The following is a 47,480-nucleotide window of genomic DNA, read 5'->3' as shown; positions in this document are numbered from 1 at the left end:
TTCAGGTTGATGGTTCACCGGTGGGAAGGGACCGAGCCATGCCACGGCCTGTCCTCGAAAGGACGACCAGGATCCCCTCGGTCTCCTTCCCACTTCAGACATAGCATGGGAACAACACACAGGATCCCTTGGGCTGCGGAGCAGCTCCAGAGGTCTGCGCTGCGTCGCTACGCTCCTTGCTTCGCCCGTGGATGACGAAGGCGCTGGGCGTTTGCGGCAATCGCCAAGGTATGCCGTCCGTCACACCCGCGATTCGTCAAAACTGCTCGAGGCGGATTTTAGGCGCCTTCGACCAGAACGATCTCGCCGTCGGCGACCTTCTGACGGATGGCGGCGGCGCGCTGGTATTCCGGCGAATGGTAGCAATCATGCGCTGCGGTGAGCGATTCGAACTCTATGATGACATTGCGTGCCCGGCCGGGCCCTTCGGCCTTTTCATGCTCTCCGCCGCGCGCCAGGAACTTCGCGCCGAAGCGCTCGAAGGCAGGCTTGGCGGCGGCGACGTAGTCCTTGTAGCCTTCCGCGTCGCGCACATCGACACGGGCGATCCAGTATCCCTTGGGCATTTTCTTGGTCTCCGAACTTGTTCTTGGAAATCTCAGGCCGAGCGCATCTCGTCGAGGATGGCTTCGGCCGCTTCCCGTTTGTTGGCCGCAGCAATGATCGGCCGGCCGACGACGAGGTGGCTGGCGCCGTTGCGGATCGCCTGGCCCGGCGTCACCACGCGCTTCTGGTCGCCATGATCGCTGCCCGCCGGCCGGATGCCGGGCGTCACCACCGCCATGTCGGGGCCAACGATGCGGCGCACCGCTTCGGCCTCCGCGGCCGAGCAGACGATGCCGCCCATGCCGGCATGCAGCGCCTGTTCCGAGCGCCGGAGCACCAGCGTATGCGGGTCGTACTCATAGCCGACGTCGATCATGTCCTGCTCGTCCATCGAGGTCAGCACGCTTACGGCAAGCAGGCAAAGGTCGCTGCCTCTGGCCGCCTCTACGGCGGCCTGCATAGCCTTGGGATAGGCGTGGATGGTCAGCATGGTCATGCCCATCTTGACGATGTTCTCGACGCCCTTGGCCACTGTGTGGTCGATGTCGAGCAGCTTCATGTCGAGGAAGACCTTGGTGCCGCCGCTGGCCAGTTCCCTGGCGAAGTCGAGCCCGCCGGCGAAGGCAAGCTGATAGCCGATCTTGTAGAAGGAGACGACGCCGTCGAGTTCGCGCACCGCCTGCTCGGCCTCCCTCACGGTCGGCACATCGAGGCCGACAATCAGTCTTTCCTGCATGGATTGGGCCTGCATGGTTCGCATCGTATCGGCGATCACGCCTCGATCCGGGTGGACAGCATGCGCGAGGTCTCGATCAGCGTGCGGCATAAGTGCTCCATCGATTTGTGCAGTCTTTCGTCACGGAAGTTTCCATCCTCGTCGAACGCGTCGCCGCCGTCAGGCACCGAGCATTCCGGCGTCACCACCTCCATCTGGCAGCGCACCAGCACGGCGCGCAGATGGTTGATGCAGCGGATGCCGGCAAAGTGCCCGCTGGAGGACGAGCAGAGGCCGGCGACCTTGCCGGCCAGCGGCCTGACTGGCCGGCCGCCATCCCTGCGCACCCGGCTCACCCAGTCGATCGTGTTCTTGACCAGCGGCGGAATGGAGCCGTTATATTCGGGCGTGGCGATCAGCAGCCCGTCATGGGCGATCACCAGACGGCCGAGTTTCTGGACGTTTTCGGGAACACCCTTTTCCTTTTCCAGATCCTCGTCGAGAATCGGCAAGGGATAATCCGCGAGCGAGATGCGGGTCACCTCGGCGCCCTGCATGGCGAGTTCCTTCTGCGCCACGTCGGCGGTCCTGCCGCTATAGGCGCCGTTGCGCAGCGAGCCGGCGAAGACGAGGATTTTCGGGATCACTGCCATTGGCCACCCTTGTTCCCGGACAGGTACAGCCAAGGACCGAGCAAATCAACGCCAACTTCGTCATCCCTGGCCGAAGCAGGAGCGAAGCTCCGTCGCGGAGACCCTGGGATCCATTCCGTGACAGCTATCGAGGAATGCAGCGGAACAGAATCTGCGCCGCAGCGGCGCTCGGAAGTCGCGGCATGGATCCTCGGGTCTGCGCGGCGTCGCGGCGCTCCTTGCTCCGCCCGTGGATGACGAAGTGAGGGATGTTTCCGCCATCGTCAAGGTAATGCGGTGAGCACTGGCGATTCGCGAACAACCCCGCGCCGAGGAACTAATGCGCTTCGCGCCGGTAGATCCAAAGCTGCGTCGGCGGGATGTTGCGGAAGATGAAATCGAAATGCTTGACCGTATAATTGCCGCGGCCGGCCGGGATCGGCGACATCGGGCCGTAGGTCAGTTGCACGATCGGCCGTCCGGCCGGGATGCGGTCGAGCAGGCTTTCGATATAGGCAATGCGCTGGGCGACCGGGAAGTTGAGCAGCGGCACGCCGGAAACGACGGAATCGAAGATCATCCCGCTCTTGTCGCCAAGCGTGGCGTTGAGGTTGAAGGCGTCGCCCTCGATGACGTTGACGCCGGGATAGAGTCGTCGCAAATGGCGCACGAAATCCGTAGAATATTCGACGGCGTAGAGGTTTTCGGGCCGTACGCCCTGGGCGAGTATGGCGCGGGTGATGACGCCGGTACCGGGACCGACCTCGAGCACCGGCAGGCCGGATTTAGGATCGACGATCGAGGCCATCTTGCGCGCGGTGACCGAACTGGTCGGCACGATCGAGCCAACCGTCTTCGGCTTGTCGATCCAGCCCTTGAAGAATTTGAGTTCGTCGTCGAACTTTTCGACAAGCGCCTTCCGCAGTCCAGGGCCACGTGTCATGCAAGCTCTCCTCAGCGCTCCCCGCAAGTTACTTAGCACCTGAGCGGTGCCAGGCAAGGCGCGGCCGGACGCATGTCGTGGATAAGATAATTTTCGTCGCGTCTCAAGGGGGACGCGACTCAAGGATTTACGCGTTGCAAATCGGCCTAGGCTGGCCAAAGTGCATCAACGTTCGCCGAACGACTCGAAGAAATCCTTCATGCGGGCGAAAAAGCCGCTCGATTGGGGCGAATTGTCCTGCGAGGAGAGCTGTTCGAACTCCTCCAGCAGTTCGCGCTGGCGGCGGGTGAGGTTCTGCGGCGTCTCGACCGCGGTCTGGATGTAGAGGTCGCCGACATTGGGCTGACGCAGCACAGGCATGCCCTTGCCCTTGAGACGGAACTGGCGGCCGTTCTGCGTGCCCTCGGTCACCTTGACCTTGGTCTGCGTCCCGTCCAGCGTCGTCACCTCGAAGGAGCCGCCAAGGGCGGCCGTGGTCATCGAGATCGGCACCTTGCAATACAGATCGGCGCCGTCGCGTTGGAAGAACTCGTGCGGTTTGACCGCCAGGAAAATGTAGAGGTCGCCCGAGGGCCCGCCGCGCAGGCCGGCTTCGCCCTCATTGGCAAGGCGGATGCGGGTGCCGTCCTCGATGCCGGCCGGGATGTTGACCGACAGCGAACGCTCCTCGGTGACGCGGCCTTGGCCGGCGCATTTCGGGCACGGATCCTTGATCGTCTGGCCGCGCCCCTGGCATTGCGGGCAGGTCCTCTCGATCGAGAAGAACCCTTGCGTGGCGCGCACCTTGCCGTGGCCGTTGCACATCGAGCAGGTGACGGGCTGGGTACCGGGCTTGGCGCCGCTGCCCGAACATTCGGAGCAGGAGATCGACGCCGGCACCCGGATCTGCGCGGTCTTGCCGGCAAAAGCCTCTTCCAGGGTGATTTCCATGTTATAACGCAGGTCGGCGCCGCGCTCGCGGCCGCCCGACGAGCGGCGCTGGCGCCCGCCCATCATGTCGCCGAAAATGTCCTCGAAGATATCGGCGAAACCGCCGGCGCCGAAACCTTGCGCGCCGCCATTCATGCCGCCCTGTTCGAAGGCGGCGTGGCCGAAGCGGTCATAGGCCGCGCGCTTCTGCGGGTCCTTCAGCGTCTCGTAGGCTTCGTTGATTTCCTTGAACTTGTGCTCGCAGGAATGATCGCCGGGGTTGCGGTCGGGATGGAACTGCATGGCGAGCTTGCGGAAAGCGCTCTTGAGCTCCTTCTCGTCGGCGCCTTTTTGGACGCCCAGCGTCTCGTAGAAATCAGCTTTCATTTTTTCCCGCTGTCCGGATGCTCAACGTCTTGAAGCATTGTTGCGTCTCTTGCCGGCACTGACGCTTCGATTTAGGTGCGATGGAAGGGGGATGCCAGTGTCGACGCGGCTTTGCCTGCATTTTTTCAGCAAGGCCCGCTGTTTTTCTGCAAGGGGTTGCAAAAAAGCCCGGCCTTCGCCGGGCTTTTCGCTTTATCTTGCCGTCAAACGGTTCAGGCCGACTTCTTCTTGTCGTCGTCCTCGTCGATTTCCTCGAAATCGGCGTCGACAACGTCACTGTCCTTGGCGGCATCCGCCTTGGCGTCGGCTTCCGCCGCTTCCTTCTGCGAAGCCTCGTACATGGCCTGGCCAAGCTTCATCGAAGCCTCGGCAAGCGCCTGGCTCTTGGCTTCGATGTCGGCCGGGTCGTCGCCTTCGGTCGCGGTCTTCAGCGCCGCGATCGCGTCGGAGATCGCCGTGCGCTCGCCTTCCGAAACCTTGTCGCCATATTCCTTCAGCGACTTCTCCGAGGAATGCAGCAGCGCTTCGGCCTGGTTTCGGGCCTCGACCAGAGCACGCCGCTTCTTGTCGGTCTCGGCATTGGCCTCGGCGTCCTTGACCATCTTCTCGATGTCGGCGTCCGAAAGACCGCCCGATGCCTGGATGCGGATCTGGTGCTCCTTGCCGGTGCCCTTGTCCTTGGCCGAAACGTTGACGATGCCGTTGGCGTCGATGTCGAAGGTGACCTCGATCTGCGGCACGCCGCGCGGCGCCGGCGGGATGCCAACCAGGTCGAACTGGCCGAGCGCCTTGTTGTCGGCGGCCATTTCACGCTCACCCTGGAAGACCCGGATAGTCACGGCCGACTGTGAGTCCTCGGCCGTCGAGAACACCTGGCTCTTCTTGGTCGGGATCGTCGTGTTGCGCTCGATCAGGCGGGTGAACACGCCACCCAGCGTCTCGATGCCGAGCGACAGCGGCGTCACGTCGAGCAACAGCACGTCCTTGACGTCGCCCTGCAGCACGCCGGCCTGGATGGCGGCGCCGAGAGCAACGACTTCATCCGGATTGACGCCCTTGTGCGGCTCCTTGCCGAAGAACTGCTTCACGATCTCCTGGATCTTGGGCATGCGGGTCATGCCGCCGACCAGGACGACTTCGTCGATCTCGCCGGCCTTCAGGCCGGCATCCTTGAGCGCCGCCTTGCAAGGGGCAATCGTGCGCTGGACCAGGTCGTCGACCAGCTGCTCGAACTTGGCGCGCGTCAGCTTCAGCGTCAGGTGCTTCGGCCCGGTCGCGTCGGCGGTGATGAAGGGCAGGTTGATCTCGGTCTGGGTGGTCGACGACAGCTCGATCTTGGCCTTTTCAGCCGCCTCCTTGAGGCGCTGCAGGGCAAGCTTGTCGTTCTTCAGGTCGATACCCTGTTCCTTCTTGAACTCGGCCGCCAGGTATTCGACCAGGCGCATGTCGAAATCCTCGCCGCCGAGGAAGGTGTCGCCATTGGTCGACTTGACCTCGAACACGCCGTCGCCGATTTCGAGCACCGAAATATCGAACGTGCCGCCGCCAAGGTCATAGACGGCAATGGTCTTGCCTTCCTTCTTGTCGAGGCCATAGGCAAGCGCTGCCGCGGTCGGCTCGTTGATGATGCGCAGCACTTCAAGGCCGGCGATCTTGCCGGCGTCCTTGGTTGCCTGGCGCTGGGCGTCGTTGAAATAGGCTGGAACGGTGATGACCGCCTTCTCGACCTTTTCGCCGAGATAGGCTTCCGCCGTCTCCTTCATCTTCTGCAGGATCATGGCCGAGATCTGCGAGGGCGACTGCTTCCTGCCGCCGGCCTCGACCCAGGCATCGCCATTGTCGCCCTTGACGATCTTGTAGGGGACAAGCTTCTTGTCCTTCTCCGTCACCGGATCGTCATAGCGGCGGCCGATCAGGCGCTTGACCGCGAAGATGGTGTTTTCAGGATTGGTGACCGCCTGGCGCTTGGCCGGCTGGCCGACCAGACGTTCATCGTCGCCCGAGATGGCGACGATGGAAGGCGTCGTGCGCGCGCCTTCCGCATTCTCGATTACCTTCGGCTCCTTGCCATCCATGATGGCGATGCAGGAGTTGGTGGTGCCGAGATCGATACCGATTACTTTTGCCATTTTTCTAGTCTCTCCGCTAAGCAGGCTCTCAGGACCCGTACAGGCGTTCCGACGAAAGCCCCTGTTCACAAGAAATCCCGTTCCGGCAACCGGCATTCCGGCGTCGAACGGCTTGGCGCGTATATAAGAACAGGCGGCATCGCGCGCAAGCATTCTGCGCAAGGCTTCCATGAACCTTTCCACTTCCGCCCGCGACTGATCTCCAGGTGCCGCATGGTGCGGCCCGGAAAGGAAGCCCCCCATGACCAATAACCCAGAGGCTCTGCGGTCTCCGGGAACAACAGGAGCTCGGCGCGACCACCGCCTTCGGGACGAGGTCGATGCGCTGGGCTTTCCGCTGATTCCGTTGACCCTGCGTAAGAGCAGGCGTATCGTGATTTTGAGGAAAGCAGACAATTCGATCAGGGAAGAACGAGCCGGACCGCCGCGCCTTGCCGTGATTTGCGCGGCCAGACCCGACGTTCTCCCGTCGACTACGGGGGGTAGTGTCATGTCTCGCATCCGCGGCTCGTTCGTGTCGTCTCTTGCTGGCGGCTTGCGCCGCGCTGTGCATCCAGGCGGGTTGCTGGCACTCGGCCTGTGGCTGGGCGCCGCGCAGGCGCAGGAAGCCCGGATCATCTATCCCGGTTCGATGGCGGTGACCGGGTTTTCCGGCACCGTCATTCCCAATTTCGACCCCCCTGATTCCGAAAAAGGGGGCCTGCCGCCCGGCGTCGATCCGGTCGACGAAACCTTCATCGACACCACGCGCGCCACCTTGCGCGTGTTCGACGTCTCGCGTCTGGGTGGCCCAGCCTCTGGTCAACTGGTCAACACGCCGCCGCCTTTCGAGGTGACGGCGGAGCAGGTCGGCCAGGTGTTCGGCGTCACCTACGATGACGGCGTGCGCGACGGCGTTCCCTCGGGCATTCCCGATCTCTATGCCGGCGCAACCTCTCTGCACGGCATCCGTATCGTCACCCCGGACGCCGATGATGACGGCCGCCCCGAGCGGCAGCGCCGCGGCGCGGCCGGCGCCACCTTCATGGACGGCCAGTTCGGCACCGAAAACGGTGGCGGGCCGGGCACCATCTGGAAAATCGACGGCATCACCGGCCAGGTCTCCAAGTTCGCCGACATCGACACCAACAGCGGTCCCGGCATCGGCAATCTCACCTTCGACGCCGCTCACCGCCAGTTCTTCGCTTCCGACCTCGATACCGGCCTGGTCCATCGCATCGACGCCACCGGCGCGCTGATCGACAGTTTCGACCACGGCGTTGCCGGGCGTCCCGCGCATGGACTTGCTCCAGTCGCCGACGATGGTTCGGTGATGGACATACAGGGCGCGGCCTTCGACAGCGAAGACCCCGACAACTGGGGCTACACGCAGGACGAGCGCCGCGTCTGGGGCGTCTCCTATCATGGCGGCCGGCTTTATTATTCGGTCGGTGAAAAGTCTGAAATCTGGTCGGTGGGCATTGCCCGCGACGGCACTTTTGCCGGCGACCCGCGTTGGGAACTGACGGTCAAGGCCGACAAGGACTACGCCGTCACCGACATCGCTTTCGACAACACCGGCTTCATGTACCTGGCCCAGCGCGGCCCGGTCGAGAACCGCTACGATTACAGCCAGTTCGCCGATTCCGGCAAGAGCGAGGTCATCCGCTACTTCAGAGAGAACCCGGACGATCCGGAAACGGAATCGGTCTGGGTCGAAGTGCCGCAGGAATATGCGGTCGGTTTCCCGCAGGACAACCGGCAGTCGGCCGGCGGTCTCGACCTGCAGTATGGCTATGATTCCGACGGCAATCTCGACACCTCTGTGTGCACGCAGACGCTGGTCAACACGGGCGACAAATTGCGCGACAATCCTTCACTCGCCGAACAGCTCGCCGCCGGCGGGCCGCTGGCCGTGCATGGCGTGCAGATCACGCCGAAAGAGCTGGTCAAACCGGCCAACGTGCCGCCCTTGAGCTCCTGGTTCCTCGATTTCGATGGTTATTTCGAAGATCCGGAGGTCGAGGGCCATGTCGGCGACGTCGCCGTCTGGCATCCTTGTGAAGGCCGCGCCGGCTATTATGAAGAAATCCCGGGCGGCTACCTGCCCCCCTTCTACCCGCCGGACTTCCCACCGCCCGGTAACCTGCCTCCGTGCATCGATGTCGAGGATATCAGGTACTACTGCACGCCTCGCGGCCTCCAGGTCGATCTCTATCTCCATGATCATGCTGGCTTCGGCGGCGATTCGATCAAGGCGCAGCCTTCGACCGAGACAAGGTCCAGGACGCCAGGCGTCGGGGTGACGTCATCCCAGTCGCATGCGCCCGGCCAGCCTTACACGATCGACATTACCGGCCACTATCCGGGCGACAGAGTGGATGTTGGACTTTGCTTCTACAGGAAGTCCGACAAGGACAAGGGTGGCTACTACCCTTGCTGCAAGATGACCTTGCCGCTCAGGACCCCAGCCGTCAGTTGCGAACGTTGAGGAGGGGAAGATGAAAAACCTCGCACTCTCCCCGCTCGCCCAGAGCAGCCAATTAACCGGCGCTCAAACAACCGTCATGGAGACGATCATGAAACCCCTGTCATACGCCAGGCGCGGCGCGCGCTGGCTGATGGCGGCCGGTATCGCGGTCGCCATGCTAACCCCGGTGCAAGGCTTTGCGGAAGGCGCTGCCCCGATCACCCCGGAGCTGAAGCTCGATCTCGACAGTTCGCGCGTCATCACTCCGAGGCCCGACCGGGTCGTGCCCTTCTTCACCAAGAAAGGCACTCAAAGAGGCTGCGACTACGTCGTCTATTCGCTGAGCTTCGGCTTGCGCGGCGATCCGCAGGGCCTTGCCGACCCGAGCCTCGAGGCCAGGCTGAGGAAGGTCAGGGTCGACTTCAAGGACCAGCTTCCGCACGGTCTTGAGATCGTCAACGTCAATGTGTCCGGCGACGGCACGGATTCATCCGGCGGACCACTGCCGGGCGCGACGATCAGCACCTCGGCGGGTCCCAACGATACCGCTGTTGTTTCAGACTTCCGCATCTCCACTTCCGATCTCGACGGCGCCGGCGCTCCCAACGAGCGCGTCATCAACTTCAAGATCACGGCCAAGATCGATCATGCGGCATTTCCCGCGCCGACGATCGTCGACAACCAGGGGATGATCAAGGTGACCGCCGGACCGGGCACCGGGACCATCATCCCGTCGCAGGATCCGAGCAAGCCCGACGACGGCGACTTCAAGACCGGCGTGAAGACCTCGATCAAGATCGACGTCACCAAGTGCAACCCGCCGCCACCACCTCCCGGCAAGGAATGCTTCAAGGTGGAGCGCGGCACCGTCGACTGCGTGCCCGGCGGCGGTGCCTTCATCTACCACATGCCGGTCGGCCCGGAGATGGGCGGCAAATGGGTGCAGGTTTCGACGACCACGCCCGGCATCACCATCATCCCCGACACGCAACTGGTGCCGGCGGGCGGCGGTGTCCTCAACTGGAAGATCGTCGGCGCATCGCCCGGCGACGTCATCCACCTCATCGTCACCGGCATCGAAACCTATGCCGGTCCGAAGGAAGGCTGGGGCCTTTGCTGCACGCAGACCATCGACATCGTCATCCCGCGTGACCAGAGGTGCCCGCCCAAGGACAAGGAGCCCGACCTCAAGGTCGAGAAACGCGCCGACGTGACGCGTTGCACGATGGGCGGCGGCTGCGACTTCACCATCAGGGTCACCAATGTCGGCACCGGTGCCTACCACGGCAAGATCGTGCTCGACGAGGTGACGCTGCCGGCCGGCTCGACACTCGATTCAGGGCCCAATCCGCCCTGGGTCTGCGTACCCGGCACCACCCCTATGATTTGCACCCATCCGGTGACCACGCTCAATCCGGGGGCCTCCGTCGACCTCAAGCTCGGCTTCAAGCCGGCCGGAGGCTGGCAAGGCAGCGTCTTGCGCAACTGCGCCACCTATAATTACGGCGCCAGCGACAAGCCACTGTTCGGCAGCCAGTCGAACGACCGCGGCTGTGCCTCGATCCCGGTCTGCCGGCGTGGCGATCGTGACCGCGACTGCCGGCCGCCGGTCGAAAAGAAGGTTGACCTGATCCTGAAGAAGCGTGCCCGCGTCCCGGTCTGCACGGCCGACGGCATCTGCTATTTTGTGATCGACATCATCAATAACGGCACGTCGACCTATAACGGGCCGCTGACCGTGATAGACAGCTATCCGGCCGGCGCGCCAGCCTCCTCGACCTTCGGCCCGAGCCCGCCATGGACCTGCGCACCAACCGGCCCCGGGCTGTTCCGCTGCGACAATGCCGGCATCTCGCTGCCTCCGGGCGCCTCGACACCGATCGTCGTCAAGGCGGTCATGCCGGCCGGCTACCAGTCGGACACTGTCGAGAATTGCGCGACGGTGAAGCCCATCCCCGGTGAAAACGACCTCACCAACAACAAGGCCTGCGCAAAGGAACGCTTCCGTCATCCCAATGGCGGCAAGCCGACCTTGCGCATCACCAAGGTGTGCAACGGCTCGCTCGCCGGCGCTGCGGCCATCTCTTGCCGCATCACCGTCATCAGCCTTGGCACCGCTGCCCCCACCGGCCCGGTGCGGGTCAACGATGCCGCTACGCTGGTGGCCGGCGGCGCGCCCGTCCAGATACAGACCGTCACCCCTGACGGTGCGGAATGGGCGTGCGGACCGGTTCCGGCCAATGCGCTGTCATGCCAGATTCCCGGTGCCGTAATGGTCCCTGGTACCAGCCGCCACTTCGACGTGACGGTCTCGGCCAATGGCGCGTTCGAGAACTGCGCGCGCGGTTCGTATGGTCCGGCGCCGGGCGACGACGTCGTCTATCCCTTTGGCCAGGCCTGCGCCAAGGGCGGCGGCTCTTCGACCATCCGTGTCGAAAAGACCGGCGACCGCGAATGCCGGCTCGGCCAACCCTGCTCGTTCGAGATCACCATCACCAATGACGGAGCGACCGCCTTCTCCGGGCCGGTCCGCATCGGCGATGCGATCGGCGTGGAGGGTCTCGGCAGGCTGGAAGGCGTTGAGATCACGTCGATCGATCCGCCCTTCGGCTGCTCGCCGGAACCGGCAACCTTGCCTGCGTCCTGCATTGCCAACCTGACGCTCGGCGCCGGCGAAAGCCAGGTGCACCATGTCACCGTGGTCATTCCCGACGACGGTCGCCTGGCCAATCTGCAGGGCAATGTCAGCGGCCAGAACTGCGTCGGCGTCCTGTCTCCCGACACACGGGTGCAAGGCGGTGGCGAGGTGCTCGGCGGCGATCAGACCAATGTGCAGGGCGATCGCGGCAAGGCCTATGCTTGCCATCCCTTCACCATTAGCCAGGAGACGAAGAAGGAATGCTCGCAAGGCTTCGTGATGAACGATGCCGGCCGCTGCGTTTGCCCGGAAGGCACTACCTACCGCAACGGCCAGTGCTCACCGGGCGGTGGTATCGTGCCGAAGCCGGAACAGCCGAAGCGTTGTGTGCTGCTCGAAGGCCAGATCCGCACCGAGGACGGTCGTTGCGTCTGCCCCCGCGGAACCGGGCTCGAGAACGGCAGATGTGTCAGGACCGACAAGCCCGAGCAGTGCACCATCCGCGGCCAGGTCCACAATGCGGATGGCGATTGTGTCTGCCCCAGGGGAACCGAGATCAGGGGCAATGCCTGCCGCCCGATCCAGCCAAAGCCTGAGCAGTGCACGATCCGGGGCCAGGTCCACGACGCCGATGGAGCCTGTGTCTGCCCGAGAGGGACCGAGGTGCGCAATGGCGCCTGCCGCCCGATCCGGCCGAAGCCTGAGCAGTGCATTATCCGTGGTCAGGTTCACGATGCGGATGGAGACTGCGTCTGCCCGCAAGGGAACGAGGTCAGAAACGGCGCCTGTCGTCCGATCCGGCCAAAGCCTGACCAGTGCACCATCCGTGGTCAGGTCCACGACGCCAACGGCATTTGTGTCTGCCCGAGGGGTACCGAGGTGCGGGGCAATGCCTGCCGGCGCAAGCAGCCGACGCAGGAGCAATGCGACATACGCGGCCAGGTCCACAACAAGCGCGGCGAGTGTGTCTGCCCGCGTGGGACGCAGGTGATCAACGGCGCATGCCGCAAGCCCAGACAGGAGGTGGAATGCGCACCGGGCTCGCAGATGATCAATGGCCAGTGCCAGCCGATCATCAGAAGGCGCTGCCCGGAAGGCACGATCGGACGCTATCCGAACTGCCGGCCCGTCCGCGGACAACCCTCGCTGGAGCTCAACCCCGGCCTGCTGCTGCAGCAGGTACTGCCACGGAGCAGGCCGCAGGTCGAACAGCGGCAGGATCCGGTTCAAGACAGAATCCTGAAGCTCCAGCAGCAATAACCACCTGCTCGACACGAGACCAGAAACCTGCCGGAGCAATCCGGCGGGTTTTTCTTATGGCTCCGAAGCAAGCGGGTATTGGCCGCATCATGATCGAGGATAACGGCACGCACCCAGCCTGCGCGCCGACAGCGCCTGCACCCTCGACAAGTCGGCTGTGGCGCATTAGGCAGTCGATAGGGTGGCCGGACGAAAAGGCCGCTCGGAAAGGCCGCACCCATGAGCAGAAAGACCCTGATTGCACCATCGGTGCTGGCGTCGGACTTTTCCAAGCTCGGTGATGAGGTCGAAGCCGTGGCGGCGGCCGGCGCCGACTGGATCCATCTTGATGTTATGGACGGGCATTTCGTGCCCAACATCACCTTTGGCCCGCCGGTGATCAAGGCGATCCGCAACCGCACCAAGGCCTTCTTCGACTGCCATCTGATGATTGCCCCGGCCGACCCCTATCTGGCCGCTTTCGCCGAGGCCGGCTGCGACGGTTTGACCGTCCATGCCGAGGCCGGCCCGCATCTTGACCGCTCGCTGCAGACCATCAGGAACCTTGGCAAGAAGGCCGGTGTGTCGCTCAATCCGGCGACGCCGGAAAGCGTGGTCGAATATGTGCTCGACCGGCTCGACCTGATCCTGATCATGACCGTCAATCCGGGCTTCGGCGGCCAGGCCTTCATCCCGGCGGTTGTCGACAAGGTGAAGCGGGTCAAGGCCCTGATCGGCGGCCGGCCGATCCGCATCGAAATCGACGGCGGTGTTTCAGCCGAAACCGCGCCGCTCGTCACCGCCGCCGGCGCCGACGTGCTGGTGGCGGGCGCCGCCATCTTCAAAGGCGGCAGCGTCGAGGCTTATCGTCAGAACATCCAGGCGATCAGGACGGCAGCCGACAACGCAGCCGGCTGACCAGCGCTGTTCCCGCCTTCAGCCCGACATGCCGGCTAAGGTTCTGGTCCCGGGCGGGGCTTGTGAAGATCTGATGCGCAACGGCATCGGGCTGAGCGGTTGCCTGATTCGGTCTCAAGGTCCGCCGGCCTATGCCCAAAGCAGACAGTTGATCTCGCGCCCATACAAAAGAACAGAAAGACAGATTCTCCTGCGTGTATACAAAACATGTTAAGTTCCCACAGGTTGTGAAAATGCGCGGAATTACAGCATTGAGCTCCGGAATGCCGCATATTCCTTCGTGCTAAAGTACAATAACGTGATCTTCTGCTTGAGCAGGCGAATGCTCGCACTGTATGGTACAAGTACGAGAAGGCGAATGCTTTCAGACTCGAATCGCCCAGGACAAGTCCTGGGGACAAGGAGTCGCTATGACATACGGAGCTGCCAATCTGAACGACGACGCTGCGGGACCGAAGAGCACGCTTGCCACTACGGTCTATCAGCAATTGCGGGACGATCTTCTCGGCGGTGTCCTTGAAACCGAGAGCAAACTGCGGGTCGAATGGGTGGTCTCCAAATATGGGGCCGGCGCCTCACCTGTCCGCGAGGCTCTCAATCGCCTCGCCTCGGAAGGACTTCTCGGCCGGCACGACCAGCGCGGCTTTTTCATCATGCCGGTCAGTGCGTCGGAACTCGAAGAGCTGACGCGCACCCGCTGCTGGCTCGAGGAGCGGGCGCTTCGCGAATCCATCGCCCACCGCACCGCCGAATGGGAAGAACAACTCGTGCTGGCGCTGCATCGCCTGGGCCGTGCGTCACGTTTTTCGCCGCAGAACCTCGTCTCGCTCAATCCCGATTGGGAGAGGCTGCATCGCATCTTTCACAGGGTGCTGATTTCGGCCTGTCGGTCGCAATGGCTGGTGGGGTTTTGCGACCAGCTCTCCGATCACGCCTATCGCTACCGGCAAATGGCCAATGATGGCGAAGGCGTCCAGCGCGACGATTTCGGCGAGCATCGCCTGATCGCCGAATGTGCCTTGGACGGCAATGCCGACGGTGCCGTCGAGGCACTGCTCAACCACTACCGGTTGACTGCCGCCATGTGCATGAAACGCTTCGAGCAGGACGACGAAACGAAGGAACTCGCCGGCAAACGCGCTCGGCGATAGCAGTCGTTTCCCGGCGGGTCTCTTGCGCTCGTTTGTTGCGCTCTACCTGCGTGAACCGCTGCCGGCGGACTTGACGGCGCGGCCAAGAACCGCGAACTCTCGCCGCCGAGGTATGCCGCGACAGGCGCATGCTCAGCGCCGCCGCACCCAGGGAAGTCTTCATGAGCAATCATCTGTTCGATGCGTTCCGGTCCCGGATGCCGGCGCCAGCGCGCTTGCTGATGGAAACCGATGGTGGCCGCTCGCTCACCTATGGCGATATGCTGGCCCGCTCGGCGCAGCTTGCGCATGCGCTCTTGCAACTGGATGTCGAACCCGGTGACCGCGTTGCCGTGCAGGTCGAGAAGAGCCCGGAAGCGGTCATGCTCTATCTCGCCTGCCTGCGCGCCGGCGCCGTCTTCCTTCCGCTCAACACCGCCTACACAACGGCTGAGCTGGAGTACTTCTTCGGCGACGCGGAACCACGCCTGGTCGTCTGCGATCCGGCAAGAGCGGCCGACATCGGCGCGCTGGCGGAAAAGACGGGCGCCGTCACCGTCACGCTCGGCCGCGATGGTCGGGGATCGCTGACCGACCAGGCCTCGCGGCTGCCGACGGATTTTCATGATGTGGCGCGCGGGCCGGATGACCTCGCGGCGATCCTCTACACGTCGGGAACCACCGGCCGTTCGAAAGGCGCCATGCTCAGCCACGAGAATCTTGCTTCGAATGCGCGCGTGCTGGTCGAACACTGGCGTTTCACTGGAGACGACGTGCTGATCCACGCATTGCCGATCTTCCACACGCACGGCCTGTTCGTCGCCACCAATGTCGTCCTGATGGCCGGCGCCTCGATGCTGTTCGAGCAGAAGTTCGATCCGGCCCGCATCGTCTCGCTGCTGCCGCGTGCCACGGCCCTGATGGGCGTGCCGACCTTCTACGTGCGCCTGCTGCAGCAGGATGGGCTGGCCCATGAGGCGGCAAAAAACATCCGTGTGTTCATTTCCGGCTCGGCGCCGCTTTTGGCCGAGACGCACAAGGCCTGGCGCGAGCGCACCGGCCACGCGATCCTCGAACGCTACGGCATGACCGAGACCAACATGAACACCTCGAACCCCTATGAGGGCGAGCGGCGCGCCGGTACCGTCGGTTTCCCCTTGCCCGGCGTGAAGCTCCGCATCGCCGATCCAGACAGCGGCGCAGCGCTTGTGCCAAACGAGGTCGGCATGATCGAAGTGAAGGGTCCAAACGTCTTCGGCGGCTATTGGCGCATGCCGGAGAAGACCAAGGCGGAATTCCGCGCCGACGGTTTTTTCATCACCGGCGATCTCGGTATGGTCGACGCCGACGGTTACGTCCACATTGTCGGCCGCGGCAAGGACCTGATCATATCGGGCGGCTACAATATCTATCCGAAGGAACTCGAAAGCGAGATCGACGCGCTCGACGGGGTTAGCGAAAGCGCCGTCATCGGCGTTGCCCATCCGGATTTCGGCGAAGGCGTCACCGCCGTCGTCGTGCGTGCGCCGTCATCGCGGATCACCGGTGCCGAAATTCTCGGCGCCATCGCCGGACGGGTGGCGAAATACAAGCACCCGAAGCGGGTGATCTTCGTCGATGAGCTGCCGCGCAACACCATGGGCAAAGTACAGAAAAACCTGCTGCGCGATACCTACAAGGACATATACGCACCATAGTTGCGCGGTGCCTGGGGCAGGGGCGCCTTACTCCTTGCGCGGCCTTTCGGCCCGACTGCCGGAACCCCACAAGGCGCGTTTCAGCAGGTTACGCTTGCGTGGGGCGAGATTGATGTCGCTGACAAGCTTGGCGCCGCCCTCGCGCCGTTCGAGGGTGATCTTGCGGCTGTGGAAGGCTTCCAGCTCGGCCCGGTGCGCCACGCTGATGATGGTGACATCAGGCAATTCGCGGATCACCGTCGCCATCATGGTTTCCTGGCTCTTCTCGTCGAGCGCCGAGGTCGCTTCATCCAGCACGACGATATCGGGGCGGTGCAGCAGCAGGCGCGCGAAGGCGAGACGCTGCTTTTCGCCGCCCGACAGCGTCTGGTCCCATGGCGCTTCCTCCTTGATCCTTTCGGCAAGATAGGCAAGGCCGACCTTGTCCAAGGCGGCCTTGATCTGTTTGATCGTCCACTTGTCCGCCGCCGCGGGATAGGCGACCGCGCGGCGAAGCGTGCCCGAGGGGATGTAGGGGCGTTGCGGCAGCATGAACAGCCGCCTGTCTGCGTGGAAATTGACGCTGCCGCCGCCCCATGGCCACAGGCCAGCAACGGCCCGCACCAGCGTCGACTTGCCCGAGCCGGATTCGCCAGCCACCAGCACACGCTCACCCGGTTCGATCGCAACCTCGGTTTCCTTGACCACGGAGGTGCCGTCGTCGAGCGTGACGGAGAGATCGTCGAGGCTGAGCATCGCACCGTCTTCGGTTTCGCCGTGCTGGATGCGTCCGAGCGCGTCGCTCTGCTCCGCACGCTCGAGCCCGTCGAGCGACATCATCAGCGAGGCGATGCGCCGCGCCGAGGCGTTCCAGTCGGCAAGACGCGGGTAGTTGTCGACCAGCCATCCGAACGCGCCTTGCACGATGGCGAAGGCGGAGGCAGCCTGCATCACCTGTCCGAGCGACATCGAGCCTTCGAGGAATTTCGGCGCGCAAAGCAGGACCGGCACGACCGGTGCAAACAGGCTCGACCCCTGCGACACCAGCGCCGTGCGCATGTGCTGGCCCGTCAGCAGCGCCCATTGCCGGAGCACATGGCCGAAATTTCTGTCGATGCCGCTGCGCTCCTCCTCCTCGCCGCCGAGCAATGCGATGCTCTCGCCGTTTTCGCGCACGCGCGTCAGCGTATAGCGGAATTCGGCTTCCGCCTGGTTCTTCTGCTCGGAGAGCCGGACGAAATGGCGGCCGATGACCACCATCGACGTGGAGGTGATGGCGGCATAGATGACCGCGGTGATGACGAGGAAGCCCGGAATGGTCAGACTTTCGCCGCCGATCGGCAAAGTGAGCGCGCCGCCGATCGTCCACAGCACCACGATGAAGGTCGAGGCCGACAGGAACGCGTTGAGGACGCCGGAGATGAAATCGACGGGTGACTCGGTGGCGATCCGCAGATCCTCCGTGAGGCGGGCTTCGGGATTGGAGTGGTCTCCGGCGACGAGGTTCAACTGATAGTAGCGGCCATTGGCGAGCCAGCGCGCGATGACGGCGGTGGTCAGCCAGGAACGCCAGCGGCGCTGGATTGTCATGCGCAGATAGACCTGCGCGACCACAAGGCCCGCGTTTCCAGCCACGAGCGGCAGGAATATGGCGCTGAGCCCATAGACGGTGTGGACGTTGCGTTGCTCGATGGCGTCGAAGAACGCGCGGTTCCAGACGTTGATCCCGTATTGAAAGCCGACATTGACGCAGATCAGGATCAACAGCCCGATCGTGAGCGGCCAGGCAAGCCCGTCGCCGCGCCGGGCCCAGTAGCCGCGCCCGCTGATCCAGAAACGCCGTAGCAGGTATTTTCTGCGCGCCTGCTCGGCCTCTTCCGGCGTCAGCTGCGGATCGGGCTCGACAGCCTCCGGCGGCGGTCCCGGCTGGCCGTCGACCTCGGGGGCAGCTTCGGCGGTCGACGGCTTTTTTTCGCGCAACTCCTCGTGGCGTGGCCTCTGGTCACGCGGCGCTTGCTGTCGCGGCTTCAAGGCACCGCGCGGTTTGATGCCGTCGGCCTGTTTCAATTTGGGTTTCGCCTCGGACATGCCCTCCGACAACGACCTCAAAATCAAAAGGTTTCATGACGTCAGCCGACTTGAACCTGAAATCAACGCAGTGGCGGAACCGGCCGCAAAAACCTTTTCGCCGCCGATCCAGACGCCCTTCGTGTCGAGATCGTCCGACAGCGCGACCATGTCCGCAGCCGTGCCGTTGGCGAATCGGCCCAGCCGGTGCGACTGACCGATTGCTTGCGCCGGATAGAGCGAGGCCATGCGCAAGGCCTCGGAAAGCTCGACCCCGACGACGCGGTGAATGAAACGAACGGCCGAGATCATATCGAGATCGGCGCCCGCCAGCGTTCCGTCGGCCAGCTTCAGGCTGCCGTCCCTTCGATAGATGGTGCGGCCGTTGAGCGTGAACGACGTCATGCCGGTGCCGATTGTCGCCATGGCGTCGGTGACCAGCACGATTCTGGCCGGCCCCTGCTTGGCGCGCAGTGCGATCTTGATGGTGGCCGGGTCGACATGGATGCCGTCGGCAATGAGACCGGCGGACAAGCTGCCGATGTCGATGGCAGCCCCCGCCAGTCCAGGTTCGCGGTTGCCGATCTGGCTCATCGCGTTGAACAGATGGGTGACCATCGAGGCGCCGGCCTCGGCAAAGGCGCTGGCGGCGGCATAGCCGGTATCGGAATGACCAAGGCTGACGATGATGCCGGCCTTGGCGAGTGCCGCGACGCGCGCCGGCTCGACGGATTCAGGGGCAATGGTGGTGAGCAGCACCGGTAGTTTTTGTCGCGCGGCGATCAGCATCGCCTGATCGGCATCCATCATCGGCCGGATCAGTGCCGGATCATGCGCGCCCTTGCGGGCAACCGACAAATGCGGGCCTTCGAGATGCAGCCCGAGAAACCCAGGCACCTTCTGGCGCGCCGCTGCCTCGCCGGCGGCGATAGCGGCGGCCGTGATTGCAGGCGTGTCGGTGATCAGCGTCGGCAGCAGCGCCGTCGTGCCGAAGGGCGCGTGCGCGCGGCAGATGGTCTCGATGGAAGCGACATCGGGGTGGTCGTTGAGCATGACGCCGCCGCCGCCGTTGACCTGTACATCCACAAAGCCCGGCGTCAGCAGGCCGCCGTCGGTATCGACGACGCGGATATCCAAGGGGACGGCGCCCGTGGGCAAAATGGCCTCGACGAGACCGTCGCGCACGACAAGTGCGTGACCTTCATGCCAGTCGTCGCCGTCGAAAATCCGGGCGCCAGTCAGGGCAAAGCGATCGCTCATACTGTCTCCGTCACCTTGCGAAGATTGCGCGGCGTATCCGGATCGAGGCCGCGATGGCGGGCAAAGGCCTCGACGAACATGTAGAAGGAGACGATCAGCGTCAGCGGATCGGTCAGCGGATGGCCGGTGGCGACATGCGGCAGGCGCACGGCCCGTTTGGCTAGTGCGGAGGTGACGAACACCGGCGCGCCCTTGGCCGCCAGGCTGTCGGCGGCCTCGGCGATCGACGGTTCGGACGCATCGCGCGCGGCCAGCGCCAGCACCGGAAAGTCGGGGCCGATCAGCGCCAGCGGGCCATGCATGACTTCGGCCGCACTATAGGCCTCGGCATGCATGCCGCAGGTTTCCTTGAATTTCAGCGCCGCCTCATTGGCCATCGCCGCCGAGGGTCCGCGGCCGAGGATGAACAGCGACTTCTGCTTCTCGATAGTCTCAGACAGCACGCTCATCCAGTCGCAGGCGATCGCCTTGCCGAAATGCTCCGGCAGGCGGGCAAGTGCGGCCAACAGCGCATCGTCGCCGGTGGCATGCGCCATCAGAGCGAGGCCGGCGACGGCCGAATTGATGAAGGTCTTGGTTGCCGCCACGCTGCGCTCGGGGCCGGCCAGGATATCGATCGCATAGTCCGAAGCGCGCGCCAGCGGCGAATCGGCGGTGTTGGTGATGGCGATGGTCAGCGCGCCCCCCGCCCGCGCCGTCTCGGCCATAGCGACGATATCGGGGCTTTTGCCCGACTGCGAGATCGCCAGGCAGGCCGAGCCGGCGAGCCTGAGCTTGCGGCCGTAAATCGAGGCGATGGACGGTCCGACCGATGCGACGGCGAGGCCGGCGGTCAGTTCGACGGCATATTTCATGAAGGTGGCGGCATGGTCAGACGAGCCGCGCGCCACGGTGACGACAAACTGCGGGTCGCGTTCGCGGATGCCGCGCCCGGCCTCGGTCAGCACGGCGCCGGAGCCGTCGAGCAGGCGGGCGACCGCTTGCGGGACCTCCTCGATCTCGCGCCGCATATGGGTCATTTCTGTCGTGCTCATGGTCGGCCCTCTTCGCTCGGCCCTGTCAGCCGCAGTTCGGCGACGAAATCATAGGCGTCGCCCCGGTAGATGGAGCGGGTGAATTCGATCACCTTGCCGCTCGCCAGATAGGAAATGCGTTCGATGTGCAGGCCGGCAATGCCTGGCGGCACTTCGAGCAGGCGCGCGTCGCTGTCGCCGAGATTGGCGGCGGAAATGCGCTGCACGGCGCGCACCGGCCGGTTGCCGGTCAATTCCAGCGCCGCATAGAGCGAGGAGCCTATATCGGCCGGGTCGGGCAACACGCTGGCCGACAGCGAGGCGCGCTCGATCGCCAGCGGCGTGTCGTTGGCGATGCGCAGGCGCGCCACCCGCGCCACCAGTTCGCTCGAGGACAGGCCGAGCACCATCATCTCGTCAGGCGAGGGCGCGTAAAGGCCGCGGTCGAGCCAGGCCGAACGCACCACCATGCCGCGCCGCGCCATGTCCTCAGTGAACGAGGTCAGCCGCGACAGCGACTGTTCGACACGCTCCATGCGCGGCGCCACGAAGGTGCCGGAGCCGTGGCGCTGCACCAGGATGCCGCCCTTGACCAGGTCCTGCACCGCCTTGCGCACGGTAACCCGCGAAATATCGGCCTTGGTGGCGATGTCGCGCTCGGAAGGCAACGCGTCGCCCGGCCCGATCAGGCCGCGATTGACCGCGTCCTCGATGCTCTTGCGAAGCTGCAGATAAAGCGGCGCGCCGCTTTGCGCCTGATGTTTGAGCGTGGCGAAGATCTGGTCGGCGGCCTCGCTCATCGCGCCGCCTCCGCGTGTCCGGCGAAAAGGCGAACCGCCATCTGCACCGCGCCGCCCAGCGCGTCGTCGAGCGGTGGCTTCAGCAGCGCCCGATAGCGGGCAGACAGGCGCGGCGCATAGAGTGGCGCCAGCCCGCCGAGCAGGCACAGCGGCGCATCGTCGGCAAGGTCGAGCGCGCCGAGCGAGGCTTCGACGTCGGCGACCACCCTGTCGAGAATCCAGTTGGCGACGCTGTCGCCCTTTTCGGCATGCTCGAACACTTTGGGTGCGAAGCCGCCGAAATCGCCGGGCTTGGCATTGGTGGTGAATTCGACGACATCCTCCGGGTTGTTGCGGAAGACGGCCAGCATGCTCTGCGTCAGCGGCGAACCGGCGCGAACGCCGTCATAGGCAAGCAGTGTCTGTTCGAGCAGATCGCGGCCGATGCGGGCGCCGCTGCCCTGGTCGCCGACCTGGAAGCCCCAGCCGCCGATGGCGCGCGATTTGCCTTGTCTGCGCGCCATATAGGCGGTGCCGGTGCCGAGGATCGCCATGGCGCCGTCACCGGAACCGACAGCGCCTTCCAGCGCGATTTCGGCGTCGGTCTCGACGCGGCTGATGCTGAACGGCAGGATCGCTTCGAGCTGCTGCCGGTAGGTGCCGACATTGGCGCCGGCAAGGCCGAGAATGGCGGGTGTTCGCGGGATCAATTCCGCATCCTGCCCGGCGGCGAGGAACGCCTGCCGCGCGGCCTCGACGATGTTCGAGCGGGCGCCGGTCAGGTCGGTGCGGATGTTGGCGGCGCCGCTTTTGGCGCGGCCGATCACCATGCCGTCCGCCGTTGCCAGGGCGGCCCTGCAACTGGTGCCGCCGCCATCGATTCCGAGCACGAAATTCACGTGATTTCTCCTCCGGGCGGATAATACCAATAAAATACCAATAGCCAAGGGTTAATTTCCGTTTCAAAAAGATTAAGCCGTATTTTATTGAAAAATCTGCATATTTCGTCGGCTCGGCGATTTCCGACCAGCGAATTCGTCAATGCGTGTGGACAAGTGGTATTTTTTTGGTATTGTTCTGGTATTGGAGGAACCGGGATGGCCGAAACGCGCACCGAAGCGCTTCACAAAAATGCAGAGGGGCTGGATATCCAGGCCCCGGACATCGTCCTTTCCTATTTGGCCGATGCGCAGATCGAAGCCGTCAAGGTCGTGCGCCACGCCATTCCATCCATCGCCAGGGCCGCCGAGATCATCGCGGGCAGGCTGAAGAGCGGCGGCAAGCTCGCCTACGCCGCGGCCGGCAGCTCAGGCCTGATGGCGCTGGCCGATGCGCTGGAGCTGCCGGGCACCTTCGGCATTCACCGCGACCGCATCGCCATCCTGATCGCCGGCGGCGACGACGCTTTCCGCACACTCGCCGGCGGGCCGGAGGACGATACCGAGGAGGCTGCGGCAGCGGTCGCCGAGGCCGGCCTCGGCAAGGGCGACTGCCTGATCGCCATTTCCGCCAGCGGCACGACGCCCTATGCCGTCAAGGCCATCGAGGAGGCCGCCCGCCGCGGCGCTGCCACCATCGGCATCGCCAACAACAGGGACTCTGCGCTGCTGCGCCGGGCACAAACCGCCATCCTGCTCGAAACGCCGCCGGAACTGATCGCCGGCTCCACGCGCATGGGCGCCGGCACTGCCCAGAAGATCGCGCTCAACATGCTGTCGACGCTGACCGCAATCCATCTCGGCCATGTGCATGACGGCTACATGGTCAATCTCATGGCCGACAACATCAAGCTGCGCGACCGCGCGGCGCGCATCGTCGCCGCCGTCAGCGGGCGCGACACGGACGAGGCGGCCCGCCTGCTCGAGAAGAGCGGCGGCGCGGTCAAGACCGCCATTCTGCTCGCCGCCGGCGCCGCCAGCGCTGACGCGGCGCAGAAAATACTGGAAGAGGCCGGCCAGAAGCTGCGGCCGGCCCTTTCCGCGATCGAGGGGAGCAAAGGGCGCACTGCCTCCGTTCTCAAAACCGAACCTGAAAAAGGCCAACAGGGAGACTGAGCATGACAACGAAACTACTGACGGCACTGCTTTTGGGCACCAGCATTCTCGGCTCGGCCGGGGTTGCCTGTGCCGACGACGTAACGCTCAACATCGAAAGCTGGCGCGGCGACGACCTTGCCATCTGGAAGGACAAGTTGATACCGGCTTTCGAAGCCAAGAACCCGGGCATCAAGGTGGTGTTCGCGCCGTCGGCTCCGACCGAATATGACGCAGCGCTGGGCGCCAAGCTCGCCGCCGGCTCGGCGGGCGACCTGATCACCTGCCGCCCGTTCGACAAGTCGCTCGAGCTGTTCAAGAAGGGCAACCTTGCCGACCTCTCGGCGCTGCCGGGCATGGAGAACTTCTCGCCCGTGGCAAAGTCCGCCTGGCAGACCGACGACGGCAAGGCGAGCTTCTGCGTGCCGATGGCCTCGGTCATCCACGGCTTCATCTACAACAAGGACGCCTTCGACAAGCTCGGCATCAAGGTGCCGGAGACCCGCGACGAGTTCTTCGCCGCGCTCGACAAGATCAAGGCCGACGGCACCTACATTCCGATGGCGATGGGCACCAAGGATCTCTGGGAAGCCGCGACTATGGGCTACCAGAACATCGGCCCCAACTACTGGAAGGGCGAGGACGGTCGCGCGGCGCTGATCAAGGGCGAGCAAAAGCTGACCGACAAGGACTGGGTCGCGCCGTACGAGGAACTGGCCAAGTGGAAGCCTTATCTCGGCGACGGCTTCGAGGCGCAGACCTATCCGGACAGCCAGAACCTGTTCACGCTCGGCCGCGCCGCCATCTACCCGGCCGGCTCGTGGGAAATCGGCCTGTTCAACACCCAGGCGCAGTTCAAGATGGGCGCCTTCCCGCCGCCGGTCGAGAAGGCCGGCGACACCTGCTACATCTCCGACCATACCGATATCGGCATGGGCCTCAATGCGGCTTCGAAGAATGCCGATGCGGCCAAGACCTTCCTGTCCTGGGTCGCTTCGCCGGATTTCGCCACCATCTACGCCAACGCGCTGCCGGGCTTCTTCAGCCTGAACTCCTCGCCGGTGAAGATGGCAGACCCGCTGGCGCAGGAATTCGTCTCCTGGCGCGCCAAGTGCAAGCCGACGATCCGTTCGACCTACCAGATACTGTCGCGCGGCACGCCGAACCTCGAGAACGAGACCTGGGTTGAATCGGCCAACGTCATCAACGGCACCGATACGCCGGAAGCCGCGGCCAAGAAGCTGCAGACCGGTCTCGACAGCTGGTACAAGCCGGCGAAGTAAGAGCTCAGGCAACGGAGCCGGCCGGGCGCACGCCTGGCCGGTTCCGGACTATCCTGGTTTCAGATAGAGCCCTGTCTTCAGAATGCGATTGTCGGCACCGCCTCTCGGCCTTACCCTCCCTTGTGGGGAAAGGCTAGCTGATCAGTCGCAGGCCTTTGTTCTTGCCGCATCGGGCAAGGATGTTCGGGCCTTGCATCGAGGCATCAACTAGCATCGACACCCTTTGGAACCGAGAGACGGCGGGGACCGAACTCATGGCCGCAGATATCAGACCGAAAAGACCGTTCCGCTGGCACATCGGCATCTTCCTGGCGCCGGCGGTGCTCGTCTACTCGGCGATTATGATCCTGCCGCTCGCCGGCACGCTGCAGCTGTCGCTGTTCCGCAACATCGAGCAGCACCAGGTCTTCGTCGGGCTGGAAAACTTCCGCACCCTGTTCGGCGACCCCAACTGGTCGGTGGGTTTCTGGAACGCGCTCAGGAACAACACCTGGTTCTTCATCATCCACATGATCGTGCAGAACCCGATCGGCGTCATGCTGGCGGCGCTTCTGTCCAGCCCGAAACTCAGATTCGCGGCCTTCTACCGCACCGCAATCTTCGTTCCGACCATCCTGTCCTTCGTCATCGTCGGTTTCGCCTGGAAGCTGATCTTGTCCCCGTTGTGGGGCGTGGCGCCGCATCTCATGGATATCGTCGGCCTCAAAAGCCTGTTCACGCCGTGGCTCGGCAAGGAGCAATATGCACTGACCGCACTCAGCCTGATCTCGGTGTGGCAGTTCGTCGGCATCCCGATGATGCTGATCTATGCCGCCCTGCTGTCGATCCCCGAAGAGGTGATCGAGGCCGCCGAATGCGACGGCATCACCGGCCTGTCGCAGTTCTGGAAGATCAAGCTGCCGCTGATCCTGCCGTCGATCGGCATCATCTCGATCCTCACCTTCGTCGGCAATTTCAACGCCTTCGACCTGATCTACACCGCGCAAGGCGCACTCGCCGGGCCGAACTATTCGACCGACATTCTCGGCACCTTCCTCTACCGCGCCTTCTTCGGCTTCCAGTTGCAGTCCGGCGACCCCAATATGGGTGCGGCGATCGCCACGATGATGTTCCTGATCATCCTCGGCGGCGTCTGCGTCTACCTCTTCCTCGTCCAGACGCGCCTGCGTCGCTACCAGTTCTGAGGGGCGAGATGTCGAGCTTGAACACCCCCCTCTGGCCTGCCGGCCATCTCCCCCGCAAGGGGGGAGATTGGCAGCGTTGGCCTTGCCGGCCATCTTGCTGCGTTGGTGATTGGCGAAAGCAGTCGCGACATCCGATCTCCCCCCTTGCGGGGGAGATGTCCGGCAGGACAGAGGGGGGTGCCTTGGCGCCATTCCTTGGAAGTGTGCGTCAGGAGACCTCCCAATGAGCACCGCCACCCGTTCCGTGCCCCGCACCGTCGGCGCCCACGCGATCCTGCTGACCTACACGGTGATCGCGCTGTTTCCGGTGATCCTCGTCATCATGAACTCGTTCAAGTCCCGAGCCGGCATCTTCGGTGCGCCGCTGACGCCGCCGACGCCAAAAACCTTCGACCTGATCGGCTACACGACCGTCATCGGCCAGGGCGACTTCATCCACTATTTCCAGAACAGCCTCGTCGTCACCGTGGCCTCGCTGTTCTTCGTGCTGTTGTTCGGCGCCATGGCGGCGTTCGCACTGTCGGAATACCGCTTCCGTGGCAACTCGCTGATGGGGCTCTATCTGGCGCTCGGCATCATGATCCCGATCCGGCTGGGCACCGTCGCCATCCTGCAATTGATGGTGGCGAGCGGGCTGGTCAACACGCTGACGGCGCTGATCCTGGTCTACACCGCGCAGGGCCTGCCGCTTGCCGTCTTCATCCTGTCGGAATTCATGAAGCAGGTGTCGGACGATCTGAAGAATGCCGGCCGCATCGACGGCCTGTCGGAATACACAATCTTCTTCCGCCTGGTGCTGCCGCTGGTCAGGCCCTCGATGGCGACCGTCGCCGTCTTCACCATGATCCCGATCTGGAACGATCTGTGGTTCCCGCTGATCCTGGCGCCGTCGGAAGAAACCAAGACGGTGACGCTCGGCGCCCAGCTCTTCCTCGGCCAGTTCGTCACCAACTGGAACGCCATCCTGGCCGCACTGTCGCTGGCGATCATGCCGGTGCTGATCCTCTACGTCATCTTCTCGCGGCAGCTGATCCGCGGCATCACGTCCGGAGCCGTCAAGTGATGCAAGTCACGGCTTTCACCCCACCCGGCGCTTCGCGCCGACCTCCCCATCGAGGGGAGGTAGAAGATCGCGGCTTCATTCTCGACCACCTGGGCGTTCGGTTCAGAGCAGCTTTGTTGGCAGCGGGATGTTCACGCCAACGTCCTACCTCCCCTCGATGGGGAGGTCGGCGCGAAGCGCCGGGTGGGGTGACACCATCTCAAGAAGAAACTGGCATAGCTGGAGTAGCTAGGTGAGCTCTGAAACACCTCTTCGCGTCGTCGTCGCCGGCCTCGGCAATATGGGCCGCAGCCATGCGCTGGCCTATCACACCAATCCGGGTTTCGAGATCGCGGCGCTGATCAACCGCTCCGACGTTCCGCTGCCGGATGGGCTGTCGAGCTATGGCATCAGGCGCTCCTTCGACGAGGCGTTGCGCGACGAAAAGCCCGATGTCGCCTGCATCGCCACCTATTCCGACAGCCATGCCGACTATGCGGTGAAGGCGTTCGAGGCCGGCTGCCATGTCTTCGTCGAAAAGCCGCTGGCAACGACGGTCGCCGATGCCAGGCGCGTCGTGGCGGCGGCCAAGGCCAACGGCAAAAAACTGGTGATCGGCTACATCCTGCGCCATCACCCGTCCTGGATCAGGCTTATCGCCGAAGCGCGCAAGCTCGGCGGCCCCTACGTCTTCCGCATGAACCTCAACCAGCAATCCTCCGGCCATACCTGGGAGACGCACAAGCAGTTGATGCAGACGACGTCGCCGATCGTCGATTGCGGCGTGCATTATCTCGACGTCATGCTGCAGATCACCGACGCGAAGCCGGTCGAGGTGCGCGGCATGGGCGTGCGGCTGACCGAGGAGGTGGCGCCGTCGATGTACAATTACGGTCACCTGCAGGTGCTGTTCGATGACGGTTCGGTCGGCTGGTACGAAGCCGGCTGGGGGCCGATGATTTCGGAAACGGCCTTCTTCGTGAAGGACGTGATTTCGCCGAATGGCTGCGTGTCGATCGTCATGAAGGAGGGCGTCAAGTCCGACGACATCGACACCCACACCAAGACCTCCACCATCCGCCTGCACAGCGCCGCGACCGGTGCGGACGGCAAATTCGTCAAAGCCGACGAGATGCTGTCGATGGCAGGCGAACCCGGCCATCAGGACCTCTGCGACCTCGAGCAGGCCTTCGTGCTGAAGGCGATCCGCGAGGATCTGGATCTGACAAAACATATGGATGACGCGGTCAAATCGCTCGCCGTCTGCCTTGCAGCCGACGAGAGCGTGCGCAGTGGGAAGGCGGTGCGATTGTGACATTTGGATCTCGGCCGACGGTCGCGGCCGGCACCGCCCCCCTCTGGCCTGCCGGCCATCTCCCCCTCAAGGGGGGAGATTGGATGTTCTCTCGGCCTTCGCCACTGGCCATCGCCGCAAAGAAGAGGCGTCGGTCAAAGCTGCCGATCTCCCCCCTTGAGGGGGAGATGTCCGGCAGGACAGAGGGGGGTGCATTCGCGCCTACATTCCAATTTGGAGGACTGCCGTGGGCTCGTTGAACATCGAGAATGTGAAGAAGGCCTTCGGGCCGGTGGAGGTGCTGAAGGGCATCAACCTCGAAGTGAACGACGGCGAGTTCGTCGTCTTCGTCGGCCCGTCCGGCTGCGGCAAGTCGACCCTGCTCAGGGTCATTGCCGGACTGGAGGATTCGACCTCGGGCCGCGTCGTCATCGACGGCGCGGACGTCTCGGCCACGCCGCCGGCCAAGCGCGGCATCGCCATGGTGTTCCAGACCTACGCGCTCTACCCGCATCTGACGGTGAAGAACAATATGGGCCTCGGCCTCAAGCAGGCCGGCACGCCCGCCCCGGAGATCGAGCGCCGCATCGGCATTGCCTCGTCGATGCTGTCGCTGGAGCCCTATCTCGAAAGGCGGCCGGCCGAACTCTCCGGCGGCCAGCGCCAGCGCGTCGCCATCGGCCGCGCCGTGGTGCGCGAACCCAAGCTTTTTCTCTTCGACGAGCCATTGTCCAACCTCGACGCGGCACTGCGCGTCAACACAAGGCTGGAGATCGCGCAGCTGCATCGCCGGCTGAAGGCAACGATGATCTACGTCACCCACGACCAGGTCGAGGCGATGACGCTGGCCGACAAGATCGTGGTGCTCAATGCCGGCCGGATCGAGCAGATCGGCGGACCGATGGAGCTCTACAATTCGCCGGCAAATGAATTCGTCGCCGGCTTCATCGGCTCACCGAAGATGAACTTCGTCGACGGCGCCCGCCTCGGCGAAACCGCCAAGACCATCGGCGTGCGGCCGGAACATTTGACCGTCGATCCGAAATCCGGCGCCTGGAAGGGAACGGTGGTGCACGCCGAGCACCTCGGCGCCGACACCAACCTCTATCTCGACTGCGAGAAGGCCGGCCTGATCACGGTCAGGATTTTCGGCGTCTACGATGCCGAACCGGGCGCGACACTGTATGCGACGCCGGATCCGGCCAAGACTTATCGGTTTGGGGCGGATGGGAAGGTGTTGAAGTAGCTTGACACCCTCTTCCTTTCCTCTCCCTCCGGAGGGGGGAGAGGTGGCGCCGCGAAGCGGCGACGGAGTGGGGGAAGACCTCGACCCAAGCCAAAACCGCCATAGGATAGGGACTGACGTGTCAGTACAGTCGCTTCGACAGACGAGCGGGTCGAGCCCCCACTCCGTCGAGCTTCGCTCGCCACCTCTCCCCCGATCGACGGGGTAGAGGAAGGGCGCGAAACCGCCCCTTCCTCTTCTCATTCCAGAGACACAAGGAGAGAACAGAGAAGCCTACACGTCAGCCTTGAACGTCTGCTTCTGCTGGCCCAAGCCTTCAATGCCCAATTCCACCACATCTCCGGCCTTCAAAAACACCGGCGGCTTCATGCCGAGGCCGACGCCGGGCGGCGTGCCGGTGGAGATGATGTCGCCGGGGTGCAGCGACATGAACTGGCTGAGATAGGACACCAGATATTTGACGCCATAGACCATGGTCTTGGTCGAGCCGTTCTGCATCGTCTTGCCGTTGACGGTCAGCCACATTTTGAGGTTCTGCGGATCGGCGACCTCGTCCTTGGTCACCAGCCATGGGCCGGTCGGGCCGAACGTGTCGCAGCTCTTGCCCTTGGTCCACTGGCCTTGGCGCTCGGCCTGGAAAGCGCGCTCGGAGACGTCGTGGGCAACGCTATAGCCGGCGACATAGTCGAGCGCGTCGGCCTCGCTGACATATTTAGCGGTTTTGCCGATGACCACGGCCAGCTCGACTTCCCAGTCGGTCTTCTCCGAGCCGCGCGGGATCAGCACGTCATCATCCGGCCCGACAATGGCCGAGCTTGCCTTCATGAAGATGATCGGCTCCGGCGGCACGGTGGCGCCGGTCTCGGCGGCGTGGTCGGAATAGTTGAGGCCGATGCAAATGAACTTGCCGGTGCCGGCAACGCAGGCGCCGAGGCGCGGGCTGCCGGAAACCGCCGGCAGCGATTTCGGATCAAGCTTGGCGAGTGCCGCCAGGGATGCCGGATCGAGCGTCTTGCCGCCGATATCGGTGACGTGAGCAGACAGATCACGGATCGTTCCATCCGCATCGAGCAGGCCGGGACGTTCGCTTCCCACCTCGCCATAGCGCAGCAGTTTCATCTAAATTCTTCTCCTGATTGCGGCCTCGTGGCCTTTTGCAAACTTGCCGCCAAGGCGATGGCTCCTTCGCGGAACCGGCGGACCCTACTCATCGACCTGACTACGGACAAGCGCGATCGCCATACAAGATAGCCGGCGCGCGGGATTTTCAGACTCTTCGATCCCCTGTCAAACGCCGGCAAGCGACCCGATTGTCCTGGATGCTCAGATCTTTCCGACCGGCGACTAGATCGACCAGCCGCCGTCGATATTGTAGGCCTGCCCGGATGTATAGGTGGCGCCGGCCAGGTAGACGGCGAGATCCGCGATCTCCTCCGGCGTGCCGAGCCGGCCCATCGGCTGGCGGGCGATGAAGGCGGCGCGGGCGGCATCGTAGTCGCCTTGCGCGTGCATGCGGTCCTGCAGCGACGGGCTCTCGACCGTGCCGGGGCAGATGGCGTTGCAGCGTATGCCCTTGCCGACATAGTCGGCGGCGATCGCCTTGGTCAGGCCGATGACCGCGGCCTTGGTCAGGCCGTAGACGAAGCGGTTGGGCACGCCCTTGGTCGAACTGGCCAGCGAGGCCATGTTGATGATCGATCCGTCGCCGCGTTCCAGCATGCCGGGCAGCACGGCCCGGCTGGTGCGGATCATGGCGCGAACATTGAGGTTCAGCGCGAAATCGAGGTCGCCGTCCTTCATCTCCAGGATCGAGCCGGAATGGACGAAACCGGCGCAGTTGAACAGCACGTCGACGACACCGATCTCGGCGAAGGCGGCGTTGACGGCTTCGTCGTTGAGCACGTCCAGCTTGCGGGTCTTGATCCCCGGCGTCTTGGCGAGTTCCGCCAGCAGGGCCTCGTTGATGTCGGTGGCGTAGACGATGGCGCCAGCTTTTGCGAAGGCCAGTGCGCTCGCCTTGCCGATGCCTTGCGCCGCTGCCGTGACGACAACGACCTTGCCTGCCAGATCCGCCATACTGTTCTCCTCGTCCGCTGGGATAGTCCGGGTCTACCTGCGGCTGGCCAAGGCGTCATGTGCCAGTCACGCGCGATCATGCGGCCTGCGCCGTTGAACGTTCACTGATAAAGATGTTTTTTCTCGTTAAAGAACATCTATCCATGCGTCAACCCCGAACACGATTTCGATAGCACCGGCGGCACATCAATCGCCGTAAGGCACCCAGACATTCTTCACCTCGACGGCGCGGCGCAGGAAGGCATCGCCGGCCGTCTCGTCGGATGCCCAGTCGATGCCGCGGCCATTGCCGCTCCAGACGCGCTTGAGGTTGCCGATGGACTCGGCTTCCGCCTTGGCGCAGGTCTCGGCATCGGCGAACACCCACAGCCCGTCGACATCGTCATGTTTGGCCAGCACGCCGGCGAGTTCGGCGCTGCGGCCGGTGACGATGTTGATGGCGCCTGAGGGAATGTCGGAATATTCGATGACCTGGTAGAGATCGGTGGCCAGCAACGGATAGCGCTCCGAAGGCACCACGACCACGGTGTTGCCCATGGCCAGCGCCGGTGCGACCAGCGAGATCAGGCCGAGCAGCGGCGAGCTATCCGGCGCGACGATGCCGACGACGCCGACCGGTTCATGAAGCGCCAGCGTCACGGCACGCGCCGGCGGCTGGTGCACGCGGCCCTCGAACTTGTCGGCCAGACCGGCATAGAGGAACAGCCGTTCGATGGATTGTTCCACCTCTTCCCGCGCGGCCTTGGGCGTAGCGCCGGTCAATTCGGTGAGACGGGCGGCGAACTCGCCGGCACGGCCGGAAAGATTCTCGGCCAAATAATAGAGCACCTGGGACCTGTTATAGGCGGTCGCCTCCGGCCAGGCCTTGGCCCCGCGGGCGGCGGAGACAGCATCGCGGATATCCTTGCGGCTGCCGAGACCAACTTCGCCGGCAAGCTTGCCCTTGGCGGTGGCGATGGCGAGCGAATAATTGCCGTCCGGCCGTACCTGCTTGCCGCCGATGAACAGCTTAGCCGTGCGGTCGATTGCCGAGCCGTCGGCCTGCTCGACTGGCTGTGCGGAGGTCGTCGCCGGCTTGATGATCGGGCCGAGCGGCAGCTTCGCCGTGAGATATTCGAACATGCCCTCGCGCCCGCCTTCGCGACCGAAACCGCTCTCGCGGTAGCCGCCGAAGCCGCAGGCGGCGTCGAACATGTTGGTGCCGTTGACCCAGACCACGCCGGCCTTCAATTGCGGCGCGACGTGCAGGGCAAGGTTGACGTTCTCGCTCCACACCGAGGCGGCGAGGCCATAGCGCGTGTTGTTGGCAAGCTCGATCGTTTCCTCGGTGTTGCGGAAGGTCATGGTCGCCAGAACAGGGCCGAACACCTCTTCTTGCGCCAATATGTTAGCCGGCGAAACACCTGTGGCGAGCGTCGGCAGATGGTAGTAGCCGGAAGACGGCAGCGCCGCATCCGGCTGCCAGCAGACAGCGCCCTGCCTGGCACCTTCGGCGACCAGGCCCTTGACGCGCTCGAGCTGTGTGGCGTCGACCAGCGGGCCGATATCGGTGTTCTTGTCGAGCGGGCTGCCGACGCGCAGCCGGCTCATCCGCGTCTTGACCTTGGCGATCAGGGCGTCGGCGATGCCTTCCTGGACCAGCAGTCGCGAACCGGCGCAGCAGACCTGGCCCTGGTTGAACCAGATACCGTCGACCAGGCCTTCGACGGCGCTGTCGAGATCGGCATCCTCGAAGACGATGAAGACCGACTTGCCGCCAAGTTCCAGCGACAGTTTCTTGCCCGAGCCGGCGGTGGCTTTCCGGATGATCTTGCCGACTTCGGAAGAACCGGTAAAGGCGATCTTCTGGATGCCGGGATGGTTGACGATGGCCCCGCCGGCCTCAGGACCGCCCTGCACGATGTTGACGACGCCTTTCGGCACGCCGGCGCGTTCGCAAATCTCGGCGAACAGGATAGCGGTCAGCGGCGTGAACTCGGCCGGCTTCAGCACCACGGTGCAGCCGGCGGCGAGCGCCGGCGCGATCTTCCAGGCCAGCATCAGCAGCGGAAAGTTCCACGGGATGATCTGGCCGACCACGCCGACACCCTTATGGCCGGGGAAATCCTTGTCCAGCGCCTGCGCCCAACCGGCATGGTGGATGAAATGGCGGATCGCCAGCGGCACGTCGATGTCGCGGCTTTCACGGATCGGCTTGCCGTTGTCGATGGTCTCAAGCACTGCGAACAGGCGCTGGTGGCGCTGCATGGCGCGGCCGATGGCATAAAGCACCTTGGCCCTGACATAGCCTGAGGCTGCCGACCACTTAGGCAGCGCCTTGGTGGCTGCCGCAACCGCCGCATCGATATCGGCGGCGTTGGCGTCCGAGACCTTGGCCAGCAGCTTGCCGGAAGACGGCTCGCTGGTCTCGAAGGTGTTGCCGCCGGCAGCGGCTTTCCAGTCGCCGCCGATGAACAGCGCCTTGCCGAAATCGCGCGCGGCAAGCCACGCGTCGGCCTCGTTGCGGGCTTCCGGTGCCGGGCCGTATTCCATGGCGTGGTAGCGGTCGAGAATGTTCATCAGGTGCCTCCTTCACCCTCCCGCCTGGGAGGGTCGATCGGCAAAGCCGATCGGGGTGGTGCTCAAGCCATCGCGTGGCGATGATTGGCCGAATAGTGCCCGGTCAAATGGTGTTCGAGCTGGCGCTCGATGTCGGTCAAGAGGCTCGACGCGCCGAAGCGGAACAGCTCGGGCTCCAGCCATGGCCGGCCGAGTTCTTCCTTCATCAGCACCAGCCAGTCGAGCGAGGCCTTGGCCGTCGAAATGCCGCCGGCCGGCTTGAAGCCGATGAGATAGCTGGTCTCCTCGAAATAGGCTCTGATAGCACGCACCATGGCGAGCCCGACTGGCAGCGTCGCGTTGACGCTTTCCTTGCCGGTCGAGGTCTTGATGAAATCGGCGCCCGCCATCATCGCCACCATCGAGGCCAGCATGACATTGCGCAGCGTGGCGAGGTCGCCGGTGCCGAGGATGACCTTCAGATGCGCGTCACCGCAAGCGGCGCGCATCGAGACGATCTCATTGTATAGCTCGCGCCATTTGGCGCCGAACACCAGCCCGCGTGGAATGACCACGTCGATCTCGTCGGCGCCGTCGCGGACCGAGGCTTCGATTTCCTGCAGGCGGGTCGACAGGGGTGCCAGACCATGCGGGAAGGCGGTGGAGACGGCGGCGACATGGATGCCGGTGCCGCGCACGGCATCGACGGCGGTGGTGACGAAGGGATGGTAGACGCAGACGGCGGCCGGGCGGATGGTTTCACCTGATATGCCGAGGCCCTCGACAATGTCGCGGCGGAACGGGTTGATCGCCTTGGCGCAGAGCCGGCGCACGCGCTCCTCGGTGTCGTTGGAATTCAGCGTCGTCAGATCCATGCAGGAGACGGCCTTTAGCAGCCAGGCGGCCTGGTTGTCGGCCTTGATCGAGCGCCGCTTGGTCAGGCTGGCGACGCGCCGTTCCAGCGCCGAGCGGTTGACGCTGCGCACCGATTCCATGAAGCCGAGATCGAGCTTCATGCCGGGATTGCGCGCAATGCGATGGTCCGGTGGAACGGCTGTGTTGGCGGCGGCACGCGCCGGCAGCGGCGTCACCTTGGACGAGCCGATATCGGCTTCTCGGATTGTGCTGCTCATCTCCTGCCCTTTCATTCAGCGACGTGTGCCGAAGATAGCCCGCGAAGTCGTACTTCACGAGTCCTGCAGCGGTGATAGCCGAAAAAGGCGGCGAAAGCAGCAGTTTTTGACCGCGCGGTCAAAAACGCAGACTTCGAGATGTTAGGTGCGGCTCAGCCGACGAAAGCGCGCTCGACCACGAAGGTCGCCGGGTGGCTCAGCGAACCTTCCTCGAAGCCGAGGCTTTCGGCCAGTTCCTTGACGTCCTTCAGCATATGCATCGAGCCGCAGATCATGATGCGGTCGGTTTCCGGGCTGAGCTTGTCGATGCCGAGATCGCTGTAGAACTTGCCGGAGCCGATCAGCGCGGTGATGCGGCCCATGCGTGCCGACTCTTCGCGGGTCGTCGAATTGTAGAGCGTGACGCGCCCAGTGGTCAGTTCACCGATCAGCGGGTCGCTTTCCAACGCCGCGACCAGCTCCTGGCCGTAGGTGAGTTCCGCATTGTCGCGGCAGGTATGGGTCAGGACCAGCTGATCGAATTTGTCGTAGGTGTCAGGGTCGCGCAGCAGGCTGGCGAAAGGCGCGATGCCGGTGCCGGTCGAGATCATGAACAGCCGCTTGGCCGGGGTCAGCGCGTCGACCACCAGCGTGCCGGTCGACTTCTGGCGCATGATGACGGTGTCGCCGACCTGAATCTTCTGCAGCTCCGAGGTCAGCGGGCCGTCCGGCACCTTGATCGAGAAGAATTCCAGCTCTTCGTCCCAGGCCGGACTTGCCACCGAATAGGCGCGGTACACCGGCTTCTCGGCATTGGGCAGGCCGATCATGACGAACTCGCCGGAGCGGAAGCGCAGCGACTGCGGACGGGTGATGCGGAACGAGAACAGCCGATCGGTATAGTGCTTCACCGAGACGACGGTTTCGGCATAGACGTTGGCCGGAATCGGGAACTGCAGCGGTCGGGCGCCGACGGTGTTGAGAGCGGATGTGGTGTTCATCAAATCCAACCTTCTGGCCCAACCGTGGACGCGGGCGCCAAACTTTCACCTGCACGCCCGGACCATTCAGATCCCGGCGGGCTGTTCGCACACTGCAAAGCGGCAAGCTCTTGTGTCCGGAATTTATTAGTATACAAACGATATTTGCGTCAAGATGCTCCCTTAAAACAGCTTTCCAAACTGGCGCATATCCGTAGTCCGCGCATTTCGGGTTTCGACGATGGAAGAGAATATTTCGGCGCAAGCGAGCAATTCCCGGGGAAATGTCGTCGCCGGTATCGATGTCGGTGGCACCTTCACCGACCTGCTCCTGATCGACGGAAGCGACGGCGGCCGGGTGTATCTGGCCAAGACGCCGACCACGGTGGACAACCAGGCTTTCGGTGTCGTTTCGGCACTCGGCGCCACCGGATTTGCCATCGATAGCATCGACCTCATCGTGCATGGCACGACCACCACCACCAATGCGGTGCTGGAACGCCGGTTGGCGAAAACCGGCATGATCACCACGCGCGGCTTTCGCGACGTGATCGAGCTGGGCCGGCGCACGCGGCCGCAGGCCTATGGCATGACCGGCAGCTTCGTACCGATCATTCCGCGCAATCTCAGGCTCGAAGTCTCGGAGCGTGTCGAAGCGTCGGGCGCGGTGCGCACGCCGCTCGACGAGACCGAGATGCGCGACGCCGTGCAGACGCTGATCGCGGCCGGTTGCGAATCCCTCGTCATCCATTTCCTGCATTCCTACGCCAACCCGGCACATGAGCGGCGCGCCGTCGAAATCGCCGCCGAGCTCTGGCCGAACGGCTACATCACGGCAGGCCACGCGCTGCTGTCGGAGGCGCGCGAGTTCGAGCGCGGCGTCACCGCTTCGGTCAACGCCTCGGTGCAGCCGATCCTCGAACGTTATGTCGAGCGGCTGCGCAAGGAACTGGCTGCAAAAGGCTACGCCCGCGACTTCCTGATCATGAACGGCAATGGCGGCATGATCTCGGCGCGCTTCGTCACACGTGAATCGGCCAAGACGGTCATGTCCGGCCCGGCCTCGGGCGTCATCGCCGCGGCCTATACCGGAAAACGCGCCGGCTTCGAAAACCTCGTCACCTATGACATGGGCGGCACCTCGACCGACGTGGCGCTGATCCGCAATGCCGAGCCGGCAGTCTCGAACGAGATCGAGATCGAATATGCGATGCCGATCCATGTGCCGATGGTGGCGGTGCACACGGTCGGCGCCGGCGGCGGCTCGATCGCCCGCGTCGATGCGGCCGGCCTGATCCAGATCGGTCCGGAAAGTGCCGGCGCCAATCCCGGCCCGATCTGCTACGGACGTGGCGGCCTCGAGCCAACCATTACCGACGCCAATCTGGTGCTCGGCCGGCTGGCGCCGAAGAAGCTGCTGGCGGTCCAAAATCCCGTCACATCAGAGCGCGTCACCAGCATTTTCGAGGACAAGATCGGCAAGGCGACCGGCCTGTCCGGCGTCGAGGCGGCGGGCGCGGTGCTGCGGCTCGGCAACATGAAGATGGCCGGCGCCATCCGCATGGTCTCGGTGTCGCGCGGCCATGACCCTCGTGATTTCGCGCTGTTCGCCTTTGGCGGCGCCGGCCCGCTGCATGCGACCGCCCTGGCGCGCGAACTCGGCCTGCCCAAGGTGCTGGTGCCGGCGCGTCCGGGCATCACCAACGCACTCGGCTGCGTCGTCGCCGACCTGCGCCATGACTTCGTCAACACCATCAACCAGCCGGTGGCGGTGCTCGACGAAAAACAGCTTCATACTGTATTGGAACGCCACCGAAACGAAGGTGAAGAGCTGATCGGCAAGGAAGCGGTGAAGCCGGAGACGATCCGCGTCACCCACTCCGCCGACATGCAGTTCGTCGGCCAGACCCACATCATCAACGTGCCGCTGCCGTCCTCATCGGTGACGCGGGCAACGCTGCAGCAGCTTTTCGAAAAGGCCTATTTCGCCCGCTTCAAGGTCGAACTGCCGGAAATCCGCGCCAACCTCGTCAATCTCAACACGTCGGTGACCGGCGTGCGTCCGGCGATCGATCTGTCGCGGCTGATCGATCCGGCGGGGCGCGCAACAACGCTGGATGAGGCAAGGCGCGAAATCCGGCCGGTCTGGTATGGCGGGCGCTGGCACGACACGCCGGTATATGCACGCGAAAAACTGCCGCTTGACGCTGAAATCGAAGGGCCGGCGATCCTCGAACAGATGGACGCCACCACCGTGCTCGAGCCCGGCGACCGCGCACGCTGCGACGCCGACGGCAACATCATCATCGACATCGGCGAGGCCTGAGATGTCTGACATTGACATGGCAAAACTCGACGCCATCACGCTTTCGGTTCTCCAGGCCGCCTTGCAGCAGGTCTGCGACGAGATGGACCTTACGTTCTCTCGCGCCGCTTTCTCGCCTGTCATCGCCGAGGCCAACGACCGTTCCGACGGCATCTATTCGGCTGTCGATGGTTCGCTGATCGCGCAAGGCTCGCAGGGCCTGCCGGTATTTGTCGGCGTCATGCAATATTCGACCAGGACGGTGATCGAGATGATCGCCGACGGCCGTTGCCTGCCGCCGGAACCAGGCGACATCTACATCGTCAACGACCCCTATCTCGGCGGCACCCATCTGATGGATGTGCGCTTCGCCATGCCGGTCTACCGGGCGGGAAAAATCTTCTGCTGGCTGTCCAACACCGGCCACTGGCCAGACATTGGCGGCTCGGTGCCGGGCGGGTTTTCGGCCTCCGCGACCGCAGTCGAGCAGGAAGGTCTGCGGCTGCCGCCGGTAAAACTGTTCAAGAAGGGCGTGCTCGATCCGGAGATCTACGCCATCATCTGCTCCAACATCCGTGTCGCCGACCAGCGCATCGGCGACATCAGGGCCCAGGCCGCCGCACTGCTGATCGGCCAGGACCGGCTTAACGGAATCCTGGATCGTTACGGTGACGAAACCGTTGTCGAGGCGATCGCCGAACTGCGCCGCCGCGCGGCCGAGCAGATGCGCGCCAACATCTCAGCCATTCCCGACGGCACTTACCATTCCAAGGCGTTTGTCGATTCCGACGGGGTGGTCAACGAGCCGCTGACCATTGCGCTCGCCGTCGAGAAAAAAGGCAATACGCTGACCTTCGATTTCACCGGCTCGTCCAAGCCGTGCGCCGGGCCGATGAACAGCGTGCTGGCGACGACTTTGTCCTCGGTCTATCTCGCCATGCGCCACATTTTCCCCGATGTGCCGATCAGCGCCGGCGCGTTCGAACCGCTTGAAGTCAAGCGGCCGGAAGGCACTTTCCTCGACGCCAGATATCCGCGACCGGTCTCGGGTTGCGCGGCCGAAGTGTCGCAGCGCATCGCCGAGGCGGTGTTCGCGGCGATGGTGCAGGCATTGCCGGACAAGGTGACGGCCGCCCCCGCCGGCTCCAGTGGCAATTTCGCGCTTGGCGGCAACGACCCGGCACGAGGCCGCGACTACGTCATGTACCAGATCTCCGGCGGCGGCTATGGCGGCAATTCAGGCCATGATGGGCTGACCAATGGCTGCTCGACCATCGGCATTTCCAAATCGCCGCCGGTCGAGATCATGGAACAGGCATTCCCGGTGCTTTACCGCCGCTACGCTTTGCGTGAGGGATCCGGCGGCGCAGGCAAGCATCGCGGCGGTTTTGGCCTCGCCTATGAGGTCGAGATCCTGCGCGGCGACGCCCGCGCCTCCTTCGTCATGGACCACGGCCGTTTTGGCCCGCAAGGCGCGCTCGGCGGCAAGGACGGCGCGGTCAACACGGTCACCGTCTTCCGCAATGGCGAGGAACATGTGCCGCCGCACCTCTCCAAGGAGCAGGACCTTGCGCTCAAGGCCGGTGACCGCGTGCGCGTCGGCACGCCGGGCGGCGGCGGCTACGGCGATCCGCTGCAGCGCGATCCGGATCTGGTGCTGCGCGACGTGGCGCTGGGGTACTACACATCAGAGGAAGCCACCGAAAAGTTTGGCGTTGTCCTCTCGGCCGGGGAGTTGACCATCGACCGGACGGCGACCAACAAGCAGCGCGCCGGGTAACGCACCACCGATCGCCTGGCCTGGATCGCCCGCCGCGCCGCGATCGCCGCAGCGCATGTCGTTTCCGTCTCCGCCACACGCCTGGAAGACCGTAGACTTCCCGCTTTCAACGGGGAACTCAAACATGCGTCTTTCCGGTCGTTTCGTGCTTGCCGCTTCCGTCGCTCTCACCCTTGCCACGGGCGCCGCCTCCGCCCAGGACAAAAAACTCAGGATCGGTACCGAGGGCGCCTATCCGCCCTTCAATTACGCCAGTGCCGACGGCACGCTGGGTGGCTTCGACATCGACTTGGGGAAGGCGCTGTGCGCCGAGATGAAGGCCGAGTGTGAGTTCAGCGTGCAGGATTTCGATGGTTCCATACCGGCGCTGCAGGCCGGCAAGTTCGACGCCATCATCAACATCACCATCACGCCCGAGCGGGCCGAGAAGGTCGAGTTCACCCACAAATACTACCAGACGCCGCCGGCCATCGCCGTGCCGAAGGACTCAACCGTCGCGGGCACCTCGCCGGACGATCTGAAAGGCAAGGCGCTTGGCGTGCAGACCGCGACCATCCATCAGAAATTCGCCGAGCAGAAATACGCGGGCTCGACGGTCAAGGCCTATCCGACCGGCGACGACGCCCGCACCGACATGGCCAATGGCCGCCTCGACGCGATGATGGACGGCTCGATCATCTTGACCGAGTGGCTGAAGAAGCCCGACGGCGCCTGCTGCAAGCTGCTCGGCACGCTGACGGCCGATCCGGCCATTCACGGCCCCGGCGTCGGCATCGCGCTGCAGAAGGGCAACAAGGAGTTGGCCGACAAGCTCAATGCAGCCATCGACGCGCTGCGCGCCAATGGCAAGTACAAGGAAATCAACGACAAGTACTTTTCTTTCGACGTCTACGGCAGCTGAGACCGTTTGGAAACTCTACTCTGGCGGCCATCTGAAGGCGTTTTCTGCGCTTCCGGTGCTCACGGACCTGAATGTCCGCTGCGCTCCGGTTCTCGAAACCACCATCATATGACTCGCCAGAGCGAATTTCGAAACGGTCTCGGGACAGCAATGAATGATGGAGACTTCCTTGGCTGAGCGGCGTTCCCCTTTCTACAGCAGCATCGTCGGGCTGGGCGCGACCATGGGTCGTGTCGGGGGCGATTTCATCTCGGCCAAAACTTATTCCGGCATTGCCGACGAGCACCTGAACACCCGCAAAAACGTCGGCGTGCAGGATCTCAGCACGATGGGCAAGATGGACGTCAAGGGGCCGGACGCCGAGGCGCTGGTCAACCATGTCATCGTCAATAATGCCGCCGCCATGAAACCGGGCCAGGTCCGCTATTCCACGGTCTGCCGCGACGATGGCGGCATCATGGACGACCTCACCGTGTTTCGGTTGGGCCCGGAGCACTTCATGCTGGTGACCGGCTCGGTCAACCGCCTGAAGATGCTGCCCTGGCTGCATCATCACGCCCAGGGCCGCAAGGCCTATGTCACCGACATCACGGCGGCCATCGCCTTCCCGACCATCCAGGGTCCGCGCTCGCGCGAACTGCTGAAAGCGTTGATTGCGGATGCCGATCTGGATGGACTGAAGCGCTGGTCGTTCACGTCGGGCCATATCAACGGCACGCGGGTGCTGATCTCGCGCACCGGCGTGACCGGCGAACTCGGCTTCGAATTGTTCGTGCCGGCCGACGAGGCGGCCTCGCTCTGGGACGCGCTGATGCGCACCGGCCGTGACTTTGGCCTGAAACCCTATGGCGTGCTGGCGATGTTCACGCTGGGCCTGGAAAAGGCCTACCCGGCGCACGGCATCGACATGGACGAGAGCCGCACCCCGTTCCATGTCGGCCTCGACCGCTGGATCAAGTTCGACAAGGGCGATTTCGTTGGCCGCGAGGCGCTTCTCAAGGTCCGCGACACCGGCCTCGACGAGCAATGGGTTGGGCTGATCCTCGACGGCGACAAGCCGGCCGCGACCGATGCCAAGGTCCTGGCCGATGGCGAGGACGCCGGCATCGTCACCTACAGCGACCACGGCTATTCCCTCGGCAAGGTGCTGGCCACCGCGCATCTGCGGCTGCCCTTCACGGCTGTCGGCACCGAATTGAACATTGATATCGGTGGTCAGCCGACGCGTGCGGTCGTGGCGCCGATACCGTTCTTCGATCCGGAAGGGATGAGGTTGCGAGGTTAGCTGACCCCCATCGGGTGTTTCGGCCTTTCCAAGGTATGCGGGCCGTCAACCCGAGCGACCGTCGAAACTTCTGCGGTAGCCGGAACGATCAGCTTTCGCCATCGATCAGCGTCTCCAGCAAATCGAGCAACTGCTCGAGTTTTTCGTGGCCGAAGCGCTGTTCGATGTCGTCATAAATGACGCGACGCTCGGGCGACAGGGCGTCGATCAAGGCGGAACCGGCGGGCGCAATGGTTAGAACGACGCGGCGGCCGTCGCCTTCGGCCTTGTTGCGGGTGATGAATTTGCGGCCCTCGAGCGCCTTGATGATGCGCGTCAGGCTGGGCGGCAAAACCGAGGCGCGGTCGGCGAGTTCCGTCGCCTCGACCGGGCCGGCTTCGCTCAGCACGCGCAGCACGCGCCATTGCTGTTCGGTCACGTCATGCGCGGCAAGCATCGGCCGAAACCGCGCCATCACCGCTTCGCGGGCATGAAGCAGCGCCATCGGCAGAGAACGACGGGTATTTTCAGGCAGCAAGAAAAGAGCCTCCCACGCTTGCGATCGAAACAGGCCTCCCTCGGCCGAATCCGCCTGCCAGGGCCCGTTCCCGCCATCCCGTATCGTTGCGCCAACCCCGATGCAAGGCTTGACTTCGCGCATGCTGCATGTAATTAACGAGTTAACTACAACAAGGCAATAACCCAGGGAACGAAACGCCGTGCCTCACTTCTCCATCGAGTATTCGGCCAATCTCGATGCCAAGGTCGATATGGGCGAATTGTGCGCTCTGGTGTTGCGCACAGTGCTGGACACCGGGCTGTTCGAAACCGGCGCCGTGCGGGTGCGGGCGTTTCGCGCCGAGGCCTACGCGATGGCCGACAGGCTGCCGGAAAACGCCTTTCTCGACATGTCGTTTCGCATCGGCACCGGCCGCAGCGCCGACGACAAGAAGCGGACTGGCGAGGCTGTCTTCGCGGCGGTGAGCGAATACCTTGGCACGCTGTTCGAGACCCCGCATTTCGCCCTGTCGCTCGAAATCCGGGAAATCGACCCGGTGCTCAGCTGGAAGAGAAACGCAATCCACCCGCGACTGCGCGGCAAGTGACGGAACCCGACATGTCCGACCTGCAAGGCAATCTGAATAAGGCCGAGGCCTATCTGGCCCGCTTCAAGCGCGATGGCGTGTTGAACCAGATCGGCGGCGAGGCGGTGCCGGCGCTCGACGGCACGACGTTCGAAACGCTGTCGCCGGTCGACCTGAAGCCGCTGGCAAGCGTCGCGCGCGGCGGGGCTGCCGACATCGACCGCGCCGCCAAGGCGGCGAAGGCGGCTTTCCCGGCCTGGGCCGCCATGCCTGGCGAGGCACGCAAGAAGCTGCTGCACAGAATCGCCGACGCGATCGAGGCGCGTGCCGAGGAGATCGCCTTCGTCGAATGCATGGATACCGGCCAGGCGCTGAAATTTATGGCCAAGGCGGCGTTGCGGGGTGCCGAGAATTTCCGCTTCTTCGCCGACCGTGCGCCCGAAGCGCGCGACGGCGAGACGCTGCGGACCACGGGCCAGGTCAACCTCACCACGCGGGTGCCAATCGGCCCGGTCGGCATCATCACGCCGTGGAACACGCCGTTCATGCTGTCGACCTGGAAGATCGCACCAGCGCTGGCGGCCGGTTGCACCGTGGTTCATAAGCCGGCTGAATTTTCGCCGCTGACCGCCCGCCTGCTCGTCGAGATCGCCGAGGAGGCTGGCCTGCCGAAGGGTGTCTGGAACCTAGTCAACGGCCTGGGTGAAGATGCCGGCAAGGCGTTGACCGAGCATCCCGACATCAAAGCGATCGGCTTTGTCGGCGAAAGCCGTACCGGCTCGATGATCATGAAACAAGGCGCCGACACGCTGAAGCGCGTGCATTTCGAGCTTGGCGGCAAGAACCCGGTGATCGTCTTTGCCGACGCCGATCTCGAACGCGCCGCCGACGCCGCCGTATTCATGATCTATTCGCTGAATGGCGAACGCTGCACCTCGTCGTCGCGACTGCTGGTCGAAGCCTCGATCTATGAAAGCTTCACCGCCAAAGTCGCGGAGAGGGCGAAGCGCATCGTCGTCGGCCACCCGCTCGATCCGAAAACGGTGGTCGGGCCGCTGATCCATCCGGTGCATGAAAAGAAGGTGCTGTCCTATATCGAGATCGGCAGGTCGGAGGGGGCCACGCTCGCCGTCGGCGGCGGCAAGGTCGATGGGCCGGGCGGCGGCTGTTATGTCGGCCCGACCCTGTTCACCAACGTCTCCAACGACATGCGTATCGCGCAGGAGGAGATTTTCGGGCCGGTGCTGAGCGCTATTCCCTTCAAGGACGAGGCTGAAGCGCTCGCGCTGGCCAACGACACCCAATACGGTCTGACCGGTTATCTCTGGACGTCCGACGTCACCCGCGCCTTCCGCTTCACCGATGCGTTGGATGCCGGCATGATCTGGGTCAACTCGGAGAATGTGCGCCATTTGCCGACACCGTTCGGCGGCGTCAAGAGTTCCGGCATCGGCCGCGACGGCGGGGACCATTCCTTCGACTTCTACATGGAGACGAAGAACGTAGCCTTCGCGACGACCGCGCACGCGATCCAGAAACTCGGCGGCTGACCGGAGGAAATCAGATGCCCTTGCCCAAGCCCAATCTCTATCCCGCCTTCAACATCGTGCGCCTCAGCCATGTCGAGCTGGCCGTCACCGACCTCGCCAAATCCCGTGCGTTCTATGTCGATACGCTTGGCCTCCAGGTCACCGACGAGACTTCGGACACCATCTATCTCAGGGCGCTGGAGGAGCGCGGGCACCATTGTATCGTGCTGAAGAAGGGGGCCACGGCCGAAGCCCGCGACCTCGGCTTCAAAGTCTTCTCGGACGAGGATCTCGACAAAGCGGTGCATTTCTTCAAGGGAAAAGGCCTGCCGGTGGAATGGGTCGAGCGACCCTACCAGTCGCGAACCTTCCGCACCCGCGATCCGCACGGCATTCCGCTCGAATTCTACGCTGAGATGGAGCGGCTGCCGCCGATCCACCAGAAATACGCGCTGTACAAGGGCGTGAAGCCGCTGCGCATCGACCACTTCAACTGCTTCTCGCCCAATGTCGACGAGTCCGTCGCCTTCTACAACGAGCTCGGCTTCCGGGTGACCGAGTATACCGAGGACGCCAGCAGCGGAAGACTGTGGGCGGCGTGGACGCACCGCAAGGGCGGCGTGCACGATATCGCCTTTACCAACGGCATCGGCCCTCGCCTGCATCACGTCGCCTTCTGGGTGCCGACGCCGCTCAACATCATCGACCTGCTCGACCTGATGGCGACGACGGGCTATCTGCCGAACATCGAACGCGGCCCTGGCCGGCACGGCATCTCCAACGCCTTCTTTCTCTATGTCCGCGATCCCGACAACCACCGCATCGAGATCTACTGTTCGGACTACCAGACGGTCGATCCGGACCTGGAACCGATCAAATGGGACCTCAAGGACCCGCAGCGCCAGACGCTGTGGGGCGCGCCGGCGCCGAAAAGCTGGTTTGAGGAGGGTAGTGTGTTTGCCGGGGCGAAGGCACGCCAGCCGGATCTGACGGCGTCGCCGATCATTGCGCCGTGACGATGGACGAGGAGACCCGGATGACTGGACATGGGCGGCTCGCCACCTTCACCGTCGGCGGCAAGGCGCGCTATGGCGCGATCACGAGCAAGGGCGTCGTCGACCTGTCGGCGCGCCACAGACAGTGGCCGACGCTGCGCGAAGTGATCGAGGCCGACGCCTTGCGCCGGCTGGCGGAAGGGGCCGAGGCCTTCGCCCCGGACTTCCCACTCGACGCCATCGTCTACGAAATCCCGATCCCGTCGCCGGAAAAGATCATCTGCGTTGGCGTCAACTATCCGGAGCGCAACGAGGAGTACAAGGACGGCCAGGCTGCGCCCTCCAACCCGTCGCTGTTCATCCGCTTTCCCCGTTCATTCGTCGGCCATGGCGCGCCGCTGGTGCGGCCGCCGGAATCACCCCAGCTCGATTATGAGGGCGAAATCGTCATCGTCATCGGCAAGGCAGGCCGGCGCATTGCCGAGGCCGACGCGCTCGGCCATATTGCGGCGCTGTCGCTGTGCAACGAGGGCACCATCCGCGACTGGGTGCGCCATGCCAAGTTCAACGTCACGCAAGGCAAGAATTTCGACCGCACGGGTTCGATCGGTCCCTGGCTGGTGCCGTTCACCGACGAGGCGCAGATTGCCGACATTGCGCTGACCACCCGCGTCAATGGCGAGCTGCGCCAGCAGGATCGCACCAGCCGGATGATCTTCCCGTTCCGCAAGATCATCAATTACATCTCGACCTTCACGACGCTGGTGCCGGGCGATATCATCGTCACCGGCACGCCGACGGGTGCCGGCGCCCGCTTCGATCCGCCGATCTGGCTGAAGCCCGGCGATGTGATCGAGGTGGAGGCCGATGGCATCGGCGTGCTCAGAAACGGTGTCGTCGACGAGGCAGCGCAATGACCCCGGAGCAAGTGGAAGACGCCGCGGCACGGCTGTTCGAGGCCGAGCGGTCGCGCCGCCAGATCCGTCTGCTCAGCCTCGATTTTCCCGATGCGACGATGGAGGACGCCTACCGCGTGCAAGCGGCGCTGGTGACGCGCAAGATCGATGCCGGGCTGAAGCCGAAGGGCTGGAAGATCGGGCTGACATCGAAGGCAATGCAGTACGCGCTTGCAATCGACACGCCGGATTCGGGCGTGCTGTTCGACGACATGTTCTTCAATGACGGCGCGACGGTGCCGGCCGACCGCTTCATCCAGCCTCGCGTCGAGGCCGAGATCGCCTTCATCATGAAGGCGCCGCTGAAAGGCCCCGGCGTGACCATCTCCGATGTGCTCAACGCCACCGACTACATCACCCCGTCGCTGGAAATCCTCGACACGCGCATCGAACGCATCAATGCCGAGACGAAGAAGGCACGCACCTTCTTCGACACCATTTCCGACA

At 64.0% G+C, this 47,480-nt stretch carries 37 protein-coding genes (1 of these 37 cut by a window edge); 20 read left to right on the top strand and 17 right to left on the bottom strand.

The features are described from left to right. Positions 1 to 278: 278 nt before the first annotated feature. The 6 genes from EOA13_RS18510 to dnaK all read right to left on the bottom strand — a co-directional run bounded on the left by EOA13_RS18510 (position 279) and on the right by dnaK (position 6,261). Positions 279 to 566 (bottom strand): DUF1330 domain-containing protein, encoded by a 288-nt coding sequence (locus EOA13_RS18510; protein ID WP_127294752.1) that lies wholly within the window; start codon positions 564 to 566, stop codon positions 279 to 281. A gap of 32 nt (positions 567 to 598) precedes the next feature. Then, positions 599 to 1,306 (bottom strand): orotidine-5'-phosphate decarboxylase, encoded by a 708-nt coding sequence (gene pyrF / locus EOA13_RS18505; RefSeq protein WP_164780158.1) that lies wholly within the window; start codon positions 1,304 to 1,306, stop codon positions 599 to 601. Positions 1,307 to 1,317: 11 nt separating this feature from the next. Further along, a complete protein-coding gene (locus EOA13_RS18500) occupies positions 1,318 to 1,914 on the bottom strand; it encodes an NADPH-dependent FMN reductase (protein WP_127294750.1) in 597 nt (198 codons plus the stop codon). A 316-nt stretch (positions 1,915 to 2,230) separates the two neighbouring features. After that, a complete protein-coding gene (pmtA, locus tag EOA13_RS18495; RefSeq protein ID WP_127294748.1) occupies positions 2,231 to 2,836 on the bottom strand; it encodes a phospholipid N-methyltransferase PmtA in 606 nt (201 codons plus the stop codon). A 165-nt stretch (positions 2,837 to 3,001) separates the two neighbouring features. Beyond that, complete coding sequence (gene dnaJ / locus EOA13_RS18490; RefSeq protein ID WP_013528587.1) at positions 3,002 to 4,132, bottom strand: molecular chaperone DnaJ; 1,131 nt, start codon at positions 4,130 to 4,132, stop codon at positions 3,002 to 3,004. A 212-nt stretch (positions 4,133 to 4,344) separates the two neighbouring features. Beyond that, a complete protein-coding gene (gene dnaK / locus EOA13_RS18485) occupies positions 4,345 to 6,261 on the bottom strand; it encodes a molecular chaperone DnaK (RefSeq protein WP_023810872.1) in 1,917 nt (638 codons plus the stop codon). 490 nt (positions 6,262 to 6,751) lie between these two features. Between dnaK and EOA13_RS18480 the strand changes: the two genes are divergently transcribed. The 5 genes from EOA13_RS18480 (at position 6,752) to EOA13_RS18460 (ending at position 16,332) form a co-directional block, all read left to right on the top strand. Then, complete coding sequence (locus tag EOA13_RS18480) at positions 6,752 to 8,731, top strand: hypothetical protein (RefSeq protein WP_127294746.1); 1,980 nt, start codon at positions 6,752 to 6,754, stop codon at positions 8,729 to 8,731. A 10-nt stretch (positions 8,732 to 8,741) separates the two neighbouring features. After that, positions 8,742 to 12,608 carry a DUF11 domain-containing protein gene (locus EOA13_RS18475; protein WP_127294744.1) on the top strand — a complete coding sequence of 1,289 codons (3,867 nt, stop codon included), beginning with the start codon at positions 8,742 to 8,744 and terminating at the stop codon, positions 12,606 to 12,608. Positions 12,609 to 12,827: 219 nt separating this feature from the next. Beyond that, the gene (gene rpe, locus EOA13_RS18470) at positions 12,828 to 13,505 is read left to right on the top strand and encodes a ribulose-phosphate 3-epimerase (RefSeq protein WP_023810869.1); all 678 of its coding nucleotides are present in this window, start codon (positions 12,828 to 12,830) and stop codon (positions 13,503 to 13,505) included. 410 nt (positions 13,506 to 13,915) lie between these two features. Next, positions 13,916 to 14,656 carry a GntR family transcriptional regulator gene (locus EOA13_RS18465; RefSeq protein ID WP_127294742.1) on the top strand — a complete coding sequence of 247 codons (741 nt, stop codon included), beginning with the start codon at positions 13,916 to 13,918 and terminating at the stop codon, positions 14,654 to 14,656. 161 nt (positions 14,657 to 14,817) lie between these two features. Next, positions 14,818 to 16,332 carry a malonyl-CoA synthase gene (locus EOA13_RS18460; RefSeq protein WP_127294740.1) on the top strand — a complete coding sequence of 505 codons (1,515 nt, stop codon included), beginning with the start codon at positions 14,818 to 14,820 and terminating at the stop codon, positions 16,330 to 16,332. 27 nt (positions 16,333 to 16,359) lie between these two features. Here EOA13_RS18460 and EOA13_RS18455 read toward each other — a convergent pair whose 3' ends face one another. The 5 genes from EOA13_RS18455 to EOA13_RS18435 are packed head-to-tail and all read right to left on the bottom strand — an operon-like array spanning position 16,360 to position 22,329. Beyond that, the gene (locus tag EOA13_RS18455) at positions 16,360 to 18,399 is read right to left on the bottom strand and encodes an ABC transporter ATP-binding protein/permease (RefSeq protein WP_127294738.1); all 2,040 of its coding nucleotides are present in this window, start codon (positions 18,397 to 18,399) and stop codon (positions 16,360 to 16,362) included. A gap of 33 nt (positions 18,400 to 18,432) precedes the next feature. Continuing rightward, positions 18,433 to 19,638 (bottom strand): N-acetylglucosamine-6-phosphate deacetylase, encoded by a 1,206-nt coding sequence (gene nagA / locus EOA13_RS18450; RefSeq protein ID WP_127294736.1) that lies wholly within the window; start codon positions 19,636 to 19,638, stop codon positions 18,433 to 18,435. Next, the gene (locus EOA13_RS18445) at positions 19,635 to 20,672 is read right to left on the bottom strand and encodes an SIS domain-containing protein (protein WP_127294734.1); all 1,038 of its coding nucleotides are present in this window, start codon (positions 20,670 to 20,672) and stop codon (positions 19,635 to 19,637) included. The genes nagA and EOA13_RS18445 overlap by 4 nt, the downstream gene beginning before the upstream one ends. Continuing rightward, complete coding sequence (locus EOA13_RS18440) at positions 20,669 to 21,451, bottom strand: GntR family transcriptional regulator (protein WP_127294732.1); 783 nt, start codon at positions 21,449 to 21,451, stop codon at positions 20,669 to 20,671. Before EOA13_RS18440 ends, EOA13_RS18445 begins: the two co-directional genes overlap by 4 nt. Next, complete coding sequence (locus EOA13_RS18435; protein ID WP_127294730.1) at positions 21,448 to 22,329, bottom strand: N-acetylglucosamine kinase; 882 nt, start codon at positions 22,327 to 22,329, stop codon at positions 21,448 to 21,450. The genes EOA13_RS18440 and EOA13_RS18435 overlap by 4 nt, the downstream gene beginning before the upstream one ends. A gap of 198 nt (positions 22,330 to 22,527) precedes the next feature. On the opposite strand from EOA13_RS18435, the gene EOA13_RS18430 reads away from it, so the two are divergent. The 6 genes from EOA13_RS18430 (at position 22,528) to EOA13_RS18395 (ending at position 29,512) form a co-directional block, all read left to right on the top strand. Then, positions 22,528 to 23,484, top strand: a complete 957-nt coding sequence (locus EOA13_RS18430) for an N-acetylmuramic acid 6-phosphate etherase (protein ID WP_127294728.1) — start codon at positions 22,528 to 22,530, stop codon at positions 23,482 to 23,484. Positions 23,485 to 23,486: 2 nt separating this feature from the next. Then, positions 23,487 to 24,746, top strand: a complete 1,260-nt coding sequence (locus EOA13_RS18425) for an ABC transporter substrate-binding protein (RefSeq protein WP_127294726.1) — start codon at positions 23,487 to 23,489, stop codon at positions 24,744 to 24,746. A 254-nt stretch (positions 24,747 to 25,000) separates the two neighbouring features. Further along, complete coding sequence (locus tag EOA13_RS18420; RefSeq protein ID WP_127294724.1) at positions 25,001 to 25,930, top strand: sugar ABC transporter permease; 930 nt, start codon at positions 25,001 to 25,003, stop codon at positions 25,928 to 25,930. Positions 25,931 to 26,153: 223 nt separating this feature from the next. Continuing rightward, the gene (locus EOA13_RS18410; protein ID WP_127294722.1) at positions 26,154 to 26,993 is read left to right on the top strand and encodes a carbohydrate ABC transporter permease; all 840 of its coding nucleotides are present in this window, start codon (positions 26,154 to 26,156) and stop codon (positions 26,991 to 26,993) included. Between the two features lie 232 nt (positions 26,994 to 27,225). Further along, entirely contained in the window at positions 27,226 to 28,287 is a 1,062-nt protein-coding gene (locus EOA13_RS18405; RefSeq protein WP_127294720.1) for a Gfo/Idh/MocA family oxidoreductase, read from the top strand. A gap of 226 nt (positions 28,288 to 28,513) precedes the next feature. After that, positions 28,514 to 29,512 carry an ABC transporter ATP-binding protein gene (locus EOA13_RS18395; RefSeq protein WP_127294716.1) on the top strand — a complete coding sequence of 333 codons (999 nt, stop codon included), beginning with the start codon at positions 28,514 to 28,516 and terminating at the stop codon, positions 29,510 to 29,512. Positions 29,513 to 29,785: 273 nt separating this feature from the next. Here EOA13_RS18395 and EOA13_RS18385 read toward each other — a convergent pair whose 3' ends face one another. The 5 genes from EOA13_RS18385 to EOA13_RS18365 all read right to left on the bottom strand — a co-directional run bounded on the left by EOA13_RS18385 (position 29,786) and on the right by EOA13_RS18365 (position 36,239). Beyond that, positions 29,786 to 30,631: a fumarylacetoacetate hydrolase family protein gene (locus tag EOA13_RS18385; RefSeq protein ID WP_127294714.1), complete on the bottom strand. Its 846-nt coding sequence runs from the start codon at positions 30,629 to 30,631 to the stop codon at positions 29,786 to 29,788. Positions 30,632 to 30,856: 225 nt separating this feature from the next. Beyond that, positions 30,857 to 31,588 (bottom strand): SDR family oxidoreductase, encoded by a 732-nt coding sequence (locus tag EOA13_RS18380; RefSeq protein ID WP_023810854.1) that lies wholly within the window; start codon positions 31,586 to 31,588, stop codon positions 30,857 to 30,859. A 186-nt stretch (positions 31,589 to 31,774) separates the two neighbouring features. Next, entirely contained in the window at positions 31,775 to 34,147 is a 2,373-nt protein-coding gene (locus tag EOA13_RS18375; protein WP_127294712.1) for an aldehyde dehydrogenase family protein, read from the bottom strand. 62 nt (positions 34,148 to 34,209) lie between these two features. Beyond that, positions 34,210 to 35,259: a deoxyribose-phosphate aldolase gene (gene deoC, locus EOA13_RS18370; protein WP_127294710.1), complete on the bottom strand. Its 1,050-nt coding sequence runs from the start codon at positions 35,257 to 35,259 to the stop codon at positions 34,210 to 34,212. A gap of 152 nt (positions 35,260 to 35,411) precedes the next feature. Beyond that, positions 35,412 to 36,239: a ferredoxin--NADP reductase gene (locus tag EOA13_RS18365; protein WP_127294708.1), complete on the bottom strand. Its 828-nt coding sequence runs from the start codon at positions 36,237 to 36,239 to the stop codon at positions 35,412 to 35,414. A gap of 220 nt (positions 36,240 to 36,459) precedes the next feature. On the opposite strand from EOA13_RS18365, the gene EOA13_RS18360 reads away from it, so the two are divergent. From EOA13_RS18360 to EOA13_RS18345, 4 genes are all read left to right on the top strand, one after another. Beyond that, entirely contained in the window at positions 36,460 to 38,544 is a 2,085-nt protein-coding gene (locus EOA13_RS18360) for a hydantoinase/oxoprolinase family protein (RefSeq protein ID WP_127294706.1), read from the top strand. Between the two features lie 16 nt (positions 38,545 to 38,560). Next, the gene (locus EOA13_RS18355) at positions 38,561 to 40,303 is read left to right on the top strand and encodes a hydantoinase B/oxoprolinase family protein (protein WP_127294756.1); all 1,743 of its coding nucleotides are present in this window, start codon (positions 38,561 to 38,563) and stop codon (positions 40,301 to 40,303) included. Positions 40,304 to 40,427: 124 nt separating this feature from the next. Further along, on the top strand, positions 40,428 to 41,204 hold the full coding sequence (locus EOA13_RS18350; protein ID WP_127294704.1) for an ABC transporter substrate-binding protein: 777 nt from the start codon (positions 40,428 to 40,430) through the stop codon (positions 41,202 to 41,204). Positions 41,205 to 41,358: 154 nt separating this feature from the next. Further along, positions 41,359 to 42,489 (top strand): aminomethyltransferase family protein, encoded by a 1,131-nt coding sequence (locus tag EOA13_RS18345; RefSeq protein WP_127294702.1) that lies wholly within the window; start codon positions 41,359 to 41,361, stop codon positions 42,487 to 42,489. 88 nt (positions 42,490 to 42,577) lie between these two features. Here the strand turns inward: EOA13_RS18345 and hpaR are convergent, their stop codons facing one another. Continuing rightward, on the bottom strand, positions 42,578 to 42,973 hold the full coding sequence (hpaR, locus tag EOA13_RS18340) for a homoprotocatechuate degradation operon regulator HpaR (RefSeq protein ID WP_127276380.1): 396 nt from the start codon (positions 42,971 to 42,973) through the stop codon (positions 42,578 to 42,580). Positions 42,974 to 43,187: 214 nt separating this feature from the next. On the opposite strand from hpaR, the gene EOA13_RS18335 reads away from it, so the two are divergent. The 5 genes in view from EOA13_RS18335 to hpaH are tightly spaced (at most 20 nt apart) and all read left to right on the top strand, a layout consistent with a single transcriptional unit that may run on beyond the window. Further along, positions 43,188 to 43,574 carry a 5-carboxymethyl-2-hydroxymuconate Delta-isomerase gene (locus EOA13_RS18335; protein ID WP_023810846.1) on the top strand — a complete coding sequence of 129 codons (387 nt, stop codon included), beginning with the start codon at positions 43,188 to 43,190 and terminating at the stop codon, positions 43,572 to 43,574. Positions 43,575 to 43,585: 11 nt separating this feature from the next. Next, positions 43,586 to 45,103, top strand: coding sequence for a 5-carboxymethyl-2-hydroxymuconate semialdehyde dehydrogenase (hpaE, locus tag EOA13_RS18330; protein WP_127294700.1), 1,518 nt, complete (start codon positions 43,586 to 43,588; stop codon positions 45,101 to 45,103). A gap of 14 nt (positions 45,104 to 45,117) precedes the next feature. Next, positions 45,118 to 46,098 carry a 3,4-dihydroxyphenylacetate 2,3-dioxygenase gene (gene hpaD, locus EOA13_RS18325; protein WP_127294698.1) on the top strand — a complete coding sequence of 327 codons (981 nt, stop codon included), beginning with the start codon at positions 45,118 to 45,120 and terminating at the stop codon, positions 46,096 to 46,098. 20 nt (positions 46,099 to 46,118) lie between these two features. Continuing rightward, complete coding sequence (locus tag EOA13_RS18320; protein WP_127294696.1) at positions 46,119 to 46,994, top strand: fumarylacetoacetate hydrolase family protein; 876 nt, start codon at positions 46,119 to 46,121, stop codon at positions 46,992 to 46,994. Beyond that, on the top strand, positions 46,991 to 47,480 hold the 5' portion of the coding sequence (hpaH, locus tag EOA13_RS18315) for a 2-oxo-hept-4-ene-1,7-dioate hydratase (protein WP_127294694.1). The gene runs 317 nt beyond the window's last position; the window shows 490 of its 807 coding nt (coding positions 1-490); it begins with the start codon at positions 46,991 to 46,993; its stop codon lies beyond the right edge, outside the window. Before EOA13_RS18320 ends, hpaH begins: the two co-directional genes overlap by 4 nt.

It is taken from the genome of Mesorhizobium sp. M7A.F.Ca.US.011.01.1.1 (assembly GCF_003998295.1).
GTDB lineage: Bacteria > Pseudomonadota > Alphaproteobacteria > Rhizobiales > Rhizobiaceae > Mesorhizobium.
This window is presented reverse-complemented; position numbering and strand designations above follow the sequence as displayed.

Bases quoted from the DNA above. Each gene is read 5' to 3' on its own strand.
- EOA13_RS18430 (WP_127294728.1), top strand. From the start codon at position 22,528: ATGGCCGAAACGCGCACCGAAGCGCTTCACAAAAATGCAGAGGGGCTG.
- EOA13_RS18510 (WP_127294752.1), bottom strand. From the start codon at position 566: ATGCCCAAGGGATACTGGATCGCCCGTGTCGATGTGCGCGACGCGGAA.
- EOA13_RS18380 (WP_023810854.1), bottom strand. From the start codon at position 31,588: ATGGCGGATCTGGCAGGCAAGGTCGTTGTCGTCACGGCAGCGGCGCAA.
- EOA13_RS18425 (WP_127294726.1), top strand. From the start codon at position 23,487: ATGACAACGAAACTACTGACGGCACTGCTTTTGGGCACCAGCATTCTC.
- rpe (WP_023810869.1), top strand. From the start codon at position 12,828: ATGAGCAGAAAGACCCTGATTGCACCATCGGTGCTGGCGTCGGACTTT.
- EOA13_RS18420 (WP_127294724.1), top strand. From the start codon at position 25,001: ATGGCCGCAGATATCAGACCGAAAAGACCGTTCCGCTGGCACATCGGC.
- EOA13_RS18375 (WP_127294712.1), bottom strand. From the start codon at position 34,147: ATGAACATTCTCGACCGCTACCACGCCATGGAATACGGCCCGGCACCG.
- nagA (WP_127294736.1), bottom strand. From the start codon at position 19,638: ATGAGCGATCGCTTTGCCCTGACTGGCGCCCGGATTTTCGACGGCGAC.
- EOA13_RS18460 (WP_127294740.1), top strand. From the start codon at position 14,818: ATGAGCAATCATCTGTTCGATGCGTTCCGGTCCCGGATGCCGGCGCCA.
- EOA13_RS18465 (WP_127294742.1), top strand. From the start codon at position 13,916: ATGACATACGGAGCTGCCAATCTGAACGACGACGCTGCGGGACCGAAG.
- EOA13_RS18455 (WP_127294738.1), bottom strand. From the start codon at position 18,399: ATGTCCGAGGCGAAACCCAAATTGAAACAGGCCGACGGCATCAAACCG.
- EOA13_RS18410 (WP_127294722.1), top strand. From the start codon at position 26,154: ATGAGCACCGCCACCCGTTCCGTGCCCCGCACCGTCGGCGCCCACGCG.
- hpaD (WP_127294698.1), top strand. From the start codon at position 45,118: ATGCCCTTGCCCAAGCCCAATCTCTATCCCGCCTTCAACATCGTGCGC.
- pmtA (WP_127294748.1), bottom strand. From the start codon at position 2,836: ATGACACGTGGCCCTGGACTGCGGAAGGCGCTTGTCGAAAAGTTCGAC.
- hpaE (WP_127294700.1), top strand. From the start codon at position 43,586: ATGTCCGACCTGCAAGGCAATCTGAATAAGGCCGAGGCCTATCTGGCC.
- EOA13_RS18320 (WP_127294696.1), top strand. From the start codon at position 46,119: ATGACTGGACATGGGCGGCTCGCCACCTTCACCGTCGGCGGCAAGGCG.
- pyrF (WP_164780158.1), bottom strand. From the start codon at position 1,306: ATGCGAACCATGCAGGCCCAATCCATGCAGGAAAGACTGATTGTCGGC.
- EOA13_RS18445 (WP_127294734.1), bottom strand. From the start codon at position 20,672: ATGAGCACGACAGAAATGACCCATATGCGGCGCGAGATCGAGGAGGTC.
- hpaR (WP_127276380.1), bottom strand. From the start codon at position 42,973: ATGGCGCTGCTTCATGCCCGCGAAGCGGTGATGGCGCGGTTTCGGCCG.
- EOA13_RS18350 (WP_127294704.1), top strand. From the start codon at position 40,428: ATGCGTCTTTCCGGTCGTTTCGTGCTTGCCGCTTCCGTCGCTCTCACC.
- EOA13_RS18440 (WP_127294732.1), bottom strand. From the start codon at position 21,451: ATGAGCGAGGCCGCCGACCAGATCTTCGCCACGCTCAAACATCAGGCG.
- dnaK (WP_023810872.1), bottom strand. From the start codon at position 6,261: ATGGCAAAAGTAATCGGTATCGATCTCGGCACCACCAACTCCTGCATC.
- EOA13_RS18385 (WP_127294714.1), bottom strand. From the start codon at position 30,631: ATGAAACTGCTGCGCTATGGCGAGGTGGGAAGCGAACGTCCCGGCCTG.
- deoC (WP_127294710.1), bottom strand. From the start codon at position 35,259: ATGAGCAGCACAATCCGAGAAGCCGATATCGGCTCGTCCAAGGTGACG.
- EOA13_RS18475 (WP_127294744.1), top strand. From the start codon at position 8,742: ATGAAAAACCTCGCACTCTCCCCGCTCGCCCAGAGCAGCCAATTAACC.
- EOA13_RS18365 (WP_127294708.1), bottom strand. From the start codon at position 36,239: ATGAACACCACATCCGCTCTCAACACCGTCGGCGCCCGACCGCTGCAG.
- EOA13_RS18480 (WP_127294746.1), top strand. From the start codon at position 6,752: ATGTCTCGCATCCGCGGCTCGTTCGTGTCGTCTCTTGCTGGCGGCTTG.
- EOA13_RS18500 (WP_127294750.1), bottom strand. From the start codon at position 1,914: ATGGCAGTGATCCCGAAAATCCTCGTCTTCGCCGGCTCGCTGCGCAAC.
- EOA13_RS18345 (WP_127294702.1), top strand. From the start codon at position 41,359: ATGATGGAGACTTCCTTGGCTGAGCGGCGTTCCCCTTTCTACAGCAGC.
- EOA13_RS18360 (WP_127294706.1), top strand. From the start codon at position 36,460: ATGGAAGAGAATATTTCGGCGCAAGCGAGCAATTCCCGGGGAAATGTC.
- EOA13_RS18355 (WP_127294756.1), top strand. From the start codon at position 38,561: ATGGCAAAACTCGACGCCATCACGCTTTCGGTTCTCCAGGCCGCCTTG.
- dnaJ (WP_013528587.1), bottom strand. From the start codon at position 4,132: ATGAAAGCTGATTTCTACGAGACGCTGGGCGTCCAAAAAGGCGCCGAC.